Origin of the sequence: Thauera phenolivorans (genome assembly GCF_001696715.1) — a bacterium.
Classification (GTDB): Bacteria; Pseudomonadota; Gammaproteobacteria; order Burkholderiales; family Rhodocyclaceae; genus Thauera; species Thauera phenolivorans.
The window spans coordinates 574,737-631,722 of the sequence record NZ_MBFM01000004.1; the positions used below are offsets into that span (position 1 = coordinate 574,737).

The following is a 56,986-nucleotide window of genomic DNA, read 5'->3' on the forward strand; positions in this document are numbered from 1 at the left end:
GGCGAGGCTTCGGCGCCGTGCGGGCGCTGCGCATCTTTCTTCATCGCGTTCGTTCCTTGGCGTGCCGTTGCGCCGGCAGGCCGGCGCCGAAGAGGGCGGCGAGATCGAGGTGCGACTCCACCGCGTCGGCGAGACGGTCGAGATCGGCCTCGCGCCGCGCCGCGAGATCGACCCGTGCGGTCGCCGCGAGCCCCGCCCACGCCAGCAACGCGGCGAGCGCTTCGGGCGCGTCGAAGAGCCCGTGCAGGTAGCTGCCGAGGATCTGGCCGTCCGCCGACAGCACCCCTTCCGGCCGCATCCGTCCCGCGGCGTCGACCAGCTCGAGCGCCGGGCGTTCCAGCGCCGGCCCGGTGGAGACGCCCATGTGGATCTCGTACCCCGCCACCTTCGCCCCTTCGTGCCCCGGCTCCGCGGTGCACAGCCGGCCGCGGACGTTCTCCAGCCGCTTGTCGGCGGCGAGCACGGTGTCGAGTTCGAGCAGACAGAGACCGTCCGCCTCGCCCGGGTCGCCTTCCACGCCGAGCGGGTCGGCGATCCTGCAGCCGAGCATCTGGTAGCCGCCGCAGATGCCGAGCAGCTTGCCGCCGTAGCGCAGATGGCGGCGGATCGCCGCCTCCCAGCCCTGCTCGCGCAGCCAGGCGAGGTCGGCCCGCACGCTCTTCGAGCCCGGCAGCACGATCAGGTCGGCGGGCGGAATCGTCTGCCCCGGCCCGACCCAGCGAAAATCCACCTGCGGATGCAGGCGCAGCGCGTCCATGTCGGTGTGGTTGGCGATGCGCGGCAGCACCGGCGCGATCACCCGCAGCGCGCCCTCACCCGCATCCACGTCGGCCGCGCCGTCGGCGAGCGCGTCCTCCGCGTCGAGGAAGAGCCCGTGCAGGTAGGGCAGCACGCCGAACACCGGCTTGCCCGTGCGCGCCTCGAGCCAGTCGAGGCCGGACTGCAGCAGCCCGAGGTCGCCGCGGAAGCGGTTGATGACGAAGCCGCGCACGCGCGCCTGCTCGCTCGGCGACAGCAGCGCGAGGGTGCCCACGAGGTGAGCGAACACCCCGCCGCGATCGATGTCGGCGACCAGCACCACCGGCACGTCGACAAGCTCGGCGAAGCCCATGTTGGCGATGTCGCGGTCGCGCAGGTTGATCTCCGCCGGGCTGCCCGCGCCCTCGACCAGCACCGCCTCGTAGCCGGCGCACAGGCGGCCCCAGCTCTGCATCACCGCCGCCATCGCGGTCGGCTTGTAGTCGTGGTAGTCGCGCGCCGACAGGCTGGCGACGGCGCGGCCGTGGATGATGACCTGGGCGCCGATGTCGGTGGCCGGCTTGAGCAGCACCGGGTTGAAGTCGGTATGCGGCGCCACCCCGGCGGCGAGCGCCTGCAGCGCCTGGGCACGGCCGATCTCGCCGCCGTCGACCGTCACCGCCGAATTGAGCGCCATGTTCTGCGGCTTGAAGGGCGCGACGCGCAGGCCGCGGCGTCTGAGCGCACGGGCAAGCCCGGCGACGAGCGTGCTCTTGCCAGCATCCGAGGTGGTGCCCTGCACCATCAGCGTCAGGGAAGGAGTCATATGTCGTAAAATCGCGGCTTCGATCGCAAAGCGCGCAATTATCGCCGATCCGGCGGCCGCGACTGCGACCTTCGATTCCTTCAGCCCCCAGGGAGCACGACTTGCTCAGCACCACCGCCGCCCTCGTCCTCAAGCTCGCTGCCGGCCTGCTCGCCGACCGCCTGTTCGGCGAGCCGCGCCGTTTCCATCCGCTGATCGGCTTCGGTCGCTGGGCGCAGGCGATCGAGGCGCTGGTGCGCCGGTTCGGCGCCGGCCGCGCCGCAGGGGCGCTCGCCTGGCTGCTCGCGGTGGCCCCCTGGCTGGGGCTGGCGCTCGCACTGCGCGCCGCCCATCCGCTCGCGCACTGGCCGATCGACATCGCGTTGCTGTGGTTCGCGCTCGGCGGGCGCAGCCTCGTCGACCATGCGGAAGCGATCGCCGCGCCGCTCGCCGCCGGCGATCTCGCCACCGCGCGCGAACGCGCGGGCCGCATCGTGAGCCGCGACACGAGCGCGCTCGACGCCGCCGGGGTGGCCCGCGCCGGCACCGAGTCGGTGCTCGAGAACGGCAACGATGCGGTGTTCGGCGCGCTGTTCTGGTTCCTCCTCGGCGGCGGCGCGGGCGCCCTGCTGTTCCGCCTGGCCAACACCCTCGACGCGATGTGGGGCTACCGCACACCGCGCTACCTCGCCTTCGGCTGGGCTGCAGCCCGCCTCGACGACCTCCTCAACCTGGTGCCGGCACGGTTGACCGCGCTCACCTATGCGCTGCTCGGTCGCCGCCGCCTCGCCTTCGCCTGCTGGCGGCGCCAGGCCGGCGCCTGGGACAGCCCCAACGCCGGGCCGGTGATGGCGGCCGGGGCCGGCGCACTCGGCGTCAGCCTCGGCGGCGCGGCGCGCTATCACGGTCGCGAGGAACTCCGCCCCCACCTCGGCTCGGGGCCGCCGCCGGACGCCTGCTCGATCCGCGCCGCGATCGCCCTCGTGCGCAACGGCGTGCTGCTGTGGCTGGGCCTGGCCTCGGCAGTCGCGCTCGCCCTGCCGCTGCTGACCGGAGCCGGTGGTGCTTGAGCACGGCGGCCGCCTGCGCGAGGCCGCAACGCGCTTCCGGATCCCGCTCGCCGACTGGCTCGATCTTTCAACCGGGATCGCCCCCGAGCCCTATCCGGTGCCGCCCCTGCCCGCTCACTGCTGGCACCGCCTGCCGGAGGAGAACGACGGCCTCGAGGCCGCCGCGGCGGCCTACTACGGCAGCGCCGAACTGCTGCCGGTCCCCGGTTCGCAGGCGGCGATCCAGGCCTTGCCCGCCCTGCTGCCGGGCCGCCGGGTGAGCCTGCTCGCGCCCGCCTATGCCGAGCACGCCCACGCCTGGCGCACCCGCGCGCCGCGCCTTTGTTCCGCGGACGCGCTCGATGCGGCGGTGGCACAGAGCGACGTCGTCGTCCTCGTGAATCCGAACAACCCCACCGGCGCCGCCTTCAGCCGTACGCAACTGCTCGACTGGCACGCCCGGCTGGCCGCGCGCGGCGGCTGGCTGGTGGTCGACGAGGCCTTCATCGACGCCGACCCGGTCGCCACCCTGGTGGCGCGCGCCGGCACCCCCGGCCTGGTCGTACTGCGCTCGCTCGGCAAGTTCTTCGGCCTCGCCGGTGCCCGCGTCGGCTTCGTCTTCGCGCCCGCCGCGCTGCGTCGCCGGCTCGCCGAGCAGCTCGGCCCCTGGCCGCTCGGCGGTCCCGCCCGCGAGGCTGCACGCATCGCCCTCGCCGACAGCGCCTGGCAGGCGACGCAGCGCACGCGGCTGCGGACCGACGGCGCCCGGCTCGCCCGCCTGCTCGCCGAGGCGGGGCTCGGCCCGGCGGCCGGCCCGGCGCTCTTCAAGTGGGTGGCCGATCCGCGCGCGGCACGGCTGCACGCCGCCCTCGCCCGCCGCGGCGTGCTGGTGCGCCTGTTCGACGCGCCCGCCAGCCTGCGCTTCGGGTTGCCGCCCGACGCCGCGGACTGGCGCCGCCTGGAGGACGCGCTCGCCGCCGCGCTCGCCGAATGCACCCCGACCCGCCCGACTCTCGGGAGCCTCGCATGACGACCCGCCGCGCCGTCCTCGTTCGCGCCATGGCACTGGCCCTGCTCGCCGGGCCGCTCCTCAGCCCGTCGGCGGTGCGCGCCGAAATCGAGATCCTCGATGACACCGGACGCAGCCTGCGCCTGGCCGCACCGGCGCAGCGCATCGTCAGCCTCGCCCCGCACGTCACCGAGCTGCTGTTCGCCGCCGGCGCGGGCGGCCAGGTGGTCGGCGTGGTGGAGTACAGCGACCATCCGCCGCAAGCGCGCGATCTGCCCAGGGTCGGGGGCTACAGCCAGGTCGACCTCGAGGCGGTGGCGGCGCTCGCCCCCGACCTCGTGATCGGCTGGCAGAGCGGCAACCGCGAGGCCCACCTCGCGCGCCTCGGCGCACTCGGCATCGCGGTGTATCTCAACGAGCCGCGCAGTCTCGATGACGTCGCCCGCAGCCTCGAACAGCTCGGCCGCCTCGCCGGCACCTCGGCAGCGGCCGATGCTGCGGCGCGCGAATTCCGCGCCCGGCGCGACGCGCTCGCCGCCCGCTACCGCGAACGTCCGCCGGTGCGCACCTTCTACCAGATCTGGGACCAGCCGCTGATGACGGTCAACGACCGCCACCTGATCGCCGACGTGATCCGCCTGTGCGGCGGACGCAACGTGTTCGGCGAACTTCCCGCGCTGGCGCCGCGCATCGGCGAGGAAGCGGTGCTCGCCGCCGACCCGGAGGCGATCGTCGCCAGCGGCATGGGCGAGGCGCGGCCCGAATGGCTCGACCGCTGGGCGCGCTGGCCCGCACTCGCCGCGGTACGGGCGGGCAACCTGTTCTTCGTCCCGCCCGACCTGATCCAGCGTCACACGCCGCGCATCCTCGACGGTGCCGAGCGCCTGTGCGCCCAGCTCGAGACCGCGCGCGAACGACGCGGACGGCGCTGACGCGGCGATCGCCCATGCCATGTCGAGCGGCGGGATCGATCAGATTTGTTTAACATGCCATTTCCCGTCCGCGCGGAGACCTCGCCATGTCCCGACTGCCCCATCGCGCTTCCCGCCGCCAATTCCTCAAGCTCGGCCTCGGCGCCGGCGCCGTGCTCGGCCTCGCCGCGGCCGGTCCCGACATCCTCGCCTTCGCCAGCGATGTGAGCGATTTCATCCGCGGCCCGGCCGTGCCCGACGTCGCCCCCACCCAGCTCTCGGAGCATGTCTGGATGATCTGGTCGAAGGACGGCTTCCCGACCCCGGAGAACCAGGGAATGATGAGCAACATCACCTTCGTCGTCAGCGAGAAGGGGGTGGTGATGCTCGATCCGGGCGGTTCGGTACAGATCGGCGAAATGGCGCTGCGCATGATCCGCACCGTCACCGACAAGCCGGTGGTGGCGATCTTCAACAGCCACTACCACGGCGACCACTGGCTGGGAAACCACGCCTTCGAGGATGCCTACGGCAAGGAACTGCCGATCTACGCCCATCCGCTCAGCAAGCGCGAGATCGAGGGCGTGCAGGGCAGCATGTGGCACAGCATGATGGAGCGCTGGACCAACCAGGCCACCGCCGGCACCCGCATCGTCGCGCCCAACCGCACCGTGGAGCATGGCGCCGAACTCGATTTCGGCGACGTCACCCTGCGCGTGCATCACTACGGCCCGGCCCACACCCCGGGCGACATCGCGATCCAGGTGGTGGAGGACGAGCTGACGCACGTCGGCGACGTCGCCATGGACCGTCGCATCGCCAACATGGACGACGGCACCTACGTCGGCACCTTCCGCTTCTACGACGAGCTGGAAAAGAACGCCAGCTCCCGCATCTGGGTCCCCGGCCACGGCCATCCGAGCGACCAGGTGCTGGCGTGGAATCGCGAGCTGTTCGAAGGCATCTACGGGAACTGCCTGAAGGCGGTCGAGGACGGCAGCACGATGGAGGAAGCGCGCGAGATGGTGCTCGCCGACCCGCGCGTGGCCGGCAAGGCGGCCGACACGGCGGGCTTCGAGTCCAACATCGGCAAGTACGTCAGCATCGCCTATCTGGAAGCGGAGCGGGAAGCCTTCTGAAGGATCGCAGGCGCGGCGTTCAGGGCGCGCGTCACGGCGCCAGCGAAGGTCGTTCCCGGGCCTGCGTCGCGCAGCGCCTGCGGCAGGAGCAGATCGAGGTCCACCACTCGCGATCGAAGACCCAGGCCAGCGCCGGCAGCAGCGGGCCGAAGTAGTGGTCGGCCGCCGAGGGTTCGCTGTCCGGCGAGGCCCGGAAGGGCACCCTGAGCGCACGCAGCCGATGGTGCAGGCCGGGATGCAGGCCGTGCAGGCCTTCGCCGAGTTCACGCTCGCGCAGGCGCTCCACCGCCGCCTTCTCGCGCAGGAAGCCGGCGGCCATGCCGAGCCCCATCTCGCGGAAGGGCCGGATCGCCGGCTTCGGTCGCTGGTCGCTGTGTGCCTCGACCATCGGCCAGTAGTCGTGCTGCAGGAAATGCGCCTTGAGGCCGACCTCGAGCAGGGTCTGACCGAGCAGGCGGCGCCCGACGAGGCCTCCGGCACAGTAGTCCGCCTCGTACTCCTCGAGGCGGGACAGGCGCAGCAGGTCGTGGCACAGCCGGCGCAGCGGCGCGCGTGCGATCCGCTCGACCACCGGCACCCCCTCGCAGACGCCGTCGAGCACCCGCATCCACAGGCTGCGCAGATGAGCGCCGAGCCCCCCGTAGCCGCTGCGCTGGAGGGCGAGATGGGCGAATTCGTGCGCCAGCACCGCGGCGAGCTGGGGCCGCGACACGCTGTGCACCAGGGGCAGGCCGAGGACGAGCTCGGCCTCGAGCGGACCGCATATGCCCCAGCGCGGGCGCTGGATCACCGCGGCGTTGATCTCGCTGCCGATCCAGACGCGAGACACCGGCTGTGCGCCGATGCAGCGCGCGATCTGATCGAGGAGCAGGAAGAAGTCGGGCGCGGCTTCGCGCGGCAGGCGTACGCCCGCGGGCGCGGGCGCCGGCGCCACGATCAGGCGCAACAGGAACAGCGCGGGGAGGCCGAGGCCGAGCACGATCGCAGCCCAGGGCAGGACGTCGAGCGCCATGCCGGCGCCGAAGGCCTCGCGCGCCTGCAGCAGGGCGAACGCCGCGCCGACGAGCAGCGTCAGGGAAAATCCCGTCACCGCGGCGAGGCCGGCCAGCGCGGACCACGCGAGACGCTGCGCGAGCGTCGAGCGCAAACGCGAAATCCTTGCAGCACGTACGGTATTCGGCATGATCTCTCCCGGCAGCCGTGGGGACCGCGGACTATACCCTGCGCAACCGTATGTCGATATTGCACGAAGGCGCTATGCGGTTTTTCACGCTCGAGCCCAAGATCCCGACCAAACGCGGCAAATACCTCGCCATCGCCGCTCGAAGCGGCTATAGTCCGGGACGCTGCGTCCCTGACCAATCAGGCGCCGCGCCTCCTGCAACGATTCCTCCAGCCGCCTGCCGGCCCGAATCCACTCCGCACGTCTCGATTGGTGCCGCTCGCTCGCGACCGGCAGACGCTGCCGAACACAATCTAATGACCCAAGACATCGATTTCGCCAGCCTCGGGCTGGCAGACACCCTGCTGCGCGCCGTTTCCGAAGCGGGTTATACCCAGCCGACGCCGATCCAGGCCCAGGCCATCCCGCAGGTGCTCGCCGGCGGCGACCTCCTGGCCGCCGCCCAGACCGGCACCGGCAAGACCGCCGGCTTCACCTTGCCGGTGCTGCACCAGCTGGCCCAGACCCACGCCCATCCCCACCCGCCCGGCCGCCCGCGCTGCCTGATCCTGACCCCGACCCGCGAACTCGCCGCCCAGGTCGAGGAGTCGGTGAAAACCTACGGCAAATACGTGCCGCTGACTTCCCTCGTGATGTTCGGTGGGGTCAACATCAACCCGCAGATCGCCGCGCTGAAGAAGCGGGTCGACATCCTCGTCGCCACCCCGGGGCGCCTGCTCGACCACGTTGGCCAGCGCACGCTCGACCTCTCCGGCGTCGAGATCCTGGTGCTCGACGAAGCCGACCGCATGCTCGACATGGGCTTCATCCGCGACATCCGCAAGATCCTTGCGCTGCTGCCGAAGAAGCGCCAGAACCTGCTGTTCTCGGCGACCTTCTCGGACGAGATCCGCGAGCTCGCCCACGGCCTGCTGCACGATCCGCGCACCGTCGAGGTGGCGCCGCGCAACACCACGGCCGAGCGGGTTGACCAGGCGGTCTACATGGTCGGCCAGAAGCACAAGCGCGAACTGCTCGCCCACCTGATCAAGGAAAAGCAGTGGTTCCAGGCGCTGGTGTTCACCCGCACCAAGCACGGCGCCAACAAGCTCGCCGAGTACCTGAGCAAGCACGACATCCCCGCCGCCGCCATCCACGGCAACAAGAGCCAGGCGGCGCGCACCCGGGCGTTGGCCGAGTTCAAGGACGGCTCGCTGCCGGTGCTGGTCGCGACCGACATCGCCGCGCGCGGCCTGGACATCGACCAGCTGCCGCAGGTGGTCAACTTCGAGCTGCCGAACGTGCCGGAGGACTATGTGCACCGCATCGGCCGCACCGGCCGCGCCGGTGCCGCCGGCCATGCGATCTCGCTGGTCGACGGCGAAGAGATCAAGCTGCTGACCGCGATCGAGCGCCTGACCCGGCGCAAGATCGATCGCGCGACCGCCGAGGATTTCGTGCCGAGCGCGAACGCCGAGCGTGCGCACGATGAGGACCACCGTCGCGAGCCGATGCCCCGCCGCGGTTCGCACAATGGCGGCGGACGCAACGGCAGCGCCCGCCAACCCGCGGCCGCCGCCGGCCGCCAGGCCGAGCGGCAGGCGCCGCGCAGCCCCGCCCACGCCAAGCCCGGCGCCCGGCCGCAGCCGCGCGCGCGCGGTGAAGTCGACGGCAACCGTGCGCCGCGCGCGGGCGAGCGCCCCGAGGTGGACGGCAACCGCGCCCCGCAGAGCAGGCCCGAGGTCGATGGCAACCGCATCGTCGCCGAGCGCCGGCCTGATGTGGACGGCAACCGCGCCCCGGCCAGCCGCCGCCCCGCCGGCTACGGCCAGGGCCGCCGCCAGGGCGCGCCGCGTGCCGCGCTGTTCGCCGCCAAGCCGGGCGGCAACCGCTAAAGCGCCCGCCCTGGGGGCAGCCCCGGTAGGAGCCCTGCCCCCAGGGCGATAGCGACCGTAAATCGCCTGAACGACCACCGTTGATCGCGCAGAGAGCTGCGCTCCTACGGTGCCTGCGGCAGGCGCAGCCCCGGTAGGAGCCCTGCCCCCAGGGCGATAGCGGCGTCTGGCCTATCGTCGATCGGCCTCGCCCGCCGGCCAGGTGTTTTCCGCCAGCACCGCCGACATCGGCATGCGCTCGGCCCATTGCTCGAGCTCGAGCATCGGTTTCGGGTAGAAGGCCTCGACGTGGCCGATGCACAGCACCGCCACCGGTTTCGCCCCCGGCGGCATCGCCAGCAGCGCGGCGAGTTCGGCCGGATCGAAGATCGATACCCAGCCCAGACCGAGCCCCTCCGCGCGCGCAGCGAGCCACATGTTCTCGATCGCGCACGCCACCGAGGCGAGATCCATCTCGGGCAGGGTGCGGCGACCGAAGACGTGGCGCTCGCGGCCCTCGGCGAGCGCCACGACAAGCAGCTCGCCCGCCTCCAGCACGCCCTCGACCTTCAGCTTCATGAACTCGTCCTCGCGCTCGCCGAGGGCGCGCGCGGTGGCGATCCGTTCTTCCTCCACCAGCGCATGGATGCGTTCGCGCAACGCGCGCGAGCTCACCCGGATGAAGCGCCAGGGCTGCATGAAGCCGACGCTCGGCGCCTGATGCGCCGCCCACAACAGGCGCTGCAGCAGCGCGGGATCGACCGCATCGGGGAGGAAGTGGCGCATGTCGCGCCGCTCGGCGATCGCACGGTACACCGCCTCGCGATCGGCGGGCGGGAAGGCGTGCGGCGAGCGCGCGGGTTCGGCTTGCGGGTCGGACATGGTCGGCAGGGACGGGAATGATCGGGACCCCGCATTCTACGCGACCCCTGCCGCCGCCCCCGCGCGCGGTAAGCGCGGTGAACGCCGCGATCAGCACGGTACCGCGGCGTTCGCCGCTGCTACCGGGGAGGCTGCGGGGTTCGCCTTCAGGGCGGATATCGGCAAGAATCACCGTTTTTCCGTACCGATGGAGCCTCCGATGAGCGACTGCGTGATCCTGCGCGAATTTTCCACCGCCTGCGGCCGGCGCTTCGGCCATGCGACGCTGAACGCGCCGGCCAGCCTCAACGCGCTCTCGCTCGAGATGATCGACCGCCTCGCGCCCCGGCTCGACGCCTGGGCGGCCGACCCCGGAATCGTCGGCGTGGTGCTCGACGGCGCCGGCGACAAGGCCTTCTGCGCCGGCGGCGACGTGCGCTCCCTCCACCGTGCGATCCGCGCCGCGCACGAGGCGGGCGAGACCGTCGCGCCGCCGCCGGTGCGCGCCTTCTTCGAGCACGAGTACCGGCTCGACTACCGAATCCACACCTACCCGAAACCGCTGCTGTGCTGGGGCCACGGCATCGTCATGGGCGGCGGGCTGGGCCTGATGGCGGGCGCCTCGCACCGGGTGGTCACGCCGCAGACGCGGATCGCGATGCCCGAGATCGCGATCGGCCTCTATCCCGATGTCGGCGGCAGCTGGTTCCTGCGCCGCATGCCGGGCCACGGCGGCCTCTTCCTCGCCCTCACCGGCGCGGCGATCGGCGCCGCCGATGCGCGCTTCGCCGGCCTCGCGGACTTCGTCCTCGCCCACGAGGACAAGTCCGCGGTGCTCGCCGCACTCGCCGACAGCCGATGGCGCGGCGAGGCCGAAGACGACCGCATCCGACTCGGTGCCCTGCTCGAGGCACGCACGCTGCGCGCCGGCGTGCCGCCGTCGACGCTGCGCCGCCATTTCGACCGCGTCGAGGAAGTGATCGCCCACGACGGCCTGCACCGCCTCGCGCCGCGGCTGCGCGCGCTCGCGGACGACCCCGACCCCTGGCTCGCCGCCGCCGGCGCCGGCTTCGCGGCCGGCGCACCGAGCTCGGCGGTGCTGTGTCACGCGATCTGGCAGCGGGTGCCGCGGCTGTCGCTCGCCGAGGTCTTCCGCCTCGAATACCGCCTCTCGCTCACCGGCACGATGCAGCCGGATTTCGCCGAGGGCGTGCGCGCGCTGCTGGTCGACAAGGACCGCCGCCCGCGCTGGCGCCACGCCGCGATCGACGCGGTGCCCGCGGACTACCTCGACCGCCTGCTGGACGCCTGCGTGCCCCACCCGCACCCGCTCGCCGACCTCGACTGAGGCCCCGGCCTCCATACGCGACGGTATGGGGAACGGGCTATACTGAGCCTTCCCCCTCCCCCTCCACTCCAGATCAGGAAGAAGCAAAGTGAGCAATCTGCAAGAACTCTACGCGGCCCGTCGCATGAGCGCTGCCGACGCCGCCGCCCAGGTGCGCGACGGCGACACGATCGTCGTCCCCACCGGCGTCGGTGAGCCGCCCGCTCTGCTCGAGGCGCTGTCGGCGCGCCGCCACGAACTCAACGACGTCGCGGTGAGCCAGATCCTGCCGCTGCGCAAGTTCGCCTACTTCGACCCCGCGACCCGCGCCAACGTGCGCCACGACGCCTACTTCTTCGGCGGCGCCAACCGCGCCGGCGGGCAGGCCGGCTGGGTCGATTTCGTGCCGGCCTATTTCTCCGAACTGCCGATGCTGATCGAGCGCGGCCTGAGCCCGGCCGACGTCGTCATGTCGATGGCCTCGCCGATGGACGAGCACGGCTACTTCGCCCTCTCGCTCGCGCCCGACTACACGATGGCGGCGGTGCGCAAGGCGCGCGTGGTCCTGCTCGAAGTCAATCCGGAGGTGCCCTTCGCCTACGGCGACTGCCATGTGCACATCTCGCAGGTCGCCGGACTGGTCGAGAGCGATGCCCCCCTGTTCGAGGTCGGCATGCCCGAGATCGGCGAGGTGCAACGCGCGATCGGCGGCTTCGTCGCCGACCTCATCGAGGACGGCTCGACGCTGCAGATCGGTTACGGCGGCATTCCCGACGCGGTGGTGAGCCAGCTCCAGCACAAGAAGGATCTCGGCATCCACACCGAGATGATCGGCGACGGCATCCTGTCGCTGATCGAGGCGGGCGCGGTCAACAACAGCCGCAAGGGCTTCATGCGCGGCAAGACGATCGCCACCTTCGCCCTCGGCTCGCGCCGGCTCTACCGCCACCTGCACCGCAACCCGGCGCTCGAGATGCACCCGGTGGAGCTGGTCAACGACCCCTACGTCGCGGCGCGCAACGACAAGCTGTGCGCGATCAACGCCACCCTGCAGATCGACCTCATCGGCCAGTGCGGCTCGGAGAGCCTCGGCCCCAGCCCCTACTCGGGCACCGGCGGCCAGGTGGACTTCATCCGCGCCGCCAACCGCTCGAAGGACGGCAAGGGCTTCATCGTGCTGCCCTCGACCGCGAAGAACGGCAGCGTGTCGCGCATCGCGCCGATGCTCACGCCCGGCACCCACGTCACCACCAGCAAGAACGACGTCAACTACGTCGTGACCGAGTACGGCGTCGCCCAGCTGCGCGGCAAGACCGCGAAGCAGCGCGCCGAGGCGCTGATCGCGATCGCGCATCCCGACTTCCGCGCCGAGCTGCGCGCGGCGGCGCAGGCGATCAGGCTGCTGTAAGCCACTGCCGGCGGCGGGCGCGCGGCCTGCCGCCGGCTGCGCCTCAGAGGATGACGGTGATCTCCTCGCGCCGCACCAGCTCGGCACCGAAGTCGAGCGCGTCGAGCGCGAGCGCATCGCGCGCGCTCACCACGCCGAGCGGCCGGCGATTGCGATCGACCACCGGAATGTGGCGATAGCCGCCTTCGTACATCAGGTGCAGCGCATGGCCGAAGGGCTTGTCGGCGCCCAGGGTCTGCGGGTTGTGGGTCATCACCGCGCCGATCGGGGTGGCGTCGGGGTCGAGGCCGGCGGCGAGCACGCGAAAGCTGGCGTCGCGTTCGGTGAAGATTCCGGTGAGCACCCCGTGCTCGGTGACCAGCGCGGCGCTGCGGTTCAATGCCAGCATGCGGCGGCTGACTTCGCGCACCGGCACGTCCGAGGACACGCAGACGAACTCGCGCTCGGCGATCACTTCTTTCAGCGGACGGGTAGGCATGGTCTGTCTCCTGATCTTTCTGATTGGATGGCACCTTCCTTCAAGCTCGAATCGTGCCAGGGCGAGCCCGGAGCCGGCCAACGGCCGCTTTCCGGGCTCAAGCCCCTGTTCTACCGGGAGAATCTTTCAGGAGAGTGACGTGCGGATGACGTCGTCGGGGCGTCCGCGCAAAGCCCTTCGTGCCCCGCCGACGTGCATCGCGCCCCGCGGCCGCACAGCGACGGTGCGTCCGCGCCGTTCGGACCGCCCGCTCAGGCCTGCCCGGCCGCCCGCAACACCGCCATCGCCTCGCCCATGCGCACCGGCCGGCCCGGCTGCCAGTCGCCCGCGAAGCGCAGCAGGTGGCGCGGGAAGAGCATCACCACGGTGGAGCCGAGCAGGAAGCGTCCCATCTCCTCGCCCTGCCCGAGCGCGACCTCCCCCGCCGCGTAGGCCCATTCGCGCGCCACCGCGTGGCGCGGCGGATTGACCACGCCGTGCCACACCGTCGCCATGCTGCCGACGATGGTGGCACCGACCAGCACCATCACGAAGGGACCATGGGCGCCCTCGAACACGCACACCACGCGCTCGTTGCGGGCGAACAGTCCGGGCACGCCGCGCGCGGTGGCGGGATTGACCGAGTAGAGCTCGCCCGGCACGTGGATCATCCGCCGCAGCTCGCCGTCGCAGGGCATGTGGATGCGGTGGTAGTCACGCGGGCTGAGGTAGAGGGTGGCGAAGTCGCCGTCCTCGAACTGCGCCGCGAGCGCGGCGTCGCCACCGACGAGCGCGGTGGTCGAGTAGAAATGGCCCTTGGCCTGGAAGATCTGGTCGTGCTCGATCGGCCCGAGCTGGCTGATCGCGCCATCGACCGGCGACACGAAGGCCGCCTGCGCCAGCGGGCGCGCGCCCTCGCGCAGCGCGCGGGTGAAGAACTCGTTGAAGCTCGGGTAGCCCGCGGGATCCGGATTCGCCGCCTCGGCCATGTTCACCCCGTAGCGCCGCACGAACCAGCGGATCACCGCGGTGGTCGCCGCGCCCGCCCGCCGACCGGCGAGCCCCCCCAGGAATTCGGTGAGCGCGCGCTTGGGCAGCAGGTGTTGAAGGGCGAGGGCAAGGCGATCGGACACGGCGAAATTCCAGCACAGATAATCGACAGATTATAACGGGCGCCGGCCGCAGGCACCGTACAAGCCCTGCCCCCGCCCACCTCCGGTAGGCGCCCTGCCCCCAGGGCGATAACAGCCGCATCGCCCGCACAACCGCCGTTGATCGCGCAGAGGGCTGCGCTCCTACGGTGCCTGTGGCGTCGGCCTTTCCGGGGTAGGAGCCCTGCCCCCAGGGCGATAACAGCCGCATCGCCCGCACAACCGCCGTTGATCGCGCAGAGGGCTGCGCTCCTGCGGTGCCTGTGGCGTCGGCCTTTCCGGGGTAGGAGCCCTGCCCCCAGGGCGATCACGGTCGCGACGCGCCGACGGCCGCCGCTACCGGCGCGGGCCATCGCGCTCCGCCACCCTCACGCCAGCAAGGCCGCCACCGCCGCCGGGTTCGACGGAAACCAGAAGTGCACGTAGGAGGCGGTGAGGCGGCCGACGCGGTAGATCGCCTCGCCCTCGCCGCCGTCCAGGCGGCGGGCGCGCAGCAGCGGCGCGAGCGCAGTCTCGGTGCGCGAGTAGTGGAAGGTGTGGCCCGTCAGCCGGCCTTCCGGCAGCTCCGCCGCCTGCAGGCCGAGCGCGACCAGCCGCGACTGCATCCGCGCCCGCCCCGGCAGCAGACCGGCGCCGGGATGCTCGACGCCGTCGCGGTCGACGATCGCCTCGAGCAGGCTCATCAGCCCGCCGCACTCGGCCAGCATCGGCTTGCCCGCCTCTAGGTGCGCGCGCAGGCCGCGCTGGAACCAGGTGTTGGCGGCGAGCCGCTCCACATGCAGCTCGGGGTAACCGCCGGGCAGCCAGAGCGCGTCGCACACCGGCAGCACCTCGCCCGCGAGCGGCGAGAAGAACACCGTCTCGGCACCGAGCGCGTGCAGGGTGTCGACATTGGCCGGATAGATGAAGCCGTAGGCGGCGTCGCGCGCAATCGCCACCCGTCGTCCGGCGAGCAGCGGCGGAATCCGCGGCGCCGCCACCGCGGGGAAGTCCACCGCGGCCGGCAGCGCGGCGGCACCGGTAGCGGCGAGCATGTCGGCGAGGCGGTCGAGCCGGGCCTCGAGATCCGCGATCTCGGCCGCCTGCAGCAGGCCGAGGGGGCGCTCCGGCAGGGCGGCATCGTCATCACCCGTGATCGCGCCGAACCAGCGCATGCCGTCGGGAAGGGCGGCGCGCAACATGTCGGCGTGGCCGGTGCCGGCGACGCGGTTGGCGAGCGCGCCGGCGAAGGGCAGGCCCGTGCGGTAACTCGCCAGGCCGTGGGCGAGCGCGCCGAAGGTCTGCGCCATCGCTGCGGCGTCGATCACCGCCATCACCGGGATGCCGAAGCGGCAGGCGATGTCGGCGCCCGAGGGCGAGCCGTCGAAGAGGCCCATCACCCCCTCGACCAGGATCAGGTCGGCCTCGCGCGCCGCGCGGTGCAGGCGCCAGCCGATGTCGGCTTCGCCGCACATGCCGAGATCGACGTTGTGCACCGGGGCGCCGCTGGCGGCGGCGAGGATCTGCGGATCGAGAAAGTCCGGCCCGCACTTGAACACCCGCACCCGCCGCCCCAAGCGGACGTGCAGGCGCGCGAGCGCGGCGGTGACGGTGGTCTTGCCCTGGCCGGAGGATGGCGCGGCGATGAAGAGCGCGGGACAGCGGATGGTCGTCATGCGATGGGGCGGAAGTCCGAATGCCGTTGAAGGAAGGGTAGCAGCCGTTCATCGCGCACAGGAGTGCGCTCCTAACGTGCCTGCGATTGACGCTCCCCCGTAGGCGCCCTGCCCCCAGGGCGATAGCGGCCGTCATTGCCAGCGCCACCGCCGGCACACGCGCCCTTGCAGTCAGCCCGGCTTGCGCGGATGCACTGCGGCGCAGCCGGCGTGGGGCAGCGGACCGCCCTCGGCGGGCGCCTCGGCCTGGAACCAGGCCAGGCGCGGATAGAGCCCGACCACCTCGCCGACCACGGTGAGCGCCGGCGGCCGCACCCCTGCCTCGCGCACGCGCGCGCCGAGGGTGGCGAGATCGGCCGCCACCACCCGCTGCGCGTGGGTCGTGCCGCGCTCGATCACCGCCGCCGGCGTGCTCGCGGGCAGGCCGTGGGCGACGAAGGCGGCGCAGATCTCGGCGAGGCGGGACACGCCCATGTAGATCACCACCGTCTGATGGGGCCGCGCGAGCATCTCCCAGTCGAGATCGAGCGCGCCGTTCTTCAGGAAACCGGTGGTGAACACCACCGATTGCGCGCGCTCGCGGTGGGTCAGCGGAATGCCGGCGTAGGCGGCGACGCCGGCGGCGGCGGTTACCCCGGGCACCACCTCCACGGTGTGGCCGGCGTCGAGCAGCGCCTCCATCTCCTCGCCGCCGCGACCGAAGATGAAGGGGTCGCCGCCCTTGAGCCGCACCACCCGCTTGCCCTCACCCGCCAGCTTCACCAGCAGGGCGTTGATCTCGGCCTGCGGCAGGGTGTGGTCGGCCGCCTTCTTGCCGACGTAGATGCGCTCGGCCTGCGCCGGCGCGAGCTCGACGATGGCGGGGCTGACGAGGTTGTCGTACACGACGACGTCGGCGCCGGCGATCAGGCGCAGGCCGCGCAGGGTGAACAGCTCGGGGTCGCCCGGCCCGGCGCCGACCAGGTAGACGCGTCCGGGCAGCGGGCCCGGGCGATGGATGGCGAGGTCGGGCAGAGTCATGGCTACCACTCCATGCCGGGCATCGCCTTCACCCCGGCGGCGAAGGCATGCTTAACCGGCGTCATGTCGGTGACGGTGTCGGCGGCGGCGACCAGCGCCGCCGGCGCGGCGCGGCCGGTGACGACCACATGCTGCAGCGGCGGGCGCGCCAGCAGATCGGCCACCACCCGCTCGACATCGAGATAGCGGTACTTTAGCGCGATATTGAGCTCGTCCAGCACGACCAGGCCGATTTCCGGGTCGCGCAGCAGGGCCTGCGCCTGCGCCCAGCCCGCCTCCGCGGTGGCGACGTCGCGCGCGCGGTCCTGGGTCTCCCAGGTGAAGCCCTCGCCCATCACGTGCCAGGCCACGCCGGGCTGGCGACGGAAAAAGGCCTCCTCGCCGGTGTCCGAGCGGCCCTTGATGAACTGCACCACGCCCACCTTCATGCCGTGGCCGAGCGCGCGCGCCACCAGCCCGAAGCCGGCCGAGGACTTGCCCTTGCCGTTGCCGGTATTGACCAGCAGCACGCCGCGCTCGCCCTGGGCGGCGGCGATCTTGTCGTCGACCACCGCCTTCTTGCGCGCCATGCGCTCGGCGTGGCGGGTATCGCGCGCGCCTTCGGCGGCGTTTCCCCGTTCTCCGTGTCCTGACTTTTCGTTCATCGTTTCATCTGCTCCGCGAGTGCGTTGAGGCCGGCGACCAGGCCGGACCCGGGATGGAAGAAGCTGCTGCCCTCGAGGCCGACCAGTTCCACCGGCAGCAGGCCGAGCTCGGCGCTGCACTGCTCGGCGCTCTCGGGCGTCAGCGAGAACACGATCTCGGGCGCGAAGCGCTCGACCGCCGCGGCGATCGAATCGATCTCCTCGCCCGGGCGCAGGTGGCGGATGCGCTCGACGCTCTCGACCACGTCGAAGCCGGCATGGACGAAGGCGTCGCCGACCACGTGGCCGCGACCGAAGGAGTACGGCTGGCCGGAGCAGGCCGAGATCACCAGCGCGCGCCGGCCCTCGCCGCCCACCGCGGCCGCGGCGGCGCGCCAGTCGCGGGCGAAGGCGGCGAGCCTGGCCTCGGCGTCCGGCGCGGCGCTCGCCTCGGCGAGGCTGCGCAGCATCGCCTCGACGTCGGCCACCGAGCGGAAGCCGTCGACGCGCAGCGCGCGGGTGGCGGGCGGCAGGCTCTTCGCCACGGCGCCGGCCTCGGTCCAGTTGGAGGTCACGAACAGCTCGGGCTCGAGCAGCGCGATCGCCTCGGCGTCCGGGTCCATCACCCCGCCGGTGCGCGGCAGTTCGGGGCGCAGGCGATCGTAGCGCGAGACGCCGACGATGCAGTCGCCGCGGCCGAGCCACTCGAGCGCCAGGGTGAGATAGGGCGACTGGCTGACGATGCGCGGGCAGTCGGCGGCGAAAGCGGTCGGCGCCCCGCCGAGCAGGAGGGAGAACAAGAAGCCGCCGAGCAGGCGCTGGAGGGAGGAGATTTTCATGCTGTCAGTCCGGAAGGAAGGTGACGCGGCCGTCGAACTCGAAGCGGCGCAGCGGATGGCCGAAGGCCTGGCTCAGCAGGTCGGCGCGCAGCACCGCGTCGCGTTCGCCGGCGACCACGCCGCCGCGGCCGTCGAGCAGGATCACCTGGTCGGCATAGCGCGCGGCGAGATTGATGTCGTGCAGCACCATCACCGCGCCACGGCCGGGGGCGGCTTCGTCCGCGGCCGGTGCGCGGCACAGGCCGCGGAAGAGCTCGAGCACCGCGATCTGGTAATGCAGGTCGAGATGGTTGGTCGGCTCGTCGAGCAGGAACAGCTTGGGCGCCTGGGCGAGCAAGGCGGCGATCGCCACCCGCTGGCGCTCGCCGCCCGAGAGGGTGAGCAGGTCGCGCTGCTCGAAGCCGGCGAGGCCGACGTCGGCGAGCGCGCGGCGGGCGATGGCGAGGTCCTCGCCGCCCTCCCAGCCCCAGCGCCCGAGGTGGGGATGGCGGCCGATGAGCACCGTCTCCAGCACCCTGGCGGCGAAGTGGTCGGGCTGCTGCTGCGCGAGCAGGCCGCGAAAGCGCGCCGCCGCGAGCGCGGGCCAGCCGGCGTAGGGCAGGCCGCCGAGGCGCACCTCGCCCACCGTCGGCTCGCGCAGGCCGGCCAGGGTGTGCAGCAGCGTGCTCTTGCCGGCGCCGTTCGGCCCGAGCAGGGCGAGGCACTCGCCGGGCGCGAGCTCGAGGCTGAACTCGCAGCACAGCCAGCGCTCGCCGACGCGCAGCGCGAGGCGCTCGGCCTCGAGCAGCGGCGGGCCGTCGGCCGCGCTCACCGCGGATGCCTCGCGAGCAGGAAGAGGAACACCGGCACGCCGATCAGCGCGGTGAGCACGCCCACCGGCAGCTGCTGCGGCGCGATCACGGTGCGCGCGGCGGTGTCGGCCACGGTGAGCAGGATGCCGCCGGCCAGCGTCGCCGCCGGCAGCAGCAGGCGCTGGTCGTTGCCGAGCGCGAGCCGCACCAGATGGGGCACGATCAGGCCGACGAAGCCGACCGAGCCGACCAGGGTCACCGCGGCCGCGGTCAGCAGCGAGGCGAGCAGGTAGAGCGCGCGGCGCAGGCCCGCCACCCGCACGCCGAGCGCGCGCGCGGTGAGCTCGCCGCGCGCGAGCACGTTGAGGTCGCGCGCGAAGGGCAGCAGCAGCGCCAGCCCCGCCGCCAGCACCACCAGCGCCGGCCACGGCCGCGCCGCACCGCTGGCGTCGCCCATCAGCCAGAACAGCATCGACTGCACCCGCACGTCGGGCGCGAGCGCCAGCATCAGGGTGGTCGCCGCGCCGCAGCCGGCGGCGACGATCACGCCGGTGAGCAGCAGCCGGGTCTGCGTCCAGCTGCCGTCGCCGTGCGCCAGGCCGAACACCAGCAGCATCGCCGCCAGCGCCCCGCCGAAGGCTGCGGTGTCGATCACCCACGCCGCCGCCCCCGCGGTGATCGCCCCAAGCGCGCCCACCGCCGCCCCGCCCGAGATGCCGAGGATGTAGGGATCGGCGAGCGGGTTGCGCAGCAGCACCTGCATCAGCGCGCCGGCGAGCGCGAGCAGGCCGCCGCAGACGAAGGTCGCCACCGCGCGCGGCAGGCGCAGCTCGCGCACGATCTGCGCCTTCATGCCCTCACCGCCACCGAAGGCCGCGGCCAGCGCGTCGGCGAGCGAGACCGGGAGCTCGCCGGCGGCGAGCGCCCACATCAGCGCTGCGGCGCCGGCCAGGGCCAGCGCCGGTAGCACGAGCAGGGGGCGAAGGGTGCGGTTCATGCGGGGAGGGGACGCGGCACGGGCTCAGCCCTCGCCGTCCTCAGCGCGGCGCCCAGCGCACGCCGACGAAGACGTTGGTGCCATCGGTGTTATAGCCGCGCGCGATCTGGTAGTCCTTGTCGAGCAGGTTGTTGGCCCGCATCTCCAGCCGCCAGTCGGGCGCGACCTCGTAGTGCGCGTAGGCGTTGAGCAGGCCGTAGCCGGCGAGGCGGTCGGTGTTGGCCTCGTCCTCGTAGCGGTGGTTCGCACCGTTCCATTCCAGGCCCCAGTTCCAGGCGCCGGCGCTCTTGTCGAGGCGGGCGAAGCCGGACACCTTGGCGCGCCGCGGCAGGCGATTGCCGTCGCCGTCCTCGGCCTCGAGGTAATCGACGCCGGCCTTCAGATCATAGCCGCCGAAGCCGACCGCGTAGGCGAGTTCCACGCCCTCGAGCCGCGCGAGGCCGACGTTGGACGGGGCCCACCAGCCGGTGTCGGTCGGCGCCCAGTCGATCAGCCGCTTCACCTTGTTGTCGAAGTAGGTGACATCCACCTTGTGCAGCCCGTTGTCCCAGCCGAAGGAGAGCTCGCGGTTGAGCGCCACCTCGGGCTCGAGATTCGGGTTGCCGCTGCCCGGCCAGTAGAGGTCATTGAAGCTCGGCGCCTTGAACGCGGAGCCGATGCTGCCGCGCACGCTCCACTCGGGCGACAGCTGATAGCCGTAGCCGACGAGGCCGGTGGTCTTGTCGCCGAACTGCGAGTTGTCGTCGTGGCGGGCGTTGAGCTGCAGGCTGTGGGCGCCGAAGCGGCCGCTCCAGCCCAGCAGCACCGCATTGACATCGCGCTCGTCCTTGTCGTAGTCGGCCGTACCCTCGACCTCCTCCCGCGTGTATTCGTAGGCGGCGAGCAGCATGCCGTCGCCGAGGCGGACGTCGTTCTGCCACACGAACTGCTGCTGCGTGGTCTCGAAGCGGCTCGCCGGCGCGAAGTCGGCCTGGTCCGTCGTCTCGTCCTGGCTCTGACCGAGGCGCAGGGTGCTGGTCCAGCCGTCGCCGAGCTCATTGCGCATGTAGATGCTGGCCGACGACAACTTCTTGTCGAGGCGGGAATCGTAGAAGTCGTTGGTGTCGTACCAGTTGCGGCCGTCGGAGTAGTAGGTGTTTACGCCAACCTCATCGGCCGCGCGGAAACCGAGCGCGGCCGAGGCGGTGAGGTACTGGCTGCGGAAGCCATCGTCGTCGGCATTGAAGGACGACGCGCCGGTCCACGCGCTGACCCAGCGGGCCGGGTCGCGCTTGGCGTTGAAGCCGTCGGTCTCGTCGTGGCCGACGCCGATGCTGTAGCGCAGCCGGTCCTTGCCGCCGGCGAGCGAAGCGCTCGCCCGCACCGTGTCGTGGCTGCCGTAGCCGACGAAGAGCTCGGGATGGAAACCCTCGCGTCCCCTGCGGGTAAACACCTGGATCACGCCCCCGACCGCATCCGAGCCGTAGAGCGCGCTCGCCGGACCCCGCAGGATCTCGATGCGATCGATCGTGCCCAGCGGGATGGCCTCGAGCATCGGCTGGCCGCTGGTGGCGGAACCGACCCGCATGCCGTCGATCAGCAGCAGGGCGTGCCTGGAGCTGGTACCGCGGATGAAGACGCTGCTGCTGGAGCCGGCGCCGCCGTTGCTGCTGACCTGCACCCCGGGCTGGGTCGCGAGCAGCTCGATGATGGTGCTCTGCCCGGCGCGCTCGATCTGCTCGCGCTCGATCACCTCGACGCTGGCGAGCACTTCGTTCTCGCGCTGTGCCTGGCGGGTGGCGGTGACGACCACGGTGTCGGCGACCTTCTCCTGGGCGAAGGCGGACGGCAGGTGAAGCGGAAAGGCTGCGGCCACGGCGATCGCCACGGCACCAAGACGGATGTTCATTGTTATCGACTCCCTGCGCCACGAGCCGCGTCCCCGCGCATCGTGGCGATCTGCGATTGGACGCACCGCAGAAGAGGAGGAGCCGAACAGAGCCGAACAAACGCACCCGTCGCCGCCACCCCGCGGCACATCCGCCATTTCGCGTTCCGGCCGGTCTCCGGGCTCGTGCGCTGTACCGGCGTTGCCGGACGCGGCGGGTCGCCTTCCCGGGAAGAACTCCCAGTGGCCGTGTGACCCGCCTTGCGCGCACTTACCGTTGCGGGGGCAGCCCGGGCATTGCGGCGCTGAAGCCGCGCACCCGATTCCCGTTTAACCCTGGGCGAGAAACGCCCGCGGGCACCGATAACGCGCCGCCCCTTCCGGGGCAGTGGGGGCGGATGATACCGTACGGCCCGGAATCGTGCACGGCAGCGGAGCATCGGCGGGGTGGTCATCGCAGGCACCGTAGGAGCGCACCCCTGTGCGCGATAACGCTACATGCAGGAACTCGACAGGACACTCACGACCTTGACATGCGAACTCATCCTCGGCGGCGCGCGCTCGGGCAAGAGCGGCGAGGCCGAGCGGCGCGCGGCGGCCTCGGGGCTGGCGGTAACCGTGATCGCCACCGCCGAGGCGCTCGACGAGGAGATGGCCGCGCGCATCCGCCGCCACCGCGCCGACCGCCCCGCCGGCTGGCGCACGCTGGAAGCGCCGGTCGCGCTCGCCGACACCCTGCGCCGCGAGGCCGCGCCCGAGCGCTGCCTGATCGTCGATTGCCTGACGCTGTGGCTGTGCAACCTGCTCGCCGGCGCCGACACCCTGCCGCCCGCGGCGGACGCCGACGCGCTGCCGACCTTCCGCCGCGAGCGCGACGCGCTGCTGGCCCTCCTCCCCGAGCTGTCCGGCCGGGTGATCCTGGTCGCCAACGAGGTCGGCCTCGGCCTCGTGCCGGAGACCCCGCTCGGCCGCCTGTTCCGCGACGAGGCCGGCCGGCTCAACCAGGCGGTGGCGGCGCGCTGCGCGCGCGTGGTGTTCGTCGCCGCCGGCCTGCCGCTGGTGCTCAAGCACGGCTAAACTGAAAGTCGAACAGCCGCGGAGGACGATGCCATGGGCCTGCCAGCCGAAAAGCACGCGATGAAACTGGATGAATTCCTCTCCTGGGAGGCGGAGCAGCCTGAACGCTGGGAGTTCGTCGACGGTGAGGCCTTCGCCATGGCGGGCGGCAACGATGTGCACAACACGATCGCCGGCAACACCTATATCGCCCTGCGCACCGCCCTGCGCGGCACCCGCTGCAGCGTCTTCATGACCGACGTCCGCCCGCGCCTGGCCGTGGACGACAGCCTGTTCTACCCCGACGTGTTCGTCAGCCGCAGCGAGGCCGATCGCGCCCGCCGCCAGGAGAAGGAAGACCCGGCGCTGATCGTCGAGGTGCTGTCACCCACCACCGAGGCCTACGACCGCGGCCGCAAGTTCGAGGCCTACCGCCGCTTCTCCGGCCTGCGCACGGTGCTCTTCGTGCGGCAGGACCGCCCCCAGGTCGAGTGCTACACCCGCCAGGACGACGGCGGCTGGCTGTTGAGCGAGGCGAGCGGCGACGCCGGCGCGATCGCCCTGCCCGCGGTCGGCTTCGCCCTCGCCCTCGCCGAGCTCTACCGCGACCTTCCCAACGACGCCGGCCCGAACCCCGACACCAACCCCGACATCGCGCCCGACACCACCCCCACTCAATGAATTTCGACATCGCCGCCCCCGACCGCGCCCTCGCCCCCGCCCTGCAACGGAAGATCGATCGCAAGACCAAGCCGCTCGGCGCGCTCGGCCGGCTCGAGCCGCTCGCGCTGCAGATCGGCCTGGTGCAGCAGAGCCTGACGCCCGCGCTGCGCCGGCCCCACCTCCTCGCCTTCGCCGGCGACCATGGCGCGGCGCGTGCCGGGGTGTCGGCCTACCCGCAGGACGTCACCTGGCAGATGGTGGAGAACTTCCTCGCCGGCGGCGCCGCGATCAACGTCTTCTGCCGCCAGCTCGAGATCGGCCTCACCGTGGTCGACGCCGGGGTGAACCACGACTTCGCGCCGCGTGACGGCCTGCGCGACGCCAAGATCGCGCACGGTACGGCGAACTACCTCGAACAGCCCGCGATGAGCGCCGCGGAGCGCGACGCCGCGCTCGAGCGCGGCCGTGCCATCGCCCATGCGCTCGCCGCCAACGGCCACGACGTCGTCGGCTTCGGCGAGATGGGCATCGGCAACACCGCCGCGGCCTCGCTGCTGACCCACTGCCTGGTGCCCGGCGCGGCGCTCGCCGACGTCACCGGCCGCGGCACCGGGCTGGACGAGGCCGGCGTGGCGCGCAAGCTCGGCCTGCTCCATCGCGCGCTCGCGCGCGGCGGCCGGCCGTCCGATCCGCTCGCCGCGCTCGCCGAGTACGGCGGCTTCGAGATCGCGATGATGGCGGGCGCGATGCTCGGTGCCGCGGAGCGCCGCATGCTGCTGCTGATCGACGGCTTCATCGTCACCTCCGCCCTGCTCGTGGCCCACGCGATCGCGCCGGCGATCCTGCCCTACTGCGTGTTCGCCCACCGCTCGCAGGAGCCCGGCCACCGCGTCCAGCTCGCCCATCTCGGCGCCGAGCCGCTGATGGAGCTCGACCTGCGCCTCGGCGAGGGCACCGGCGCCGCGCTCGCCTGGCCGCTGGTGCAGGCGGCGGTGAACTTCCTCAACGAGATGGCGAGCTTCGAGTCCGCGGGCGTCAGCGACAAGGCCTGAGCGGTGCGCCGCCAACTCGAACTCTTCTTCACCGCGCTCGGCTTCTTCACCCGCATTCCGGTGCCGGCCTGGGTCGGCTGGGACCCCGCGCGCCTGCGGCCGGCGGCGGCCTACCTGCCGCTGGTGGGCTGGGTGGTGGGCGTGGTGGGGGCGGCGAGCTACCTCCTCTTCGCCCTGCTCCTGCCGCCCTCGGTGGCGGTGGTGCTGTCGATGGCGGCCAGCGTGCGGCTCACCGGCGCCTTCCACGAGGACGGCTTCGCCGACGCCTGCGACGGCCTCGGCGGCGGCTGGGACAAGGCACAGGTGCTGGCGATCATGAAGGACTCGCGCATCGGCAGCTACGCCGCGATCGGCATGGCGCTGATGCTGCTGGCGAAGGCGGTGGCGCTGATCGAGCTCGGCATCGACGACGACCTCAGCGTCGCGCTCGCGCTCTTCGCCGCCCATCCGCTGTCGCGTCTGGCGGCGGTGTGCCTGATCCAGACCCTGCCCTACGTGCGCGCCGACGACAGCGCGAAGTCGCGTCCGGTGGCGCACCGCCTGCCCGCCACCGGCTTCGCGCTCGCCGCCGCCTGCGGCCTGCTGCCGCTCGCGGCGCTGCTGCCGGCGGAGATCGCCGGCGCGCTGCTCGCTACCGCGGTCGCCACCCTGGGGCTGGCGCGCCTGTTCCGCCGCCGCCTCGGTGGCTACACCGGCGACCTGCTCGGCGCCACCCAGCAACTCGCCGAGCTCGCCTGCTACCTCGGGATCCTCGCCGCATGGAACTTCACCTGATCCGCCACCCCCGCCCCGACGTCGCGCCCGGCACCTGTTACGGCCACCACGACGTCGGCATCGCCGAATCCGCCGTCGAGGTCGCCGCCCGCCTGCGCCCGCTGCTGCCGGCCGGCTTCGCGCTGCACGCCAGCCCGCTCACCCGCGCCCGCCTGCTCGCCGAGGAACTCGGCGAGCCGCGACTCGACGAGCGCCTCAAGGAGATGCACTTCGGCGAATGGGAGGGCCGGCCCTTCGCCGACATCGGCGCCGCGATCGACGCCTGGGCTACCGACCCGATGGGTTTTCGGGCGCCGGGCGGCGAGTCGGCCCGCCAGATGAGCGAGCGCGTGCTGCACTGGCTCGACGAGCTGCGGGCCGCGCCGCCGGTGGAGGCGGTGGTGGTGGTCGCCCACGGCGGACCGCTGCGGGTGATCGCCGGCCATCTGCTCGGCCTGCCACCGGATCGCTGGCTGGGGCTGGACTTCGGCTGCGGCCAGGTCACCCGGCTCGACCTCGAGCCCTGGGGCACGGTGCTGAAGTGGTTCAACCGCTGAGCGCGGCGGGGGCGATGCTAAGCTTCGCCCTGTTGCCACGCCGACTGCGATCACGATGACGTCCACCCGCGAGCTCTACTTCCGCCTGCTGCGCTACTTCAAGCCGTATCGCGGCCTCGCGGTGCTGTCCGTGGTGCTGATGGCGGCGGCCGGCGGGGTCGATGCGCTGTTGGTGCGCCTGCTCAAGGACCTCATCGACGGCTTCGACTCGCTCGCCAGCGGCGAGATGCCGCTGTGGGTGATGCCGGTGGTGCTGCTCGGGCTCGGCCTGCTGCGCATGCTCACCTCCTACGGCTACGAATACACCAGCAGCTGGCTGTCCTCGCGCATCACCCACGACGTGCGTGCCGAGATGTACGAGCGCCTGCTGCGCCTGCCGGTGGCGACCTACGACCGCTCCTCGGTGGGCGAGCTGCTGTCGCGCGTCACCTACGACGTCAACCAGATCATGGAGGCCGGCCTGCAGGTGATCACCGTCATCGTCAAGGACGGCGTGCTGGCAATCTCGCTGCTCGCGATCCTGTTCTACACCGACTGGCAGCTGGCGATGTTCTGCGCCCTGCTCGCGCCCGGGGTGGCGATCTCGATGAAGGTCGTAGGCCGCCGCCAGCGCCGGCTCTCGCTGCAAACCCAGGACTCGATGGGCATGCTCGCGCGCATCCTCGACGAGAGCCTCGGCGGCCACCGCGTGGTGAAGGTCTTCAACGGCCAGGACTACGAGGCCGGCCGCTTCGCGCGCACCAACCAGCAGGTGCGCCGGCTCACGGTCAAGCGCGCCGCCACCACCGCGATCAACTCCGGCCTCAACCTGTTCATGGTGGCGGTGACGATCGCGCTCATCGTGTATTTCGCCGGCGTGCGCACCCAGGCCGGCGCGCTCACCGCGGGCGCCTTCGTCTCCTTCATGGGCGCGATGCTGCTGCTGCAGCAGCCGGTGAAGAGCCTCACCAAGATCAACGACCAGCTGCACCGCGGCCTCGCGGCGGCGCAGACGGTGTTCGCGCTGATCGACCAGGCGGCCGAGCCCGACCTCGGCACGAAGCCGATCGAGCACGCGCGCGGCGAGATCGACATCCGCGGCCTGCGCTTCGCCTACAACGACGACAAGGTCCCCGCGCTGCAGGACATCGACCTCCACATCCGCGCCGGCGAGACGGTCGCCTTCGTCGGCCAGTCGGGCAGCGGCAAGACCACCCTGGTGAACCTGATCGCGCGCTTCTACAGCGGCTACCAGGGCGAGCTCCTGCTCGACGGCGTGCCGATCGACGACTACCGGCTGCGCGACTACCGCCGTCAGCTGGCGATGGTGGGCCAGGACGTGGTGCTGTTCAACGACACCGTCGCCGCCAACATCGCCTACGCCGACCCCGCGCCCGATGCCGCGCGCATCCGCGCCGCCGCCGAGGCCGCCTTCGCCAGCGGCTTCATCGACGCGCTGCCCAACGGCTTCGAGGAGGTGCTCGGCGAGGAAGGCGCGCGCCTGTCCGGCGGCCAGCGCCAGCGCCTCGCGATCGCGCGCGCGATCTACCGCGACGCCCCGGTGCTGATCCTCGACGAGGCCACCTCGGCGCTCGACACCGAATCCGAGCGCATGGTGCAGGCCGCCCTCGACAACCTGATGCGCGACCGCACCACCCTGGTCATCGCCCACCGCCTGTCGACGATCGAGAAAGCCGACCGCATCGTGGTGATGTACCAGGGCCGCATCGTCGAGTCCGGCACCCACGCCGAGCTGCTGTCGAAGAAGGGCGCCTACGCCGCGATGCACGCGGTGCAGTTCGCCGAGGCCGCGGCGTGAGCGCCTCGGCGCCCGCCCCACCCTCGCCGCCTTCACCGCCCGGCGGCGCGCCGCGCACGCTGTGGCTGCTCACCGATGGCAAGCCCGGCCACCGCAGCCAGCTCGAGGGCCTGGCGCGCGCGCTCGCGGCGCTGACACCGACCGCCATCCACTGGATCGAGGCCCCGCCCCCGGTTGCGGCGCTGAAGGCGCTCGCCCGCCGCCGCTTTCCGCCCGGCGCCGACTTGCCCGCGCCCGACCTGATCGCCTGCTGCGGCCACCCCACCCATCTGCCCGCACTCGCCGCCCGCCGCGCCCGCGGCGGCCGCCTGGTGGCGCTGATGAAGCCCAGCCTGCCGCTCGCCTGCTTCGACCTGTGCGTGATTCCGCAGCACGACGCCCCGCCGGCGGGCGACAAGGTCATCGCCACCCGCGGCGTGCTCAACACCGCGCGCACCGACGGCGCGCGCGAAGCCGACCGCGGCCTGATCCTGATCGGCGGCCCGTCGAAGCACTTCGGCTGGGACGAAGCGGGCCTGCTCGCCCAGCTCGAGGACATCCTCGCCGCCACCCCCGCCATGCGCTGGACGCTCACCACCTCGCGCCGCACCCCGGCGAGCACCGAGGCCGCGCTCGAGCCGCTGCGCGCCCGCGGCCTCGACCTGCGCCCCTTCCGCGACACCGCCCCCGGCTGGGCGATGCAGGAACTGGCCCGCAGCGCCGAAGCCTGGGTCAGCGAGGACAGCGTGTCGATGGTCTACGAGAGCCTCAGCGCCGGCGCCGCCACCGGCCTGCTCGCGGTGCCGCGCCTGGCCCGCTCGCGGGTCAGCGAAGGCGTGGCGATGCTGATCGCCGACGGCCTGGTCACCCCCTTCGCCGCCTGGCAGACCCGCCACCACCTCACCCCCCCGCCCACCCCGCTCGCCGAGGCCGACCGGGTGGCGCAGGAGATTGTCCGGCGCTGGGGCTGAGGTTGTTGCGCGCGGGTGAGCGCCGCGCCCGCGATGACGGCCGTTATCGCCCTGGGGGCAGGGCGCCTACACCGGGGACGCTGATCGCAGGCACTGTAGGAGCGCACCCCTGTGCGCGATCAACAGCGCCCACTCCCGAGACAACCGCCGTTATCGCCCTGGGGGCAGGGCTCCTACAGCGGGAGCGCCGATCGTAGGCACTGTAGGAGCGCACCCCTGTGCGCGATCAACGGCGGTCGTACCAGCGACGCGGCTGCCGGGCTGCGGGTAGAATCCCGCCATGTCCGCCCCGCCCGCCACCGTCCGCGCCCCCAACCGGCCGCTCAAGGTCCTGCAGCTGCTGCCCGCCCTCGACGGCGGCGGAGTCGAGCGCGGCACGCTCGAGATCGCGCGCGCCCTGGTCGCGGCCGGGCACGAATCGGTGGTGCTGTCCAAGGGCGGCCGCCTGGTCGCCCAGCTCGAGCGCGAGGGCTCGCGCCACCTCACGCTCGACCTCGGCCGCAAGTCGCCGGCCACCTTCCTGCAGTACCGCGCCCTGCGCAAGCGCTTCGAGCAGGAGCGTTTCGACATCATCCACGCCCGCTCCCGCCTGCCCGCCTGGGTCGCCTGGCTGGCCTGGCGCGGCATGCCGGCCGCCACCCGCCCGCGCTTCGTCACCACGGTGCACGGCATGCACTCGGTCAGCCGCTACAGCGCGATCATGTGCGCCGGCGAGCGTGTCATCGCGGTGAGCGACACCGTGCGCGACTACATCCGAACCCACTACCCGCCGAGCCGCTGGCCGCACCTGGCGGACGAGCGCATCACCGTGATCCCGCGCGGCATCGACCCGGCGGAATTCCCGCGCGACCACCGGCCGTCGGATGAATGGCTCGCGCGCTTTCGCACCGAATTCCCGCAGCTCGGCCAGCGCAAGGTGCTGACGCTGCCCGGGCGGCTGACGCGGCTCAAGGGCCATCACGACTTCATCACGATCACGGGCAAGCTGGTCGCGGAAGGGCTGGACGTGGTCGGGCTGATCGTCGGCGGCGACGACCCCAAGCGCCCCGCTTACGCGAAGGAGATCCGTGAGCGCGTGCGGGCCGAGGGGCTGGCCGAGCGCATCCTGTTCACCGGCCACCGCAGCGACGTGCGCGAGATCTACGCGATCTCGGCCTGCGTGCTGAGCCTGTCCTCCACGCCGGAATCCTTCGGCCGCACGGTGCTGGAGCCGCTGGCGATGGGGCGGCCGGTGGTGGGGTATGCGCACGGGGGGGTGGCCGAGATCCTCGCCGAGCTGTTTCCCTTCGGCGCGGTGGCCAAGGGTGACCACGACGCTGCCGGCGCGCGCGCGGTCGGCGTGCTGCGCGGCGAGGCGCCGGCGATGAAACCCAATACCCGCTTCCTGCTGGCCGAGATGCAGGGGCGGACGATCGAACTCTACGAGGCGCTCGCATCATGATCTGGCTCGGCCTCGCGCTGGCCGCGGCCGCGCTGTGGTTTTCCGACCGCTACGCGTGGTGGCGGCGCCCGGTGGATTACCGCCACCCGCGGGTGCTGATGTACCACATGATCAGCCCGCACCGGAAAGGCGCGCGCTTCAACGGCCTGCGCGTGCCGCCCGAGCGCTTCGAGGCCCAGCTCGCCTGGCTCAGGCGCAACGGCTGGCAGTTCTTCACCGTCAACGAGCTGTGGGCGCGCTGGGACGCGCTGCCGGAAAAGAGCGTGGCGATCACCTTCGACGACGGCTACGCCGACAACCTCCACGCCGCCCTGCCGCTGCTCGAAAAGTACGACGCCCGCGCCACCGTCTACATGGTCGTCGACCGCCACGACCGCGACTGGTCCACCGCCAAGAAGGCGCACCACGACTCGGGCGAGCTCGCCCGCGAGCCCAAGCTGAGCGACGACGAGGTCCGCCGCCTGCTCGCCAGCGGCCGCATCGAGATCGGCTCGCACACGCTGACCCACATCAACATGAAGACCACCCCGCTGGCGGACAAGCGGCGCGAGCTGATCGAGTCGCGCCGGGCGCTGGAGCAGGACTTCGGCGTGCCGGTGAGCAGCTTCGCCTACCCCTTCGGCATCTACGCCGCGGAGGACGTGGCGCTCGCGCGCGAATGCGGCTACCAGACCGCGGTGACCACGGTCGACGGCATCGACCCGCGCAGCCCGCGCCCCGACCCGCTCGAGCTCAAGCGGATCAAGGTCAGCGGTAAGGACACGATGCTCGGCTTCGTGATGCGCATGCGGGCCGGCAAGCGGGGATGGCGCAAGTGAAGCGCAAGGTATGGATCCTGAGCGACGGCGCGCCCGGCCACCTGAGCCAGAGCCGCGGCGTGGTCGACGCGCTCGCGACGCGGCTCGCGCTGGAGGTCGACACCATCCCGCTGAAGGTGCGCAGCGCCTTGTGGAAGCGGCTCGGCCGCCTGTGCCTGCCACGCATCCGCAACACCCGCGCCTGGCTCGCCCGCATCTACGAGATCGCGCCCCCGCCCGGCCGGCCCGAGCTGATCGTCTCCTCGGGCGCCAACACCCTGCTCGCCAACGCCCTGCTCGCCCGCGAGCACCGCGCGGCCAACGTCTATAGCGGCACGCTGAAGGGCTACGACCCGACCGCCTTCGACTGCGTGTTCACCGTCGTGCGGCTCGCCGGCGTGGCCTGCAACCAGGTGCTGCCGCTGCCCCCGGTGCCGGGCGAGCTTGCCCGCCCGCTGCCCGCCCCGCCCGCCGGCACGCCGCGGATCGCGGTGCTGATCGGCGGCGACGGCGCCGGCTACGTCTTCCGCGACGCCGACTGGCGCGCGCTCGCCGACGGCCTCGCCGCCCTCGCCCGGCGGGAAGGCGCCCAGCTCCTGCTGACCACCTCGCGCCGCACCGGCGCGGCCGCAGAGGCCATCCTGCGCGCCGCGCTGCCGCCCGCGCTGCTCGCCGACGCGGTGTGGTGGGACCAGGCGCCGCGCAAGGTGGTGCGCGACTTCCTCGCCGCCGCGAGCGCGGTGGTGGTCACCGAGGACAGCCTCACCATGGTCGCCGAGAGCCTCTATTCCGGCCGCCCGGTGATCTCGGTCGCGCCCGCCACCGCCGCGCCCAACGCCAACGACGGCGCCGCGCTCGAGGCCTACGCCGAGCGTGGCCTGCTCGCGCGCAGCCCGATCGCCGGCCTCGCGAGCGCCGCGCTGCCGACCGCGAACCCCAGCCTGCCCGACGTCCAGGCCGAGATCGCCGCCGTCCTGCTGCCGCTGCTGGAACACCCGAAGCCATGAAAGACGTGCTGATCTGGGGCCGCTACGGTAACTACGGCCCGGACTACCCGCGCAACCGCGTCATCGAGTCGGTGCTGCGCGAGCTCGGCTGCACGGTGCGCCGCTTCCTGCCCGCGCTCTCCGCCACCGCCGACCTCGAATACGCGCTGCGCCGCGGCCCCCGGCCCGACCTCGTCTGGGTGCCCTGCTTCCGCCAGCGCGACCTCGCCGCCGCCGCCCGCTACGCCCGCCGCCACCGGCTGCCGCTGGTGTTCGACCCGCTGATCAGCGCCTACGACAAGCAGGTCAACGAGAAGCGCAAGTTCGCCGCCGACAGCGCCAAGGCGCGCAAGCTGCTGGCCTGGGAGTCGCGCCTGTTCAAGCTGCCCGACTGGCTGATCGCCGACACCGAAGGCCACGCCGACTACTTCCACGCCACCCATGGCGTACCGCGCGAACGCATCCGGGTGATCCCGGTGGGCGCGGAAGAAGCCCTGTTCTCCCCCCAGCCCTGGCCGCCAAAGCCCGCCGACGCCCCGCTCGAGCTGGTCTTCTTCGGCACCTTCATCGGCCTGCAGGGCGTCGACGTGCTGGCCCAGGCCATCCTGCAGTACGACGGCCCACCCACCCACTGGCGCCTGATCGGCGAAGGCCCGATGAAAGCGGAGTGCGAGCGCCTGCTCGCGCCGCTCGTCGGCGCCAGCGGCGCGAGCCGAATCAGCTTCGAAGGCTGGGGACCGCTGGCCGAGCTGCCCGGCCGGCTGGCGAGCGCGGACGCGATCCTCGGCATCTTCGGCACCAGCGACAAGGCGCTGCGGGTGATTCCGAACAAGGTGTATCAAGGCCTGGCGATCGGGCGGGCGGTGATCACGGCGGCGACGCCGGCGTTTCCGGTCGAGCTGAAGGCAGATGAGGAGCAGGGGCTGTTCTGGGCGCGGCCGGGGGATGCGGAGAGTGTGTGTGCGGCGGTGGGGCGGGTGCATGCAAGGCGAGATGCTTTACGTTCATTGGGCCGTGCGGCTCGGACCAGCTACGATGCGCACTTTTCCAATCAAGTAATTTCGGCGGTCCTACGGGATCTTCTCTGAAAGGAGAGCAGTGCGCCTCCCGTTCCTTCTCTCGAGCGGAGCGTGAGCCTGAGTCGCCACCGCTCAGACAAGTTCTACGCTACGAAAAAGGGGACAGGCGGGAACAGACAAAGCTTTGACGAAACCCACTCAACCGCTACGGCAGCAGGAAAGCAATGGTTTTACCCGAAACGCATCGCCAGTATCTCTATTACTTCAATTCGCTCGCCGCTTTCTGGTTCTTTGCTTTCATTATTGTCGGCCCTAAGTACAGTATTGCGAGTAGCGCCCTGCTGCTGCTGAGCCTGATCACGCTGCCGAGCAAGCTCGGTCGCGTCGGGACCGCACTGAAAACGCAACTGCCGTGGATCCTGGGAATCGGGGTCTATTGCGTCTATCACATTGCATACCGTTATTTTGAGGGGCTGCCCGCGGACAGGTTCGATCCGCCGTTGCGGTATCTCGCCGCAATACCGATCCTCATCTATCTGCAGCTCTATGGATTCAGCCAAACGGCGCTTGGGCTCGGGGCGGCGGCCGGCTGTCTCATCGGCGGTGGCGCAGGCATTCATGAGGTGGTGTCCGGCCACGCTGCCCGGGCGGGCTCGACGATCGCTCACCATCCCATCCCGTATGGCACGCTCGTCGCGCTGCTTGCAACGACCGCGATTTGCTGCGCGACGAGTACGCGAAGCCTTGCGCTCAGGGGCCTCCTTCTACTGGGCGCCGCAGTCGGTCTGGTAGCCGCAATCTATTCGGGAACTCGGGGACTATACCCCGCGGCTATTCTTGGGTTGTCATATCTCGGCTACCGCACGTTCCGATCCAGAGGCGTCAGCCGGGGCAAGATTTTATCTCTGGTCATTTCCCTGACCTTGACCGCCTCCTCCATCGCCTACCAGTTTCCGACGGTCGAACGCAGACTCAAGGAAACGGTTTTTGAAATCAGGAAGATCGAATCTGGTGATCTCAACACTTCAATCGGACAGCGACTGCAGATGTGGCATACCGCCATCCATCTGTTCAGCCAGAATCCGGTTTTCGGATCTGGTTCCGACAAAGCCGGCAGGAGCTCCCAAGCTTCAAGCTTTCTGGCTGAGCACGGCTACAGCAAGCGCGTCCTCGCCTATGACCATTTCCATAACGAGTACCTGCACGCGCTAGCAGCCCACGGCGCGGCCGGGTTCATGGTCCTGATCGGACTGTTCTGGGGAGCCCTCCGAGGCTTGTCTGCCGCACAAAGGGTGCCGGTAACCACCCTCCTGATCGTTATCGCGATAGAAGCCCTGACAGAAGGGGTCTTCATCGACACCAAACTCACCACCGCCTTCATTTTTCTGATCACTCTATTGCGCGCGCACGCATTCTGGCGTGATCACTCTGCAGAGTCAGCGCTCACGCCTTGCGATTCTCCTTTTCGGATCCCAAAAAGAAGTTTGTAGAACAGCGCATCCGCCACGCGGCGGAACGAACGTCGAATCGCACGCTGAAAGGACCTCGGCCTGGCAGCAGTGCGCACGCTCTCGCGCCCGTCGTCGAGGGAAGAGTTCTGCGCCGTCTCATGAAGGTGAATTGGGTTCGGCAGAACGCATCGCACGTCGACCCCCCAGAGCATGTTCAGATCCATCCAGTCGTCGACCAGAAAACGTATCGGTGACTGCTTTCTGAGCAACAGCCGGGCGCCAGCGCGATTGATCAAGTATCCATGTGCGAGCCACGCGTTTCGCACAACTGCGATTCGGTAAGGCTCCGTCAGCTCAAGCAGCGGACGCGCCAGGTAGCGGTCGGCCTGGGTCAGCAGCAGTACGCGCGGCGTATCCGCCGCAAGCCAGGTCCGCAGGGCATCCTGCTCGAGAAGGGGGAGGACGTGATTCGTCAGCTCCGCGTCGTCCTCGAGTACGAGGGCGAAAGGCGCCTTGCCGTCGAGCAGTGTTTCATATGCTCCAAGATGGGACAGGGTGCATCCGACCTCACCCGCGGACGGCGCTCTGCCGTACCAGCCTTCGAAGAAGGCGCGGTCTACCTTCGCATCCCGTTGTTCGGAGCTCAGTCGACGGCCGTCGACAGCCTCCAGTCGCTGAAAACCATCCAGCGCAAGCCCGCGAAGATGTGCGGAAATTCGCTGCCAACGCTCACCGGCAGCAGTGAGGTTGATGACGAAGATGGGACAGGGCCCCATCAGCCCCGCCCCACCCTTCGTGCGGACACGACGAGTTTCCGGACCGACTCATCAAGCAGTCGGGCGATTGCCTGATCGGAGTAAAGCCGAACGGCCTCGCGCCGGCCACTCTCCGCCAAACGCCGGCGCAATTCAGGTTCGTCATGCAATCGCCGGAGGGCGGCGACAAGGGCCGCGGGATTCTTTGCCGGTACGACCAGCGCCGTCTGACCGTCCACATAACAACTTGACGCACCGTCCACATCGGTTCCGATCAGCGCCTTTCGCCATGCAAAACTTTCGAGGATCGTGATGCCTTGCGCCTCGGCCTCCGAAGTGAAGCAGACGACATCCAGTCCATTGAAAAAGTCGCCCTTCTGCTCCGGGCCAATCCACCCGGGGAACTCCACGCGATCACGCAATCCGAGTTCCTCCGCCTGCCGCTCAAGCGCAGCGCGCTGCTCACCCTTGCCCGCGATGAGGGCCCGGAATTCCAGACCCTCCTTCGCGAGCAAGCCCAACGCCGCTAGCAGATGATGAAACCCCTTCACGGGGACCAATCGTCCGATGGCCCCGATCGTGAATGGCGGGTCCGTATGCTCTTTCAGCGCGTCCTCCGGCGGCACACTCACCGCATTGCTGATCACGAAGCTCGGTTTGGTGCCTCCGGTCGCCTCATCCACGAGGCGCTTCATATAGGGCGTGATGCAGAAGAAGGCATCCGCCCTCAGGGTGCGCTTGATATTGTGACTGTGGTTGAACGCGATCACCGGTACACCCTTCGGTGCGGCCCGCCCCAGCATATGTATCGCGCGACCGCTGTGAGCGATGATGGCTTCGATATGCCGCTCGCAGATCAAGCGCCGGGCCTTCCAACTGGCGAGCACATCATAGTGCCCCGAATTCCTCAGGGTCACGACATCGATTTTGCTGCCCGCATAGTCCGGCACCTTGGCCGCGTCTTCGGCGGCGAGCAGCAGTGTGACGCGATGCCCGCATTGGGCGAGCAGTTCCGCCGTTTTCAGCGTCGCATTCCAGCGCCCACCGGTCGAGTCGCCGTAGACCGAATTCAAGATGTGCATCGGAATTGTGTCCTGACTTGATCGGCGGCCTTCAGCCGCCAAGGTTCGAACGTTTCAGCAGGCGCCGCGCAAGACGCTTGAGGTCGCCGGGCCAGGTTCGCTTGGCCTCGTCGAAGAGTGTTCTTGCCGGAATGCCTCGCATCCGAATCCACGACGAGAGCGGGCGAAGGTGACGAGCGGGCGGCTTTCTGGTTGCATCTGCTTTGGGTTCCTTTGACGCGGCGCAGGGAGCCTACAGTCGGAGGACCGCTTTGCACGACCCCGATCAGCAGACCGTATCACTACGCGCAGTATAGCCTCACACGGATCAGTGCCCAGCGGTGGAAGCAAGCATGCACACCCCCAAGCGACGAAAGCGTCGTAATACCGGCGTGATCGCCGCGCGTTCGGCGCGACTGGCGTCCAAACGGCACAGCGTGAAACATCTTCTCATCAGTTCGGTTCTAGATTTCTCGGTGCAGTGCGATAATCGGGGGCCTCCCCTCCGCCCCTCATTCCCCATGCAGAACCCCCAGCCAGCGCTCAGTTCCTACGCAGACGACGAGATCAGCCTCCTCGAACTCTGGCAGGTCCTCGTCAAGCGCAAGGCGCTCATCCTTACCTGCTTCATCCTCTGCCTCGCCGCAGGCGCGGCGTTCGCGTTCCTCAAGGCCCCGGTCTACGAGGCCAGCATCAAGCTGCGCATCGGCCAGGTGCAGGGCAACGGCGGGCTGCTCGAGAACGCGGAAGAACTCTCGGCGCGCATCCTCGCCCAGTACGGCGAGGACGTTGCCGAAGGCATCAAGCGCGACCGGCCCTTCATCACCAAGGCCAGCGTACAGAAGGGGGTGACCACCACGCTCCAGCTCACGGCCGAAGGCGATACGCCGGAAGACGCTGCGCGGCTGCTCGACGACGTGGCCAAGGGCGTGCAGAAAACCCACACGACCATGTTCGAGGGCAACCTCAAGCCCATCGCCGAGCGCCTCAAGAGCCTCGAAGAGCAGCGCACCGCGCTGCAGCAGCAATACGTCGACCTCACCCAGCTCGCCGAGCAGCTCAAGGATCGCGACAGCGTCCAGGCCTCGCTGGTGATGCTGGAGCGCGGCCCGATCACCAACTCGATCAACCAGCAGGACGCCGAACGCCTGCGCCTCTCGCAGCAACTCACCCCGCCGCAGACCCGGCCCACCGAACTGATCGGTGAGATCACCGCGCCGGCGAAGCCGTCGAAGCCCAAAAAGGCGCTGGTGCTCGCACTTGCCGCCGTGTTGGGGATGATGAGTGGCGTGATGCTCGCTTTCGCTGCCGAATTCATCTCGAAAGCCAAGGCAAACGGCGAAACGAAAGCCTAATGCCATGGGAGTTCTAAAAAAGGGGCAATCGTTTATTTGCCCTTGCCGCTGTTCGCGACGAATGCAGCACATTGCCCGGCCCTGACCATGCTCGACATCTCAGCGCTTCTCGCCAATAAGCCCGTAGACCATCCAAATGCCGCGATCGAACACCTCTTGGCCACCTACACCCTACCCGTTTTCGGTGCGGCAAAGCAGGTCAAGCACGAGGTCGCGGCGCTGCGCGCCCTGAGTACTCTCGGCGCGCTCCCTGACAACGGTGACGAGTACCCACCCGTCACCACCTTGCGCATCACCAGGGCCAAAGCCCGCAACCTGCTCTACCAGGACGCGCCCGACACCCTTACGTCACGGCAACAAATCGACGACGCGCTTCGTGCGCTCGTCATACATCCCACCTCAACGACGGACGGTGACCTCATCCTTCTCGAGATCCCCCAGCCCTTCCTGATGGATGCCCTGCGCCACCGCGTCCGCCAACTCGGCTTCCTGAGCGTCAGTAGGTTTGGCGGCAGCATCGCCCGACTTCCACTGCGCGCCCTCGCCGCGCTCATCGAGGACCTCGTCCCACCCGCCGAGCGCAAATCCGTGGCCGCGCAACTGCGACGCCAAGGCGTTGAAGGCGCCGATCTTCAGAGTCTTGTTCTTGGGCTCATAAAAACAGCAGGCCGTGCTGCAGTTGGAGCCGCCGGCGAGCACCTGGGTACAAGCATCGCCGAAAGAATCGGGGCGGTGTTCAACTACGTCGCACACCAGACTCAAAGCAGCTAACCCACCCGCAGACTCATAGTGCCCTCCACCACCAAGCGCCTCCTCAACCTCTTCCTGCGTGCCGCCACGCTAGCGAGTAAGTTCGCGCTCATCTTCGCGCTGGCGAAGTTTCTGGAGCCGGCGGAAGTGGGGCTCTACGGGCTGGTTGCGGCGACAATCGGATACTGCCTTTTCATGCTCGGCCTAGAGTTCTACACGTATTCAATGCGCGAACTGATTGCATCGCCACCGCACGCACAGCCGAGCATTCTCCGGGATCAGATAGTCTTTTACCTCTTCACCTATGCTTTATTTCTGCCGCCATTAATTTTACTTTTCATGGGTGATTTTCTGCCCTGGATGCTCGTTTGTTGGTTTTACGTACTGCTCATCCTCGAGCACGTAGCACAAGAGTTGAATCGGGTGTTGGTTGCCCTATCTCTTCAACTGGAGGCTAGCATCGTTCTGTTCGTGCGGAGTGGCGCTTGGGGCTTAGCATTGATCCCGTTGATGTGGGCTACCCCCTCCCTCAGAGAGTTACATGCTGCGCTGGCTGCTTGGTCCATTGGTGCCGCTGCGGCCTGTGCACTGGGCGCTTGGTGGATTGTGCGCAAGTTCGAAGTACAGAATCCAAAACCGATAGACTGGCGCTGGATCAAAAGGGGAGTTCGCATCGCATTACCCATGCTAATCGCTGCTTTGGCGATTCGAGGACTATTCACCTTTGATAGATACTGGGTTGAAGCCATCGGGGGACTCGACACTTTGGGTGCTTATGTGCTCTACGCAGGAATTGGCAATGCAGTAATCTCGTTCCTCGACGCTGGCGTGGTCGTATTTTTTTACCCTCGGTTAGTGAGTGCTGCACGCACGAACGACCTCCTTGGCTACAGGACCGCGATGAAGAGCCTAAGGATTAACATTATCCTTTCTACGTGCCTGCTTACCACACTGGCTTTTAGCGCTGCTTTTTTCATTGTCGAATGGCTCGACAAGCCCGACTATGACGAAAATTTCCACCTTCTAGCTTGGATCTTGGCTGCAATGCTGATTTACGGTCTCAGCCATACACCCCACCTCGGGCTGTACGCACAAGGAAGAGATCGGACGCTCGTACTGAGTCAGTTGGCAGCATTAGTAACTTTCTTGATTTCAGCCATTGCTCTAAATGATAGCCTCGGCGTAACTTCAGTCCCAGCCGCACTATGCGCAGCATTCGCGGCGTTGTACCTCTGGAAAGCTTTGGCATACAAAGAGATGCTCAGAGAACTCAACGTATCCACCTAATTCACTATCTAGACGTCAAAAATGAAAACTGCCCTTATCACTGGAGCCGATGGCTTTATCGGCTCACACTTGACCGAACTCCTCGTCCGCGAGGGCTTCAAGGTCAAAGCACTCTCCCAATACAACTCCTTCAACTATTGGGGATGGCTCGAGGACGTTGACTGCATCGGTGACATCGAAGTCTTGAACGGTGACGTTCGCGACCCTCACTACTGCAAACACATCACGAAAGATGTGGACGTCGTTTTTCACCTGGCTGCACTTATTGCCATTCCGTACTCTTATGTCGCACCAGATAGCTACGTCGACACCAACGTGAAGGGCACACTGAACATTTGCCAGGCTGCGCTTCAGAATGGCGTCGAACGCGTCATTCACACTTCAACCAGCGAGGTCTACGGCACCGCGCATTATGTGCCCATCGACGAAAAGCATCCGCTTCAACCTCAATCGCCATACAGCGCCTCAAAGATTGGTGCGGATGCGATGGCAATGAGCTTTTACAACGCGTTCGACCTTCCCCTCACGATCGCGCGCCCCTTCAATACCTACGGCCCTCGACAGTCGGCGCGCGCAGTGATCCCGACGATCATCAGCCAGATCGCGAGCGGCAAGAAGCAAATCAAGCTCGGCGACGTTACCCCGACACGCGACTTCAACTACGTTGCCGACACGTGCCGCGGTTTCCTCGCCCTTGCCCGGTGCGACAAGGCGATCGGCGAAACAGTCAATATCGGCTCGAACTTCGAGATCTCAGTGGGTGACACACTGAAACTGATCCGAGAACTGATGAAGAGCGACGTCGAGTTCCTCACCGACGAGCAACGAATCCGCCCGGGGAAGTCCGAGGTGTTCCGCCTGTGGTGCGACAACTCCAGGATCCGCGAACTGACTGGCTTCGAACCGCAGTACAGCATCCGTGATGGCCTGCAGGCTACGGTGGAATGGTTCACCCGGCCCGAGAACCTCGCCAAGTACAAAGCCGACATCTATAACGTCTGAACACACCATGTTCGAATCCCTTGTCCGGTTCGTTCGCGAACAGTACCGCACCAACGAGTTCATCCCGCTTCATGCACCTGTCTTCGCAGGGCATGAACGGCAGTATGTGTCGGACACCATCGAGTCGACCTTCGTCTCCAGCGTCGGCGCGTACGTCGATCGTTTTGAACGCGATATCGCGACTTACACCACTAGTCCGCGGGCTGTTGCAACGGTGAACGGAACCGCCGCCCTCCACATCGCGCTTCAATTGGCGGGCGTGCGAACCGGTGAATTGGTGATCACCCAGCCGCTGACCTTCGTGGCGACATGCAACGCAATCGCTTACTGCAACGCCGAACCCGTTTTCGTCGACGTCGACCGCCATACGCTCGGTCTATCCCCGAAAGCACTGGCAGCGTGGCTGGAAGAGCATGCCCACCTGGGTGACGACGGCCTGTGCCGAACCAAGATGGACGGTCGAGTTGTCCGTGCATGCGTGCCCATGCACACCTTCGGCCATCCCGCAGACCTTGATGGACTCGTTGCGGTGTGTTCCGCATGGAAGCTTGCGTTGGTTGAGGATGCGGCCGAATCGCTGGGCAGTCTTTACAAGGGACAACATACAGGCACGTTCGGGCTGCTAGGGACGCTGAGCTTCAACGGCAACAAGATCATCACGACCGGTGGCGGCGGAATGATCCTCTCTGGCGAGGCACTGGCGACACGTGCAAAGCACCTGACAACTACCGCCAAAAAACCCCATCCGTTCGAATACGTGCACGACGAGCTCGGCTACAACTATCGGCTGCCGAACCTGAATGCAGCCCTAGGCTGTGCGCAACTCGAACAGCTTGAGGAATTCGTCGCGAACAAGCGCGAACTCGCAGCCCGCTATGCTGAGCACTTGAAAGGCAGCGACCTTCAGTTCGTCAGCGAGCCACCGGAATGCCGCTCCAACTATTGGCTCAATGCGGTCGTGTGTGAGGACCGAGAGCAGCGCGATGCGCTGCTGAAGGCGAGCAACGCGCAGGGTGTCATGACACGGCCAATCTGGGCCCTCATGAACCACCTCTCGATGTACGCCTCCAGCCTGAAGGGTGAGCTTGCGAACGCGGAATGGCTGGAGGCGCGAGTGGTGAACTTGCCGAGTAGCGTGGTCCAGCGGAGCCTCGCATGATAGGCAAGGTCGCGGTATTCACCGGAACCCGCGCCGAATACGGCTTGCTCTACTGGCTGATGAAAGACATCCAGGCGAGCAAGCATCTGACGTTGCAGGTGATCGTCAGCGGCATGCATCTGTCACCAGAGTTCGGGGAGACCTGGCGACAGATCGAGACGGACGGTTTTTCAATCGACGCGAAGGTAGAAATGCTGCTTTCCTCCGACACTCCAGTCGGCGTGGTCAAGTCCATGGGCTTGGGCACGATTGGTTTTGCGGATGCGCTTGATCGCCTGCGCCCTGACTTGCTCATCGTACTTGGCGACCGCTTCGAAGCACTGGCTGTCGTCCAGGCTGCGTTGATCCTGCGCATTCCCGTGGCACACCTGCACGGTGGCGAGATCACAGAAGGCGCATACGATGACGCTATCCGACATGCAATCTCGAAGATGGCGAGCCTTCACTTCACCGCAACCGAAGCGTACCGACAGCGCGTGGTTCAGATGGGAGAGTCGCCCGAGACAGTTTTCAACGTGGGCGCAATCGGTCTCGACCATCTGCTACGCACCGCGCCCATGACGCAGACCGAGCTATCGGCTAGTTTGGGTTTCGCCCTGCGTAAGCCCTATTTCCTGATGACATATCACCCGGTGACCGTAGTTGACGAAGATCCCGAGGAGACATTTCGTTCCATGCTGACCGCCATCGACCGCTTTCCGGACTATCAGGCGCTCCTGACCTATCCGAACGCCGACAACGGTGGCCGTAAAATTATCCCCTTGCTTGAGGACTACGCCCATCGTCACCCCGGGCGCGCAGCAGCGGTACCGTCCTTGGGTTTCAAACGCTACCTCAGCGCATTGCGCGGCGCTGAAGCAATGATCGGAAATTCCTCGAGCGGCATTATCGAAGCACCCTCCTTCGGCGTCCCGACCATCAACATCGGAGCCCGTCAGCAAGGACGCCTCGCGGCAGAGTCTGTACTGCATTGCAAGGCAGATACTGCGTCGATCGAGTGCGCGATCACCAAGGCGATCTCACCCGAATTCAAGCTGCGCGCCAAAAATGCCGTCAACCCATACGGTCAAGGTAATGCGGCCGCTCAGATCGTCAACGTGATCGAACGACATTGCGGACGATTCGAGAAGCACTTCTACGATCAGGTGTCCCCACCATGAACACGCCTCATGTCTACGTCATCGCCGAAGCGGGCGTTAACCACAATGGCCAGCGCGATCTTGCCCTTGCCCTTGTAGACGCTGCAGCCGACGCCGGAGCTGACGCGGTCAAATTTCAGACTTTCAGTGCAGCCAAGCTGGCGGCGGCATCCGCTCCGAAGGCCGCGTATCAAAAGCGCAGCACCGATGCCGCCGAAAGCCAACTGGCAATGCTGAAGAAGCTCGAGCTGCCGATCGAGTGGCATGCGCCACTTCAAGCGCATGCCAGAAAGCGTGGCATCGAGTTTCTCTCCACGGCGTTCGATACCGATAGTCTGACCTTCCTTGCTGTATTGGGCATGCCCCTCTTCAAGGTCCCTTCGGGCGAACTAACCAACGGACCGCTGCTCTGGCAGTTTGCCCGCACGGGCAAACCCCTCGTTCTGTCTACTGGCATGGCCACCCTCTCGGAAGTGGAACAAGCCCTCGCGATCGTCGCCCATGCCTTGAACGCGCCGGCAGAACCCCACTCCATTGATGAGGTTTGGCGCGACTGGAGCCGGCCCGATTATCGACAGAGCCTCAACGGTCACGTCACACTGCTGCACTGCACATCCCAATATCCAACGCCCTATGGTGAAGTGAACCTTCGGGCAATGGATACGCTCTCGACAAGCTTCGGATTAGATGTCGGGTATTCCGATCACACCGAAGGCATCTTGATTCCCGTCGCCGCCGTAGCTCGCGGTGCCAAGGTCATCGAGAAGCACTTCACGCTCGACCGCAGCTTGCCGGGTCCCGATCACCAGGCCTCCCTGGAGCCTGCAGAGCTCAAGAGGATGGTGCGCGAGATCCGGGCTTTGGAGCGCGCACTCGGCGACGGTAGCAAGAGCCCGCAGCTCAGTGAATGGGACACGCGCCAGGCAGCCCGACAGCAGGTAGTGGCTGCCCGTAACATCAGCCAGGGAGCGACGATTGTCCGCGAGGACCTGACGACCGCGCGCTGCGGTAGTGGCCTGCCACCCACCGCACTTTGGGGCTTGGTCGGCCAACGTGCCACCCGTGCGTTTGAGGCGGGCGAGGTTATCGAGGCATGAGCACGCCAAGCGACGCGGCGCTTCCTCTCATCCTGCTCGGAGCGGGTGGCCACGCGAAAGTGTTGCTTGCGCTTGCTCAGGCAGATCGACGCTGCGTAATTGGCGTCTGCGATCCCCAGTTGGCACAGGACGGCCAGAAACAATGGCGAGGCATCCCCGTTCTTGGAGGAGACGATGCCGTCTATGACCATAGCCCGGCACAGATAGGACTGATCAATGGCGTAGGGCAACTAGTCGGCAACTCAAGTCGAGCTCGGCTCTACCTTGCCCTGCGTCAACGGGGCTACCATTTTCCCGCCTTGGTGCACCCCACCGCATGGGTTGCAGATGACGTCAAGCTAAGCGACGGTGTACAAGTCATGGCTGGCGTACGCATTCAGCCTGACTCCACCATTGGTGAGAATTCCATTATCAACACCCAGGCCAGCGTCGACCACGACTGCCGGATCGCGGAGCACGTGCATGTTGCACCCGGTGCGACGCTATGTGGTGGCGTCCATGTCGGCGCGGGCGCTTTTATCGGCGCAGGCGCCGTAGTGATCCAAAGCCTGACCGTCGGCGCCAATGCCGTCGTCGGCGCCGGGATGACACTCACACGATGCCTCGCTGCAGGCAACATCCAAATCGGCGCAGCAAGCCGGCTCAAAACCACTTGATTCCCTTAAAGAGCATGAAGAACTGGCAAGACGCCCTGGTTACACCCGACACCCCCCTTGAGACCGCCATCGCGACACTCGATAGAGGCGCACTGCGCATTGTGCTCATCGCCGACGAGGAACGTCGACTCCTTGGCACGCTCACCGACGGAGACGTTCGCCGCGCCCTTCTTAAACACCTGCCGTTGGATCTTCCCGTTAGCCAGGTGATGTGCTCGGCGCCGCAGACAGCACAACTGAGTTGGAGCAAAGACAGAATGCTTGCGGTCATGGAGAGCAAGCAACTCCTTCACTTGCCGGTAGTTGACGACGAGGGCCGCATCGTAGCTCTGGATACCCTGCACGACCTTCTCGACCGCCGACGCTCGGACAACCCGGTTTTCCTGATGGCAGGCGGATTCGGAACGCGTCTTCACCCCCTTACCCACGACTGCCCAAAACCCCTACTCAAGGTCGGCGGCAAGCCTATCCTCGAAATCATCCTCGAAGGCTTCATCAAATCTGGTTTTCATCGCTTTTTCATTTCAACACACTATCTCCCAGAGATGATCCGTGATCATTTTGGGGACGGATCCCGCTGGGGCGTAACGATCCGCTATGTGCACGAGGAGACACCGCTCGGCACTGGCGGGGCCCTCGGTCTTTTACCCCATGACGAGATCGAAAGCCCCCTGTTGATGATGAACGGCGATTTGCTCACCACGCTCGACTACCGTGAGCTTCTCGCTTTTCACAATGAACACGGCGGCGTCGCAACGATGTGCGTCCGTAACTACGAGTTCCAGGTTCCGTACGGTGTCATTCAAAGCGAAGGCCATCGGATCCGTTCCATGATCGAGAAACCCATCCAGCGATTTTTCATTAACGCCGGGATTTATGTGCTTTCGCCCGAGATCATCAAGACGGTGAAGACTCAGACGCGCATAGATTTACCCACACTCCTCGAACGGGAAATATCCATAGGGAGCGATGTAACCATGTTCCCCTTGCACGAGTATTGGCTCGACATCGGAAAGATGGACGATTTCAAACGCGCCCAGAGCGAAATCAACGGACTCTTCCAATGAAAATTCTCGCACTGATCCCCGCGCGAGGCGGTTCGAAGCGGCTTCCCGGCAAGAACATAAAACCCCTCAACGGTCTCCCGCTGATAGCGTGGACGATCCGGAGTGCCCAGCAAAGCGGCGTCTGTGCCGCAATACAAGTCTCCACCGATGACCCGCGCATTGCCGAGGTCGCGACGCAATACGGTGCCGAGGTTCCTGGACTACGTCCGGCAGAACTCTCAACTGATACGGCGACGAGTGTTGATGTAGCACTTCACGCGCTTGATTGTTACGAACAAAAGGAAGGGCCGATCGACGGATTGATGCTCCTTCAACCCACATCGCCATTCCGGCGCGTCGAGACAATACGAGAGGGTGTTCGGCTGTATGAGAGGTACAACGCCGGACGTCCTGTTGTTAGCTTTAGTCCCGCTCTGACACATCCTAACTGGTGTTTCAAGAGGGCCGCTGATGGGATGGAGCCGTTTTTGGGCTGGGCAGACTTAAGCGCGAGATCTCAGGATTTAAGCACAGCTTGGACCCTTAACGGGACTCTCTATTTGATCTGTCCAAATGATTTAAGAACGGCGAGAACATTTGTCACTCCGAATTTATCACCCCTACTTCTTCACGATTATCGAGAGGGAGTCGACATCGATACCCCAGAGGACTGGGCGCTAGCCGAGCGGCTGGCTAAAGACTAACCACACGATAATCTGGATCGATTAAAAACAAAACCATGGAATATATAGAACGCCATCTTTAACGCCCAGTATTTTTTCCTCACTCCACTGCACCCATGCAAGAAAACAAAATCTCTGTTTTTGTTGGCTTCACGCCGTATCACGCACACTTAGCAGCACAGATAATCGAGCAGACTGACGGAGCAATATACTGCATATTCAGTAAAATTTGGCCCGACACAGCAAAACACTACACACGATTCGGCGGGAACTCGCCCACACCGGGAGCAATTAATTTAATAATATCATTAATCCGTTTTTCCATATTTATTCATCTATCTTCAAGGCGTAAAACTTTAGTAGATATTTATATTCCACACCCGGGGCATATTTTCACAAACTATCTCTTTCACACTGAGAAACTTAGAAAAAGACTTTTTATCTATGAAGATGGACTTCTTAACTATGTGGACACAAACTCGAAAAGCCTTTTTGTAACCCGACTTAAGCGGTTACTTTCATACATCGTCGGATTGCCGTACACCGACTACTCCGGCCACACTGCTGGGTACGACATCAGATGCTACGATGGCGCGTTCTTGACAATGCCTGAAAGAGCAGTGCGAAAAGATCGACTTGGAAAAATACATAACCTGAATACAGCAAGGCCACCTATTTCAACCATTGCCCGCAGAATTCTATTTCTCGACCAAGATGTCTCTGGCTATATAACGGAAACGAATCGGCAAGAGTGCATAGAGAGAATGCTCAACACTTATCCTCTAGGAACTTTCGAATACCACTACAAACCTCACCATGATTTTAAGTCAAAGATCTCAGATCTAATGACGCCGCTCTCCCCCGCAATTTCAGCCTACCCTGCGGAAGTTTTGATCGACAGAATCAGACCAAGCCTGGTAATCAGTTTCTTCAGTTCAGCCCTGATCAACATTAAGCACGGCTGGCCAGAGATCGAATGTGTATCGCTTGCAGCAGATCAAGTCCGTATTACCCGTGACAGCGTGCCGACCACGCTGCGCGAACTCTTCCAAGATGTTGGAGTGAGATGCTTGTAATTCGGGAACGCTCCCCCCGCCCCCATGCCTAGAGGCTCACGGCTGCAATAGCCGTCGGACCCATCGCCGCTGTATTTAGAATCACCACCAGAAACCACCCTCATGCTTGGACAACATCAACTGCCATCGGGCAGCGCCCTCAAAAATGGATTACTGCTGAGGGGCGCCGTATTACGGCTGTTGCTGCTGCTGTTCCTCACCCTCTTCGGCACCGGCGCCTACTTCATCGCACTGACCCGCAGTAATTACGTCGATCCAAACGTCAGCCTGCTGATAATAGCATCGGCACTTTATTTTCTGTTGCTGTGCCTCATATCCGTCACAAAACGGTCCTATTACTGGGCAGCACTTCCGCTCGTTATTCTTAGTGTCCCCAACGCAATCAACGATTTTTTCCCATCCATGTACATGGGCCCACCCGATGCGAGCGTGGATCCGCCAGCTTTCGCGCTGTTCACACATATTGACCTTTTTCTGATACTCGGCCTGCTTCGGCATGGGCGCTTCAGGTTCTCTAGGCAGCTAGTCGCCGCAGGTTTCGCCGCCCTATTCATCGCCTTTTTTGTTGTCACCAACTACTTGACCAGCGCCTGGTCCACCAACGGCATCTACGGGCTCTACCAAATTCGATATGCCCTATTAGTTTACTTAGTATTCCGCACAATCGGCTTCGACAACGCGCGACGTCCGTTCGTGCTCGGGCTGATTGCGGCCATTGTCCTAACCCTGATGGAAACGCTGGTCCTCTCCTTTCTCTTAGCACCGGCCGGCCACCTGATCAGCGGCAATCTTGGCAAGAACCCACTGGGCCATTTCGGCGCAGCTGCGCTGAGTTTTTTCATGTTTTATCGTGCCCCCAAAGCCGTCATACTGCATAAGTATCTCCCGCTTGGGATCGCCACACTCCTGATGCTCGGCTCCGGCACTCGCTTCTCCGTCGTCGCCGCATTGGCCTCACTACTACTGGTCCATTCAATACGCTCGTCGACGATATTGAAGAACGCGGCATATTTTTTTATTGGCGCGCTCGCAATACTCACCCTTCTCCTCGTCACCCCGCAAGGAAAAAGCATCGTCGGGGGGATAGCCCACGTCAGCGAGAGTATCACTGCACCGGATTTAATCGAACGTACGCCAGAATCCAGCTCGATGATCACTCGGCTTCAGACGTGGTTGAATACTATCGACATGGCCAGCAAACATTGCCTGACCGGTGTTGGACCGGGCAACTGGACTTTCCTGAAAGGCGATTTCCATATTCCGTACGAAGGCCTGCTCGATCCTCACAACGATCTGCTCAATTTCGTCGTCTCCTACGGCGTACCTTTCGGGCTGCTGTTCTATGCAGCAATTTTGATCTACCCATTAATTGCCGGACATCGAATTTCATTCCAACGCCACGACGAGTTCCTGCAAGGTTGCTATGCTTTCATTCTCTGCATCGCACTCACCGGACTGACGAACGCGACACTTTGGAAGCACTCGATATTCGGATTAACCTGCATCTTCGCTTGCATTTTGATCTTCAGCCGGCGAGAGCAAATCACGAAATGACAAAAACTCTTTATATTTTAGGCACCCGTGGCGTCCCTGCCCAGCACGGCGGTTTTGAAACCTTCGCCGAGAAACTCTCTCTGTTCCTCGTTAAGCGAGGGTGGCAGGTCACTGTTTTCTGCCAGGAGGATGGTGATGGCAACGCTTGGGCGAGCGTTTGGGAGGGCGTGCGGCGTATCCACATTCCAGTGAGTAGGGCCGGCGCCGCAGGGACGGTCATCTTCGATTGGAAAGCGACGCGTCGCGCACTCTCAGAGCACGGATTGTTTCTCACCCTGGGGTACAACACCGCGCTCTTCAACCTGATGCAACGACTCAGGCAGCAGAAGAATGTGATCAACATGGACGGGATTGAATGGCGTCGCGACAAGTGGGGCCTTATTGCCAAAACTTGGTTCTGGCTCAACGAGCGCGCGGGCTGTTGGATCGGCAACCACCTTGTTGCCGATCACCCGCGCATCAAAGACCACCTCGCCACACGAGTCAGCGAAGACAAGATCACGATGATCCCCTATGGGGGCGACGAGGTCCTTTCAGCAGATGCAGGGCTGCTCACTGCATACGACATTGAACCTGGTCAGTTCTCTGTGATCATCGCCCGCCCCGAGCCCGAAAACTCGTTCCTTGAGATGGTTCGCGCCTTCAGTTCAAAGGAGCGCGGCCACAAATTGGTGGTGCTGGGCAATTTCAATCCTGACCGCAACCCCTTCCACAAAGAGGTAATGAGCGCTGCGAGCGAAGAGGTAATCTTCCCCGGCGCGATCTATGAGGCGCCCGTGGTCCAGGCCTTGCGCTTTTACAGCCGGTTCTACTTGCACGGCCACCGGGTCGGTGGCACGAACCCCTCCCTCGTTGAAGCCTTGGGTGCGGGCTGCGCTGTGATCGCGCACGACAACCACTTCAACCGCTGGGTGGCGGGGCCGGAAGCCGCCTATTTCAAGGACGAAGCCGAGTGCGCTGCACTTTTCGATCGCCTTCTTTCAGACGATGCAGCCGTGCAGCGTATGAAGGCTGCCAGCCGCGCACGCTTCTATGAGCGTTTTACTTGGGAGCAGGTGTTGAGTGAGTACGAGGAATTGCTCACACGCTGGTATCCAAAGAACTGAACGGACTTTCCCATGAATCATCGCATCCTCGTCACCGGCGGAGCCGGCTTCATCGGCTCCGCCGTGGTTCGGCACTTGATCGAAAGTACGACGCACCACGTCGCCAACCTCGACAAGCTGACTTATGCCGGCAATCTCGAATCGCTATCCTCGATCGCGGACTCGTCGCGCTACCGCTTCCACCAGGTCGATATCTGCAACGCTGGAGCCTTGGACCAGGTCTTCGCCGAGTTCCGCCCCACTGCGGTGATGCACCTCGCCGCCGAATCCCATGTGGACCGCTCGATCGACGGCCCGGCCGAGTTCATCCAGACCAACATGGTCGGCACCTACACGCTGCTCGAGGCCGCGCGCCGGTACTGGAATGGCCTCGCCGATGATGCGAAGGCCGCGTTCCGCTTCCACCACATCTCCACCGACGAGGTGTATGGCGACCTGGAAGGCACGGACGATCTGTTCACCGAAACCACACCTTACGCGCCGAGTTCGCCCTACTCCGCCTCCAAGGCCAGCTCCGATCATCTGGTGCGGGCGTGGCAGCGGACCTACGGCCTGCCGACGCTGGTGACCAACTGTTCGAACAACTACGGGCCCTACCATTTCCCGGAAAAGCTCATCCCGCACATGATCCTCAACGCCCTGGCGGGCAAGCCGCTGCCGGTGTATGGCGATGGATCGCAGATTCGGGATTGGCTCTATGTGGAGGACCACGCCCGGGCGCTGGTCGAGGTGGTGACGCGGGGGAAGGTTGGGGAGACCTACAACATCGGCGGGCACAACGAGAAGCGGAATCTCGAGGTGGTGGAGACGATTTGCGATCTGCTCGATGAGATGGTGCCGTGGGTAGATCGGGGACAAACCAGCTCATACAGGGAGCTGATCACCTTCGTGAAGGATCGGCCGGGGCACGATCGCCGGTACGCGATCGATGCTTCGAAGATCGAACGCGAGCTGGGATGGAAGCCGCAGGAAACCTTCCAAAGCGGCATTCGCAAGACCGTGCGGTGGTATCTGGACAATCGTCAGTGGTGGGAGCGCGTGCTCGACGGCAGCTACCAGTTGGCCCGTTTGGGAGAGAAGGCATGAAAGGCATCATCCTCGCCGGGGGTTCCGGCACCCGGCTGCATCCGATCACGCGCGGCGTCTCCAAGCAGCTGCTGCCGATCTACGACAAGCCGATGATCTACTACCCGCTGTCGGTGCTGATGCTGGCGGGCATCCGCGAGGTTCTGGTGATCTCGACCCCGGACGATCTGCCGAACTTCCGCAAGCTGCTGGGCGACGGCTCGGAATTCGGGATCGCGCTGAGCTACGCCGAACAGCCGTCGCCGGATGGTCTGGCGCAGGCCTTCCTGATCGGCGAGGACTTCATCGGCGACAGCAGCGTGTGCCTGATCCTGGGCGACAACATCTTCTACGGCTACGGCTTCAGCGCGATGTTGCGCGAGGCCGCGTCTCGGGAGCGCGGGGCAACGGTGTTCGGCTACCACGTCTCCGACCCCGAGCGCTTCGGCGTGGTGGCGTTCGACGCGGCCGGCAAGGCAGTCTCGATCGAGGAGAAGCCGAAGGCGCCCAAGTCGAGCTATGCGGTGACCGGGCTGTACTTCTACGACAACTCGGTGGTGGAGATCGCCAAGCAGGTGAAGCCCTCGCCGCGCGGCGAGTTGGAGATCACCGACGTCAACAACGCCTACCTGCAGCGCGGCGACCTGCATGTGAGCCTGCTCGGGCGCGGCTTCGCCTGGCTGGACACCGGCACCCACGATTCGCTGATGGAAGCGAGCCACTTCGTGCAGACCATCGAGGCGCGCCAGGGGCTGAAGGTTGCCTGCCTGGAAGAGATCGCCTACCACCAGGGCTGGCTAAGCCGCGAGCAGTTGTCGCAACAGGCAGATGCCCTGAGCAAGACGGGCTATGGGCAGTATCTGCAGCGTCTGGTGACGCAGGAGGCGGTGAAATGAAGGTCGTCGAGACGGCCCTGCCCGGCGTGTTGATCATCGAGCCGAAGGTGTTCGGCGATCATCGCGGCTTCTTCATGGAAACCTTCCAGGTCGATCGTTACCGCGAGATCGGCATCGAACTGCCCTTCGTGCAGGATAACCACTCGCGCTCGCAGCGCGGCGTGCTGCGCGGGCTGCATTTCCAGAAGACCTGCCCGCAAGGCAAGTTGGTGAGCGTGAGCCGAGGGGCGGTGTATGACGTGGCGGTGGACATCGACCCGGCTTCAGCCAACTACGGCAAGTTCGTCGGGGTGGAACTGAACGACGAGAATCACCGGCAACTGTGGATTCCGCCGGGCTACGCGCATGGGTTCTGCGTGGTGAGCGATGTGGCGGACTTCCAGTACAAGTGCACCGACTTCTACTTTCCTGAGGACGAGGGCGGGCTGATCTGGAACGATCCCGACGTGGGGATTCCCTGGCCGATCGAGGCGCCACAGTTGTCGGGCAAGGATTCGAAGAATCCGCGCCTGAGGGAGTTGCAGGCCGGCTGAACAACCTATGTCGAGGAGGATTCGGCGGCCACCGAGAAGCGTAATGACGTTGCCCTTACGCCTTTCTAGATGCGTGAGCCGTATTTACGCGTGATCGCTGCGGCCGACGCCACTGGCATTCGGGGCGTGATCGTTCATTCATGCACTGTCGGAGAGCACTCGGCTATTTTACGAGCATGCTGCTTCGATCCGTCTCCTCTCGACCCCATGCCTTTGATGGCCACCCTTGCGGATCTGCGCGCGGGCCTACAGGGCTCCCGCGACGGGCAGCGACCCGTCGCCCGGCCGCGACCTGGGGCTTGGGTTCGATCTGGAAGTAGGCGAGCTTGCGAGTAAACTAAAGGCCACGAAGGTCGTGGTTGTGATCTGAGCATTCTTTTGAAAGGGAAACACATGCCGACGTATGTCGAATTGATGGCGCAGATCGAGGCGCTGCAGAAAGAGGCGGAGCAGGTCCGTCAGAACGAGATCGACGGCGTGATCGCCGAGATCAAGCAGAAGATCAGCGACTACGATCTCACCGCGGCCGACCTCGGTTTTGGACCTGCCGCACCCGCGCGGGAAGAAAGGCCGGCGCAGCCGTCAAAACGCGGCACGGTGAAGCCGAAGTACCAGGACCCGATCTCGGGCAAGACCTGGAGCGGCCGCGGCGTGATGCCGAAGTGGATGAAGGCCGCGGTCGAGGCCGGGCGCAGCCGCGACGAGTTCCTGATCCCGCAAGACTGACCCGCTCTTTCACTCCCGCTTCGCTCGAAGCGCCGCTACACCTGTTCAAATGCCCCACTCCCTGCGCTATTCACCCACCTTCGCCGAACGGTATCCGGTGGCGTTCGCCGTCGCCCTGATCGACGCCGGCATTGCCCTGTTCGCAGCGCACCTGGCGTACTTCATCCGCTTCGACAGCTTCGATATCAGCCCCCGATATCTGGTGGGTGCGATTGTGTGGGCGTGTCTGGTGGTGGGCTCGCTGTTCGTCATGGGGGCGTACGGCTCATGGCGCGGGCAACCCTTCCTGCGCCACGTGTCGGGCGTGGTCGGTGGCTGGCTGCTCGCGGCGGCGCTGCTGACGATGCTGGGCTTTCTGCTGAAGACTTCCGAAAGCTATTCGCGCCTGTGGTTCATGTACACGATGGCGATCAGCGCCGGACTGGGCAGTGGCTTGCGCCTGCTGGGCTTCCTGGCGCTGCGTCGCGCGCGCCGCGCGGGACGAAACCTGAAACAGGTGGTGGTGGTGGGCCCTGCCAGCCGAAAGGGCTTGCGGCTACCACCCGAGCTCGCGCTGCGCGAGCATGGTTATGCGATTGCGGAGGTGCTGGACTGCAGCGACTCGCCGGACTGGGTGACCAAGCTGCCAGACCAGGTGGACGCAACAGGCGCCCACGAGGTGTGGCTGATGCTGCCGCTGAGCGAAGGGGCACTGATCCAGTCCGCCGTATATGGGCTGCGCCACCATGTGGTGTCGATCCGCTTCATGCCGCAGCTTGACGATCTGCCGCTGCTCAATCACCGGGTGAGTCACGTCGCGGGCGCCTATTCGATCGACCTCAGCGTCAGCCCGATGGACGGGGCCGCGAGAGTCGTCAAGCGGGCGGAGGACCTGATCGTCGGAACCCTGATCGCGCTGTTGATCCTTCCGGTCTGCGCGCTCATCGCGATCGCGATCAAGGCGACCTCGCCCGGACCGGTGCTGTTCAAGCAGCATCGTACCGGCATCAGCGGCAAACGCTTCAAGGTGTACAAGTTCCGCTCCATGGTCGTCCATCAGGAATCGGACGGGCATGTCACCCAGGCGCGCAAGGGCGACGCCCGGATCACGCCGATCGGCGCCTTCCTGCGCCGTACCAGCCTCGACGAGTTGCCACAGTTCTTCAATGTGCTGCAGGGGCGCATGTCGATCGTCGGTCCGCGCCCGCACGCCCTGGCGCACAACGAGTATTACAAGGATCTCGTCGAGTCCTACATGCAGCGCCACAAGGTGAAGCCGGGAATCACCGGCTGGGCGCAGGTAAATGGCCTGCGGGGCGAGACAGACACGCTCGAGAAGATGAAGGCCCGCGTCGAGCACGACCTCTGGTACATCGACAACTGGTCGCTGTGGCTCGACCTGAAGATCATCTTCCTGACGGTGTTCAAGGGGTTCGTGAATCCGAATGCATATTGAGGGGTGAAGGCCTGGGCGATCGCGTGACTCAGATGGATGACCGTCAACCCCTAGCCGGTGTTGGACGAGGACGTTAGGATCGACGAGACTCGAATCGAGGTCGACGTCATGGACGCCGCATGAATTCCGGGACGCAGGCATGGTACCCACGGCTGGCGAATGCGACCGCCCAATAGTGCAGCCAGTGGCAATCGCGCTGAGGGCAGCGCTCCTACAGCCGGTGCCACCGCAGACGAAGCCCCCGTAGGAGCCCTGCCCCCAGGGCGATAACAGCGGTTGTCGCGGCGATGGGCGCCTCAATCGCGCTGGGGGCAGCGCTCCTACGACACCCCTGGGGCGGCATGCTGCGGAGCGATGGGATATACTTCCGTAGTATCCCATGATTCGAGGAGCAGCCCATGGCGACCACCACCGTTTTCACGAACAACCGCAGCCAGGCGGTGCGCTTGCCCGCCGAGCTTCGCCTTCCCGAAGGGGTCAAGCGGGTCGACGTCCGCGCGCGCGGCCTCGAACGCATCATTGCGCCGATCGGGCATCTGTGGGACAGCTTCTTCATCGACGGCCCGCAGGTCGACGACGATTTCATGACCTCCCGCGCCAGCCAGGAGCAGCCGGAGCGCGAGGCGTTCTGATGCTGCGCTATCTGCTGGATACCAACATCGTCATCTACGTGATCAAGCGCCGACCCTTGTCCGCGCTCGGCTTGTTCAACGAAAACGCGGGGCACATGGCGATCTCGTCGATCACCTTGGCCGAACTGCTGCATGGCGCGGAAAAGAGCAACGCGCCCGCGAAGTCGCTCGCCGCAGTGGAGGATTTCTGTAGCCGCCTGGAAGTCCTGCCCTATGGCCCAAAGGCGGCGATGCACTACGGCAGCATCCGGGCGAACCTGGAACGCCGCGGGCTCACGATCGGGGTGAACGACGTGCACATCGCCGCGCACGCTCGCAGCGAAGGGTTGACGCTGGTGTCGAACAACATTCGCGAGTTCGAGCGGGTAGAGGCGCTGCAGCTAGCGAATTGGGCGATCTGACCACCGCCGTGCCCCAAGCCCCCGTAGGAGCCCTGCCCTCAGGGCGATAACGGCCGTTGTCGCGGGGTTGGACGCCGTGATCGCGCTGAGGGCAGCGCTCCTACAGCCGGCGCCACCCCCGACGCAGCCCCCGTAGGAGCCCTGCCCCCAGGGCGACAGCGGCGGATGTCGCGGGTATGCCCGCCGTCATCGCGCAGTGCGCTGCGCTCCCGTAGGAGCACTGCCCCCAGGGCGATAGCAGCGGTTGTCGATGGCGCGGCCGCAGTCATCGCGCAGAGGGCTGCGCCCCTCAATGCGCCTCCTCCCAGTTCTCCCCCGCCCCCACTTCCACCAGCAGCGGCACCTTCAGCTCGGCGACGCCGCCCATCAGCTTCGGCAGTTCCGCGCGCACGGTCTCCAGCTCGGCTTGCGGCACCTCGAGCACGAGTTCGTCGTGCACCTGCAGGATCAGCTTCGACTTCAGCCCCGCGTCCTTCAGCCAGGCGCTCACCGCGATCATCGCCTTCTTGATCAGGTCGGCGGCGGTGCCCTGCATCGGGGCGTTGATCGCGGCGCGTTCGGCGCCCTGGCGGCGGCCGGCCTGCTGGGCGCGGATGTCGGGCAGGTGCAGGCGGCGGCCGAACACGGTCTCCACAAACCCCTGCTCGCGCGCCTCGGCGCGGGTGCGCTCCATGTAGTCGGCGACGCCGGGGTAGCGGGCGAAGTAGCGGTCGATCCAGCTCTGCGCGGCGGCGCGCTCGATGCCGAGGTTCTTCGCCAGGCCGTGCGCGCTCATGCCGTAGATGAGGCCGAAGTTGATCACCTTGGCGTAGCGGCGCTGCTCGCTGCTGACCTCGGCCGGCGGCACGCCGAAGACCTCGCCGGCGGTGGCGCGGTGGACGTCCTCGCCGTGGGCGAAGGCCTCGAGCAGGCGGGCGTCGCCCGACAGGTGGGCCATGATGCGCAGCTCGATCTGGGAGTAGTCGGCGGAGACGATGAGGTGATCGCGCGGCGCGATGAAGGCGGCACGGATGCGGCGGCCTTCCTGGGTGCGTACCGGGATGTTCTGCAGGTTGGGATCGGAGCTGGCGAGGCGGCCGGTGACCGCGGTGGCCTGCGAGAAGCTGGTGTGCACCCGGCCGGTGCGCGGATTGACCATCCGCGGCAGCTTGTCGCTGTAGGTGCTCTTCAGCTTGGCCAGCCCGCGATGCTCGAGCAGCAGCTTCGGCAGCGGATAGTCCTCGGCGAGCTGGGTGAGCACGTCCTCGTCGGTGGAGGGCTGGCCGGTGGCGGTTTTCTTGACCACCGGCAGGCCGAGCTTGCCGAACAGGATCTCGCCGAGCTGCTTGGGCGAGCCGAGGTTGAAGGGCTGGCCGGCGAGCTCGTG

54 protein-coding genes and 1 riboswitch (1 of these 55 running past the window's edge) are annotated in these 56,986 nt (G+C 66.9%); of the genes, 39 read left to right on the plus strand and 15 right to left on the minus strand.

Annotated elements, in window-relative coordinates:
- Positions 1-40: 40 nt before the first annotated feature.
- Positions 41-1,564, minus strand: a complete 1,524-nt coding sequence (locus BB334_RS12685; RefSeq protein ID WP_068808844.1) for a cobyric acid synthase — start codon at positions 1,562-1,564, stop codon at positions 41-43.
- A gap of 101 nt (positions 1,565-1,665) precedes the next feature.
- On the opposite strand from BB334_RS12685, the gene cbiB reads away from it, so the two are divergent.
- The 4 genes from cbiB to BB334_RS12705 all read left to right on the plus strand — a co-directional run bounded on the left by cbiB (position 1,666) and on the right by BB334_RS12705 (position 5,651).
- Positions 1,666-2,613 (plus strand): adenosylcobinamide-phosphate synthase CbiB, encoded by a 948-nt coding sequence (gene cbiB, locus BB334_RS12690; protein WP_068808845.1) that lies wholly within the window; start codon positions 1,666-1,668, stop codon positions 2,611-2,613.
- Entirely contained in the window at positions 2,606-3,622 is a 1,017-nt protein-coding gene (cobD, locus tag BB334_RS12695; RefSeq protein ID WP_068808846.1) for a threonine-phosphate decarboxylase CobD, read from the plus strand. The genes cbiB and cobD overlap by 8 nt, the downstream gene beginning before the upstream one ends.
- 29 nt (positions 3,623-3,651) lie before the next feature.
- Complete coding sequence (locus tag BB334_RS12700; protein WP_068808947.1) at positions 3,652-4,533, plus strand: cobalamin-binding protein; 882 nt, start codon at positions 3,652-3,654, stop codon at positions 4,531-4,533.
- Positions 4,534-4,619: 86 nt separating this feature from the next.
- Complete coding sequence (locus BB334_RS12705; RefSeq protein WP_068808847.1) at positions 4,620-5,651, plus strand: MBL fold metallo-hydrolase; 1,032 nt, start codon at positions 4,620-4,622, stop codon at positions 5,649-5,651.
- A gap of 31 nt (positions 5,652-5,682) precedes the next feature.
- Here BB334_RS12705 and BB334_RS12710 read toward each other — a convergent pair whose 3' ends face one another.
- The gene (locus BB334_RS12710; RefSeq protein ID WP_108722504.1) at positions 5,683-6,798 is read right to left on the minus strand and encodes a M48 family metallopeptidase; all 1,116 of its coding nucleotides are present in this window, start codon (positions 6,796-6,798) and stop codon (positions 5,683-5,685) included.
- Positions 6,799-7,130: 332 nt separating this feature from the next.
- Here BB334_RS12710 and BB334_RS12715 point away from each other — a divergent pair, with 332 nt between their 5' ends.
- A complete protein-coding gene (locus BB334_RS12715) occupies positions 7,131-8,708 on the plus strand; it encodes a DEAD/DEAH box helicase (protein WP_068808849.1) in 1,578 nt (525 codons plus the stop codon).
- Positions 8,709-8,879: 171 nt separating this feature from the next.
- On the opposite strand, the gene bluB is transcribed toward BB334_RS12715, so the two are convergent.
- Positions 8,880-9,569, minus strand: coding sequence for a 5,6-dimethylbenzimidazole synthase (gene bluB / locus BB334_RS12720; protein WP_068808850.1), 690 nt, complete (start codon positions 9,567-9,569; stop codon positions 8,880-8,882).
- Positions 9,570-9,768: 199 nt separating this feature from the next.
- On the opposite strand from bluB, the gene BB334_RS12725 reads away from it, so the two are divergent.
- A complete protein-coding gene (locus tag BB334_RS12725) occupies positions 9,769-10,896 on the plus strand; it encodes an enoyl-CoA hydratase/isomerase family protein (RefSeq protein ID WP_068808851.1) in 1,128 nt (375 codons plus the stop codon).
- A gap of 88 nt (positions 10,897-10,984) precedes the next feature.
- The gene (locus BB334_RS12730; RefSeq protein WP_068808852.1) at positions 10,985-12,283 is read left to right on the plus strand and encodes an acetyl-CoA hydrolase/transferase family protein; all 1,299 of its coding nucleotides are present in this window, start codon (positions 10,985-10,987) and stop codon (positions 12,281-12,283) included.
- Between the two features lie 43 nt (positions 12,284-12,326).
- On the opposite strand, the gene BB334_RS12735 is transcribed toward BB334_RS12730, so the two are convergent.
- The 9 genes from BB334_RS12735 to BB334_RS12775 form a co-directional block, all read right to left on the minus strand.
- Complete coding sequence (locus BB334_RS12735) at positions 12,327-12,761, minus strand: CBS domain-containing protein (protein ID WP_068808853.1); 435 nt, start codon at positions 12,759-12,761, stop codon at positions 12,327-12,329.
- Between the two features lie 251 nt (positions 12,762-13,012).
- The gene (gene asd / locus BB334_RS12740; protein WP_068808854.1) at positions 13,013-13,873 is read right to left on the minus strand and encodes an archaetidylserine decarboxylase; all 861 of its coding nucleotides are present in this window, start codon (positions 13,871-13,873) and stop codon (positions 13,013-13,015) included.
- Between the two features lie 386 nt (positions 13,874-14,259).
- Positions 14,260-15,546, minus strand: coding sequence for a cobyrinate a,c-diamide synthase (locus BB334_RS12745; RefSeq protein WP_068808855.1), 1,287 nt, complete (start codon positions 15,544-15,546; stop codon positions 14,260-14,262).
- 171 nt (positions 15,547-15,717) lie between these two features.
- Positions 15,718-16,566: a uroporphyrinogen-III C-methyltransferase gene (gene cobA / locus BB334_RS12750; RefSeq protein WP_068808856.1), complete on the minus strand. Its 849-nt coding sequence runs from the start codon at positions 16,564-16,566 to the stop codon at positions 15,718-15,720.
- 2 nt (positions 16,567-16,568) lie between these two features.
- Positions 16,569-17,210 (minus strand): cob(I)yrinic acid a,c-diamide adenosyltransferase, encoded by a 642-nt coding sequence (cobO, locus tag BB334_RS12755; protein ID WP_068808857.1) that lies wholly within the window; start codon positions 17,208-17,210, stop codon positions 16,569-16,571.
- Positions 17,207-18,028: an ABC transporter substrate-binding protein gene (locus BB334_RS12760; protein ID WP_083200418.1), complete on the minus strand. Its 822-nt coding sequence runs from the start codon at positions 18,026-18,028 to the stop codon at positions 17,207-17,209. Before BB334_RS12760 ends, cobO begins: the two co-directional genes overlap by 4 nt.
- A 4-nt stretch (positions 18,029-18,032) precedes the next feature.
- Positions 18,033-18,839 (minus strand): ABC transporter ATP-binding protein, encoded by an 807-nt coding sequence (locus BB334_RS12765; protein ID WP_068808858.1) that lies wholly within the window; start codon positions 18,837-18,839, stop codon positions 18,033-18,035.
- On the minus strand, positions 18,836-19,816 hold the full coding sequence (locus BB334_RS12770; RefSeq protein WP_068808859.1) for a FecCD family ABC transporter permease: 981 nt from the start codon (positions 19,814-19,816) through the stop codon (positions 18,836-18,838). Before BB334_RS12770 ends, BB334_RS12765 begins: the two co-directional genes overlap by 4 nt.
- A gap of 40 nt (positions 19,817-19,856) precedes the next feature.
- Positions 19,857-21,704 carry a TonB-dependent receptor domain-containing protein gene (locus tag BB334_RS12775; RefSeq protein WP_068808860.1) on the minus strand — a complete coding sequence of 616 codons (1,848 nt, stop codon included), beginning with the start codon at positions 21,702-21,704 and terminating at the stop codon, positions 19,857-19,859.
- 132 nt (positions 21,705-21,836) lie between these two features.
- A riboswitch (cobalamin riboswitch) is annotated at positions 21,837-22,063 on the minus strand.
- A gap of 148 nt (positions 22,064-22,211) precedes the next feature.
- Here BB334_RS12775 and cobU point away from each other — a divergent pair.
- The 12 genes from cobU (at position 22,212) to BB334_RS12835 (ending at position 34,245) form a co-directional block, all read left to right on the plus strand.
- Positions 22,212-22,760: a bifunctional adenosylcobinamide kinase/adenosylcobinamide-phosphate guanylyltransferase gene (gene cobU, locus BB334_RS12780; RefSeq protein WP_083200434.1), complete on the plus strand. Its 549-nt coding sequence runs from the start codon at positions 22,212-22,214 to the stop codon at positions 22,758-22,760.
- A 33-nt stretch (positions 22,761-22,793) separates the two neighbouring features.
- The gene (locus BB334_RS12785) at positions 22,794-23,420 is read left to right on the plus strand and encodes a Uma2 family endonuclease (protein ID WP_068808862.1); all 627 of its coding nucleotides are present in this window, start codon (positions 22,794-22,796) and stop codon (positions 23,418-23,420) included.
- A complete protein-coding gene (gene cobT / locus BB334_RS12790) occupies positions 23,417-24,454 on the plus strand; it encodes a nicotinate-nucleotide--dimethylbenzimidazole phosphoribosyltransferase (protein WP_068808863.1) in 1,038 nt (345 codons plus the stop codon). Before BB334_RS12785 ends, cobT begins: the two co-directional genes overlap by 4 nt.
- Positions 24,455-24,457: 3 nt before the next feature.
- Positions 24,458-25,228, plus strand: a complete 771-nt coding sequence (locus BB334_RS12795; RefSeq protein WP_068808864.1) for an adenosylcobinamide-GDP ribazoletransferase — start codon at positions 24,458-24,460, stop codon at positions 25,226-25,228.
- The gene (gene cobC / locus BB334_RS12800; protein ID WP_068808865.1) at positions 25,213-25,764 is read left to right on the plus strand and encodes an alpha-ribazole phosphatase family protein; all 552 of its coding nucleotides are present in this window, start codon (positions 25,213-25,215) and stop codon (positions 25,762-25,764) included. The genes BB334_RS12795 and cobC overlap by 16 nt, the downstream gene beginning before the upstream one ends.
- Before the next feature lie 55 nt (positions 25,765-25,819).
- Positions 25,820-27,562, plus strand: coding sequence for a lipid A export permease/ATP-binding protein MsbA (msbA, locus tag BB334_RS12805; RefSeq protein WP_068808866.1), 1,743 nt, complete (start codon positions 25,820-25,822; stop codon positions 27,560-27,562).
- Positions 27,559-28,512 carry a mitochondrial fission ELM1 family protein gene (locus BB334_RS12810; protein ID WP_083200419.1) on the plus strand — a complete coding sequence of 318 codons (954 nt, stop codon included), beginning with the start codon at positions 27,559-27,561 and terminating at the stop codon, positions 28,510-28,512. Before msbA ends, BB334_RS12810 begins: the two co-directional genes overlap by 4 nt.
- 280 nt (positions 28,513-28,792) lie before the next feature.
- On the plus strand, positions 28,793-29,953 hold the full coding sequence (locus BB334_RS12815; protein ID WP_068808867.1) for a glycosyltransferase family 4 protein: 1,161 nt from the start codon (positions 28,793-28,795) through the stop codon (positions 29,951-29,953).
- A complete protein-coding gene (locus tag BB334_RS12820; protein ID WP_068808868.1) occupies positions 29,950-30,771 on the plus strand; it encodes a polysaccharide deacetylase family protein in 822 nt (273 codons plus the stop codon). The genes BB334_RS12815 and BB334_RS12820 overlap by 4 nt, the downstream gene beginning before the upstream one ends.
- Entirely contained in the window at positions 30,768-31,757 is a 990-nt protein-coding gene (locus BB334_RS12825) for an ELM1/GtrOC1 family putative glycosyltransferase (protein ID WP_408646451.1), read from the plus strand. The genes BB334_RS12820 and BB334_RS12825 overlap by 4 nt, the downstream gene beginning before the upstream one ends.
- Positions 31,754-32,824, plus strand: coding sequence for a glycosyltransferase (locus tag BB334_RS12830; RefSeq protein ID WP_068808870.1), 1,071 nt, complete (start codon positions 31,754-31,756; stop codon positions 32,822-32,824). The genes BB334_RS12825 and BB334_RS12830 overlap by 4 nt, the downstream gene beginning before the upstream one ends.
- A 155-nt stretch (positions 32,825-32,979) precedes the next feature.
- Positions 32,980-34,245 carry an O-antigen ligase family protein gene (locus tag BB334_RS12835; protein ID WP_068808871.1) on the plus strand — a complete coding sequence of 422 codons (1,266 nt, stop codon included), beginning with the start codon at positions 32,980-32,982 and terminating at the stop codon, positions 34,243-34,245.
- On the opposite strand, the gene BB334_RS17655 is transcribed toward BB334_RS12835, so the two are convergent.
- Entirely contained in the window at positions 34,179-34,982 is an 804-nt protein-coding gene (locus tag BB334_RS17655) for a glycosyltransferase family 25 protein (protein ID WP_083200421.1), read from the minus strand. The two genes, BB334_RS12835 and BB334_RS17655, sit on opposite strands and share 67 nt — an antisense overlap.
- Positions 34,982-36,043, minus strand: coding sequence for a glycosyltransferase family 4 protein (locus BB334_RS12845; RefSeq protein WP_068808873.1), 1,062 nt, complete (start codon positions 36,041-36,043; stop codon positions 34,982-34,984). The genes BB334_RS17655 and BB334_RS12845 overlap by 1 nt, the downstream gene beginning before the upstream one ends.
- Positions 36,044-36,375: 332 nt before the next feature.
- On the opposite strand from BB334_RS12845, the gene BB334_RS12850 reads away from it, so the two are divergent.
- The 20 genes from BB334_RS12850 to vapC all read left to right on the plus strand — a co-directional run bounded on the left by BB334_RS12850 (position 36,376) and on the right by vapC (position 55,620).
- Complete coding sequence (locus BB334_RS12850; RefSeq protein ID WP_083200422.1) at positions 36,376-37,377, plus strand: Wzz/FepE/Etk N-terminal domain-containing protein; 1,002 nt, start codon at positions 36,376-36,378, stop codon at positions 37,375-37,377.
- An 87-nt stretch (positions 37,378-37,464) separates the two neighbouring features.
- Positions 37,465-38,148, plus strand: a complete 684-nt coding sequence (locus BB334_RS12855) for a hypothetical protein (RefSeq protein WP_068808875.1) — start codon at positions 37,465-37,467, stop codon at positions 38,146-38,148.
- Between the two features lie 18 nt (positions 38,149-38,166).
- Complete coding sequence (locus BB334_RS12860; RefSeq protein WP_068808876.1) at positions 38,167-39,414, plus strand: lipopolysaccharide biosynthesis protein; 1,248 nt, start codon at positions 38,167-38,169, stop codon at positions 39,412-39,414.
- 21 nt (positions 39,415-39,435) lie between these two features.
- Positions 39,436-40,416: an NAD-dependent 4,6-dehydratase LegB gene (locus BB334_RS12865; protein ID WP_068808877.1), complete on the plus strand. Its 981-nt coding sequence runs from the start codon at positions 39,436-39,438 to the stop codon at positions 40,414-40,416.
- A 7-nt stretch (positions 40,417-40,423) separates the two neighbouring features.
- Positions 40,424-41,575 carry a LegC family aminotransferase gene (locus BB334_RS12870; RefSeq protein ID WP_068808878.1) on the plus strand — a complete coding sequence of 384 codons (1,152 nt, stop codon included), beginning with the start codon at positions 40,424-40,426 and terminating at the stop codon, positions 41,573-41,575.
- Positions 41,572-42,735: a UDP-N-acetylglucosamine 2-epimerase gene (neuC, locus tag BB334_RS12875; protein ID WP_068808879.1), complete on the plus strand. Its 1,164-nt coding sequence runs from the start codon at positions 41,572-41,574 to the stop codon at positions 42,733-42,735. The genes BB334_RS12870 and neuC overlap by 4 nt, the downstream gene beginning before the upstream one ends.
- Positions 42,732-43,811, plus strand: coding sequence for an N-acetylneuraminate synthase (gene neuB, locus BB334_RS12880; RefSeq protein WP_068808880.1), 1,080 nt, complete (start codon positions 42,732-42,734; stop codon positions 43,809-43,811). The genes neuC and neuB overlap by 4 nt, the downstream gene beginning before the upstream one ends.
- A complete protein-coding gene (locus BB334_RS17660; protein WP_083200423.1) occupies positions 43,808-44,467 on the plus strand; it encodes an acetyltransferase in 660 nt (219 codons plus the stop codon). Before neuB ends, BB334_RS17660 begins: the two co-directional genes overlap by 4 nt.
- A 14-nt stretch (positions 44,468-44,481) precedes the next feature.
- The gene (locus BB334_RS12885) at positions 44,482-45,534 is read left to right on the plus strand and encodes a nucleotidyltransferase family protein (RefSeq protein WP_068808881.1); all 1,053 of its coding nucleotides are present in this window, start codon (positions 44,482-44,484) and stop codon (positions 45,532-45,534) included.
- Positions 45,531-46,217 (plus strand): acylneuraminate cytidylyltransferase family protein, encoded by a 687-nt coding sequence (locus tag BB334_RS18905; RefSeq protein ID WP_083200424.1) that lies wholly within the window; start codon positions 45,531-45,533, stop codon positions 46,215-46,217. Before BB334_RS12885 ends, BB334_RS18905 begins: the two co-directional genes overlap by 4 nt.
- Positions 46,218-46,312: 95 nt before the next feature.
- Entirely contained in the window at positions 46,313-47,272 is a 960-nt protein-coding gene (locus tag BB334_RS18210; protein WP_158014403.1) for a polysialyltransferase family glycosyltransferase, read from the plus strand.
- Between the two features lie 102 nt (positions 47,273-47,374).
- Positions 47,375-48,826, plus strand: coding sequence for an O-antigen ligase family protein (locus BB334_RS12890; RefSeq protein WP_083200425.1), 1,452 nt, complete (start codon positions 47,375-47,377; stop codon positions 48,824-48,826).
- A complete protein-coding gene (locus BB334_RS12895; RefSeq protein WP_068808883.1) occupies positions 48,823-49,932 on the plus strand; it encodes a DUF1972 domain-containing protein in 1,110 nt (369 codons plus the stop codon). Before BB334_RS12890 ends, BB334_RS12895 begins: the two co-directional genes overlap by 4 nt.
- Before the next feature lie 12 nt (positions 49,933-49,944).
- Positions 49,945-51,018, plus strand: coding sequence for a dTDP-glucose 4,6-dehydratase (gene rfbB / locus BB334_RS12900; RefSeq protein ID WP_068808884.1), 1,074 nt, complete (start codon positions 49,945-49,947; stop codon positions 51,016-51,018).
- A complete protein-coding gene (gene rfbA / locus BB334_RS12905) occupies positions 51,015-51,893 on the plus strand; it encodes a glucose-1-phosphate thymidylyltransferase RfbA (RefSeq protein ID WP_068808885.1) in 879 nt (292 codons plus the stop codon). The genes rfbB and rfbA overlap by 4 nt, the downstream gene beginning before the upstream one ends.
- Positions 51,890-52,426, plus strand: a complete 537-nt coding sequence (gene rfbC, locus BB334_RS12910; RefSeq protein ID WP_068808886.1) for a dTDP-4-dehydrorhamnose 3,5-epimerase — start codon at positions 51,890-51,892, stop codon at positions 52,424-52,426. The genes rfbA and rfbC overlap by 4 nt, the downstream gene beginning before the upstream one ends.
- A gap of 393 nt (positions 52,427-52,819) precedes the next feature.
- A complete protein-coding gene (locus BB334_RS12915; protein WP_068808887.1) occupies positions 52,820-53,152 on the plus strand; it encodes an H-NS histone family protein in 333 nt (110 codons plus the stop codon).
- Between the two features lie 97 nt (positions 53,153-53,249).
- Positions 53,250-54,587 (plus strand): undecaprenyl-phosphate glucose phosphotransferase, encoded by a 1,338-nt coding sequence (locus tag BB334_RS12920; RefSeq protein ID WP_232756731.1) that lies wholly within the window; start codon positions 53,250-53,252, stop codon positions 54,585-54,587.
- A gap of 398 nt (positions 54,588-54,985) precedes the next feature.
- Positions 54,986-55,219, plus strand: a complete 234-nt coding sequence (vapB, locus tag BB334_RS12925) for a type II toxin-antitoxin system VapB family antitoxin (protein ID WP_068808889.1) — start codon at positions 54,986-54,988, stop codon at positions 55,217-55,219.
- Positions 55,219-55,620, plus strand: coding sequence for a type II toxin-antitoxin system tRNA(fMet)-specific endonuclease VapC (gene vapC, locus BB334_RS12930; RefSeq protein WP_068808890.1), 402 nt, complete (start codon positions 55,219-55,221; stop codon positions 55,618-55,620). Before vapB ends, vapC begins: the two co-directional genes overlap by 1 nt.
- A 289-nt stretch (positions 55,621-55,909) precedes the next feature.
- On the opposite strand, the gene polA is transcribed toward vapC, so the two are convergent.
- Positions 55,910-56,986, minus strand: the 3' portion of a protein-coding gene (gene polA, locus BB334_RS12935; RefSeq protein ID WP_068808891.1) for a DNA polymerase I. 1,695 nt of this gene lie beyond the right edge of the window; the window shows 1,077 of its 2,772 coding nt (coding positions 1,696-2,772); the start codon falls outside the window, past its right edge — the gene reads right to left on this strand; the stop codon is at positions 55,910-55,912.

Bases quoted from the DNA above. Each gene is read 5' to 3' on its own strand.
- BB334_RS12685 (WP_068808844.1), bottom strand. From the start codon at position 1,564: ATGACTCCTTCCCTGACGCTGATGGTGCAGGGCACCACCTCGGATGCT.
- BB334_RS12700 (WP_068808947.1), top strand. From the start codon at position 3,652: ATGGCACTGGCCCTGCTCGCCGGGCCGCTCCTCAGCCCGTCGGCGGTG.
- BB334_RS12705 (WP_068808847.1), top strand. From the start codon at position 4,620: ATGTCCCGACTGCCCCATCGCGCTTCCCGCCGCCAATTCCTCAAGCTC.
- BB334_RS12715 (WP_068808849.1), top strand. From the start codon at position 7,131: ATGACCCAAGACATCGATTTCGCCAGCCTCGGGCTGGCAGACACCCTG.
- bluB (WP_068808850.1), bottom strand. From the start codon at position 9,569: ATGTCCGACCCGCAAGCCGAACCCGCGCGCTCGCCGCACGCCTTCCCG.
- BB334_RS12725 (WP_068808851.1), top strand. From the start codon at position 9,769: ATGAGCGACTGCGTGATCCTGCGCGAATTTTCCACCGCCTGCGGCCGG.
- BB334_RS12735 (WP_068808853.1), bottom strand. From the start codon at position 12,761: ATGCCTACCCGTCCGCTGAAAGAAGTGATCGCCGAGCGCGAGTTCGTC.
- BB334_RS12745 (WP_068808855.1), bottom strand. From the start codon at position 15,546: ATGACGACCATCCGCTGTCCCGCGCTCTTCATCGCCGCGCCATCCTCC.
- cobA (WP_068808856.1), bottom strand. From the start codon at position 16,566: ATGACTCTGCCCGACCTCGCCATCCATCGCCCGGGCCCGCTGCCCGGA.
- cobO (WP_068808857.1), bottom strand. From the start codon at position 17,210: ATGAACGAAAAGTCAGGACACGGAGAACGGGGAAACGCCGCCGAAGGC.
- BB334_RS12760 (WP_083200418.1), bottom strand. From the start codon at position 18,028: ATGAAAATCTCCTCCCTCCAGCGCCTGCTCGGCGGCTTCTTGTTCTCC.
- BB334_RS12770 (WP_068808859.1), bottom strand. From the start codon at position 19,816: ATGAACCGCACCCTTCGCCCCCTGCTCGTGCTACCGGCGCTGGCCCTG.
- BB334_RS12775 (WP_068808860.1), bottom strand. From the start codon at position 21,704: ATGAACATCCGTCTTGGTGCCGTGGCGATCGCCGTGGCCGCAGCCTTT.
- BB334_RS12785 (WP_068808862.1), top strand. From the start codon at position 22,794: ATGGGCCTGCCAGCCGAAAAGCACGCGATGAAACTGGATGAATTCCTC.
- cobT (WP_068808863.1), top strand. From the start codon at position 23,417: ATGAATTTCGACATCGCCGCCCCCGACCGCGCCCTCGCCCCCGCCCTG.
- cobC (WP_068808865.1), top strand. From the start codon at position 25,213: ATGGAACTTCACCTGATCCGCCACCCCCGCCCCGACGTCGCGCCCGGC.
- msbA (WP_068808866.1), top strand. From the start codon at position 25,820: ATGACGTCCACCCGCGAGCTCTACTTCCGCCTGCTGCGCTACTTCAAG.
- BB334_RS12815 (WP_068808867.1), top strand. From the start codon at position 28,793: ATGTCCGCCCCGCCCGCCACCGTCCGCGCCCCCAACCGGCCGCTCAAG.
- BB334_RS12820 (WP_068808868.1), top strand. From the start codon at position 29,950: ATGATCTGGCTCGGCCTCGCGCTGGCCGCGGCCGCGCTGTGGTTTTCC.
- BB334_RS12830 (WP_068808870.1), top strand. From the start codon at position 31,754: ATGAAAGACGTGCTGATCTGGGGCCGCTACGGTAACTACGGCCCGGAC.
- BB334_RS12835 (WP_068808871.1), top strand. From the start codon at position 32,980: ATGGTTTTACCCGAAACGCATCGCCAGTATCTCTATTACTTCAATTCG.
- BB334_RS17655 (WP_083200421.1), bottom strand. From the start codon at position 34,982: ATGGGGCCCTGTCCCATCTTCGTCATCAACCTCACTGCTGCCGGTGAG.
- BB334_RS12845 (WP_068808873.1), bottom strand. From the start codon at position 36,043: ATGCACATCTTGAATTCGGTCTACGGCGACTCGACCGGTGGGCGCTGG.
- BB334_RS12850 (WP_083200422.1), top strand. From the start codon at position 36,376: ATGCACACCCCCAAGCGACGAAAGCGTCGTAATACCGGCGTGATCGCC.
- BB334_RS12855 (WP_068808875.1), top strand. From the start codon at position 37,465: ATGCTCGACATCTCAGCGCTTCTCGCCAATAAGCCCGTAGACCATCCA.
- BB334_RS12865 (WP_068808877.1), top strand. From the start codon at position 39,436: ATGAAAACTGCCCTTATCACTGGAGCCGATGGCTTTATCGGCTCACAC.
- BB334_RS12870 (WP_068808878.1), top strand. From the start codon at position 40,424: ATGTTCGAATCCCTTGTCCGGTTCGTTCGCGAACAGTACCGCACCAAC.
- neuC (WP_068808879.1), top strand. From the start codon at position 41,572: ATGATAGGCAAGGTCGCGGTATTCACCGGAACCCGCGCCGAATACGGC.
- neuB (WP_068808880.1), top strand. From the start codon at position 42,732: ATGAACACGCCTCATGTCTACGTCATCGCCGAAGCGGGCGTTAACCAC.
- BB334_RS17660 (WP_083200423.1), top strand. From the start codon at position 43,808: ATGAGCACGCCAAGCGACGCGGCGCTTCCTCTCATCCTGCTCGGAGCG.
- BB334_RS12885 (WP_068808881.1), top strand. From the start codon at position 44,482: ATGAAGAACTGGCAAGACGCCCTGGTTACACCCGACACCCCCCTTGAG.
- BB334_RS18905 (WP_083200424.1), top strand. From the start codon at position 45,531: ATGAAAATTCTCGCACTGATCCCCGCGCGAGGCGGTTCGAAGCGGCTT.
- BB334_RS18210 (WP_158014403.1), top strand. From the start codon at position 46,313: ATGCAAGAAAACAAAATCTCTGTTTTTGTTGGCTTCACGCCGTATCAC.
- BB334_RS12890 (WP_083200425.1), top strand. From the start codon at position 47,375: ATGCTTGGACAACATCAACTGCCATCGGGCAGCGCCCTCAAAAATGGA.
- BB334_RS12895 (WP_068808883.1), top strand. From the start codon at position 48,823: ATGACAAAAACTCTTTATATTTTAGGCACCCGTGGCGTCCCTGCCCAG.
- rfbB (WP_068808884.1), top strand. From the start codon at position 49,945: ATGAATCATCGCATCCTCGTCACCGGCGGAGCCGGCTTCATCGGCTCC.
- rfbA (WP_068808885.1), top strand. From the start codon at position 51,015: ATGAAAGGCATCATCCTCGCCGGGGGTTCCGGCACCCGGCTGCATCCG.
- rfbC (WP_068808886.1), top strand. From the start codon at position 51,890: ATGAAGGTCGTCGAGACGGCCCTGCCCGGCGTGTTGATCATCGAGCCG.
- BB334_RS12915 (WP_068808887.1), top strand. From the start codon at position 52,820: ATGCCGACGTATGTCGAATTGATGGCGCAGATCGAGGCGCTGCAGAAA.
- vapB (WP_068808889.1), top strand. From the start codon at position 54,986: ATGGCGACCACCACCGTTTTCACGAACAACCGCAGCCAGGCGGTGCGC.
- vapC (WP_068808890.1), top strand. From the start codon at position 55,219: ATGCTGCGCTATCTGCTGGATACCAACATCGTCATCTACGTGATCAAG.